The sequence below is a fragment of the Clostridioides sp. ES-S-0190-01 genome (genome assembly GCF_020658275.1).
Taxonomy (GTDB): domain Bacteria; phylum Bacillota; class Clostridia; order Peptostreptococcales; family Peptostreptococcaceae; genus Clostridioides.
Genome location: NZ_JACVWA010000039.1, coordinates 115,344 through 173,014, shown reverse-complemented (window position 1 = coordinate 173,014; position 57,671 = coordinate 115,344). Strand labels below are relative to the sequence as shown.

At 28.0% G+C, this 57,671-nt stretch carries 55 protein-coding genes (2 of these 55 cut by a window edge); 46 read left to right on the top strand and 9 right to left on the bottom strand.

Features of this window, described 5'->3' with window-relative positions:
* From IC214_RS14720 to IC214_RS14645, 16 genes are all read left to right on the top strand, one after another.
* Positions 1–195, top strand: partial view of an MDR family MFS transporter gene (locus IC214_RS14720; RefSeq protein WP_227482251.1) — the 3' portion only. The gene continues 1,206 nt to the left of window position 1, outside the view; only the last 195 of its 1,401 coding nucleotides appear in the window; the start codon falls outside the window, past its left edge; its stop codon occupies positions 193–195.
* Between the two features lie 384 nt (positions 196–579).
* A complete protein-coding gene (locus IC214_RS14715) occupies positions 580–1,323 on the top strand; it encodes a polysaccharide deacetylase family protein (protein ID WP_227855053.1) in 744 nt (247 codons plus the stop codon).
* A 156-nt stretch (positions 1,324–1,479) separates the two neighbouring features.
* Positions 1,480–2,727 carry a M16 family metallopeptidase gene (locus IC214_RS14710; RefSeq protein WP_227851622.1) on the top strand — a complete coding sequence of 416 codons (1,248 nt, stop codon included), beginning with the start codon at positions 1,480–1,482 and terminating at the stop codon, positions 2,725–2,727.
* 34 nt (positions 2,728–2,761) lie between these two features.
* Positions 2,762–3,007 (top strand): YlmC/YmxH family sporulation protein, encoded by a 246-nt coding sequence (locus tag IC214_RS14705; RefSeq protein WP_003419503.1) that lies wholly within the window; start codon positions 2,762–2,764, stop codon positions 3,005–3,007.
* A gap of 9 nt (positions 3,008–3,016) precedes the next feature.
* Complete coding sequence (gene dapG, locus IC214_RS14700; protein ID WP_227434231.1) at positions 3,017–4,240, top strand: aspartate kinase; 1,224 nt, start codon at positions 3,017–3,019, stop codon at positions 4,238–4,240.
* 111 nt (positions 4,241–4,351) lie between these two features.
* Positions 4,352–5,086 (top strand): ClpP family protease, encoded by a 735-nt coding sequence (locus IC214_RS14695; protein ID WP_227434232.1) that lies wholly within the window; start codon positions 4,352–4,354, stop codon positions 5,084–5,086.
* Positions 5,087–5,208: 122 nt separating this feature from the next.
* Complete coding sequence (locus tag IC214_RS14690; protein WP_227831207.1) at positions 5,209–7,620, top strand: FtsK/SpoIIIE family DNA translocase; 2,412 nt, start codon at positions 5,209–5,211, stop codon at positions 7,618–7,620.
* Between the two features lie 2 nt (positions 7,621–7,622).
* On the top strand, positions 7,623–8,681 hold the full coding sequence (gene mnmH, locus IC214_RS14685) for a tRNA 2-selenouridine(34) synthase MnmH (RefSeq protein ID WP_227434234.1): 1,059 nt from the start codon (positions 7,623–7,625) through the stop codon (positions 8,679–8,681).
* Positions 8,675–10,009 (top strand): 30S ribosomal protein S12 methylthiotransferase RimO, encoded by a 1,335-nt coding sequence (rimO, locus tag IC214_RS14680; RefSeq protein ID WP_227866778.1) that lies wholly within the window; start codon positions 8,675–8,677, stop codon positions 10,007–10,009. Before mnmH ends, rimO begins: the two co-directional genes overlap by 7 nt.
* Positions 9,996–10,538: a CDP-diacylglycerol--glycerol-3-phosphate 3-phosphatidyltransferase gene (gene pgsA / locus IC214_RS14675; protein ID WP_227434236.1), complete on the top strand. Its 543-nt coding sequence runs from the start codon at positions 9,996–9,998 to the stop codon at positions 10,536–10,538. The genes rimO and pgsA overlap by 14 nt, the downstream gene beginning before the upstream one ends.
* A 289-nt stretch (positions 10,539–10,827) precedes the next feature.
* Positions 10,828–11,874 (top strand): recombinase RecA, encoded by a 1,047-nt coding sequence (gene recA / locus IC214_RS14670; protein ID WP_227434237.1) that lies wholly within the window; start codon positions 10,828–10,830, stop codon positions 11,872–11,874.
* A 175-nt stretch (positions 11,875–12,049) separates the two neighbouring features.
* Complete coding sequence (gene rny / locus IC214_RS14665; protein ID WP_227434331.1) at positions 12,050–13,591, top strand: ribonuclease Y; 1,542 nt, start codon at positions 12,050–12,052, stop codon at positions 13,589–13,591.
* A gap of 325 nt (positions 13,592–13,916) precedes the next feature.
* On the top strand, positions 13,917–15,710 hold the full coding sequence (locus tag IC214_RS21200; protein ID WP_227866777.1) for a histidine kinase: 1,794 nt from the start codon (positions 13,917–13,919) through the stop codon (positions 15,708–15,710).
* A gap of 4 nt (positions 15,711–15,714) precedes the next feature.
* A complete protein-coding gene (locus IC214_RS14655; RefSeq protein WP_227866776.1) occupies positions 15,715–16,521 on the top strand; it encodes a response regulator in 807 nt (268 codons plus the stop codon).
* A 346-nt stretch (positions 16,522–16,867) separates the two neighbouring features.
* Positions 16,868–19,201, top strand: a complete 2,334-nt coding sequence (locus tag IC214_RS14650; protein ID WP_227866775.1) for a diguanylate cyclase — start codon at positions 16,868–16,870, stop codon at positions 19,199–19,201.
* Between the two features lie 353 nt (positions 19,202–19,554).
* Entirely contained in the window at positions 19,555–21,342 is a 1,788-nt protein-coding gene (locus IC214_RS14645; protein ID WP_227434241.1) for a UvrD-helicase domain-containing protein, read from the top strand.
* 77 nt (positions 21,343–21,419) lie between these two features.
* Here the strand turns inward: IC214_RS14645 and lepB are convergent, their stop codons facing one another.
* On the bottom strand, positions 21,420–21,950 hold the full coding sequence (gene lepB, locus IC214_RS14640) for a signal peptidase I (RefSeq protein WP_227434242.1): 531 nt from the start codon (positions 21,948–21,950) through the stop codon (positions 21,420–21,422).
* A 39-nt stretch (positions 21,951–21,989) separates the two neighbouring features.
* Positions 21,990–22,814 carry an undecaprenyl-diphosphate phosphatase gene (locus tag IC214_RS14635; RefSeq protein ID WP_227434243.1) on the bottom strand — a complete coding sequence of 275 codons (825 nt, stop codon included), beginning with the start codon at positions 22,812–22,814 and terminating at the stop codon, positions 21,990–21,992.
* Between the two features lie 255 nt (positions 22,815–23,069).
* Here IC214_RS14635 and IC214_RS14630 point away from each other — a divergent pair, with 255 nt between their 5' ends.
* The 3 genes from IC214_RS14630 to IC214_RS14620 all read left to right on the top strand — a co-directional run bounded on the left by IC214_RS14630 (position 23,070) and on the right by IC214_RS14620 (position 26,329).
* Positions 23,070–23,981, top strand: a complete 912-nt coding sequence (locus IC214_RS14630) for a tyrosine-type recombinase/integrase (RefSeq protein WP_227866774.1) — start codon at positions 23,070–23,072, stop codon at positions 23,979–23,981.
* Between the two features lie 140 nt (positions 23,982–24,121).
* Positions 24,122–25,567, top strand: a complete 1,446-nt coding sequence (purB, locus tag IC214_RS14625) for an adenylosuccinate lyase (RefSeq protein WP_227823668.1) — start codon at positions 24,122–24,124, stop codon at positions 25,565–25,567.
* Positions 25,568–25,876: 309 nt separating this feature from the next.
* On the top strand, positions 25,877–26,329 hold the full coding sequence (locus IC214_RS14620) for a MarR family winged helix-turn-helix transcriptional regulator (RefSeq protein WP_227434246.1): 453 nt from the start codon (positions 25,877–25,879) through the stop codon (positions 26,327–26,329).
* Between the two features lie 87 nt (positions 26,330–26,416).
* Here the strand turns inward: IC214_RS14620 and IC214_RS14615 are convergent, their stop codons facing one another.
* Positions 26,417–27,613 (bottom strand): pyridoxal phosphate-dependent aminotransferase, encoded by a 1,197-nt coding sequence (locus tag IC214_RS14615; protein WP_227866773.1) that lies wholly within the window; start codon positions 27,611–27,613, stop codon positions 26,417–26,419.
* A gap of 374 nt (positions 27,614–27,987) precedes the next feature.
* Here IC214_RS14615 and galT point away from each other — a divergent pair, with 374 nt between their 5' ends.
* Together galT and IC214_RS14605 are read left to right on the top strand one after the other, a co-directional pair.
* A complete protein-coding gene (gene galT / locus IC214_RS14610; RefSeq protein WP_227434248.1) occupies positions 27,988–28,938 on the top strand; it encodes a galactose-1-phosphate uridylyltransferase in 951 nt (316 codons plus the stop codon).
* Between the two features lie 135 nt (positions 28,939–29,073).
* Positions 29,074–29,826, top strand: coding sequence for an exodeoxyribonuclease III (locus IC214_RS14605; protein WP_227434249.1), 753 nt, complete (start codon positions 29,074–29,076; stop codon positions 29,824–29,826).
* Between the two features lie 92 nt (positions 29,827–29,918).
* Here IC214_RS14605 and IC214_RS14600 read toward each other — a convergent pair whose 3' ends face one another.
* Positions 29,919–30,695, bottom strand: a complete 777-nt coding sequence (locus IC214_RS14600) for a 3'-5' exonuclease (RefSeq protein WP_227434250.1) — start codon at positions 30,693–30,695, stop codon at positions 29,919–29,921.
* 313 nt (positions 30,696–31,008) lie between these two features.
* Here IC214_RS14600 and IC214_RS14595 point away from each other — a divergent pair, with 313 nt between their 5' ends.
* The gene (locus tag IC214_RS14595; protein WP_227434251.1) at positions 31,009–32,907 is read left to right on the top strand and encodes a glutamine synthetase; all 1,899 of its coding nucleotides are present in this window, start codon (positions 31,009–31,011) and stop codon (positions 32,905–32,907) included.
* A 133-nt stretch (positions 32,908–33,040) separates the two neighbouring features.
* Here the strand turns inward: IC214_RS14595 and IC214_RS14590 are convergent, their stop codons facing one another.
* Positions 33,041–34,171, bottom strand: coding sequence for an MGDG synthase family glycosyltransferase (locus IC214_RS14590; RefSeq protein ID WP_227823669.1), 1,131 nt, complete (start codon positions 34,169–34,171; stop codon positions 33,041–33,043).
* Positions 34,172–34,360: 189 nt separating this feature from the next.
* Between IC214_RS14590 and IC214_RS14585 the strand changes: the two genes are divergently transcribed.
* The 8 genes from IC214_RS14585 (at position 34,361) to IC214_RS14550 (ending at position 41,143) form a co-directional block, all read left to right on the top strand.
* Positions 34,361–34,693: a PadR family transcriptional regulator gene (locus IC214_RS14585; protein ID WP_009889116.1), complete on the top strand. Its 333-nt coding sequence runs from the start codon at positions 34,361–34,363 to the stop codon at positions 34,691–34,693.
* Positions 34,680–35,609 (top strand): DUF1700 domain-containing protein, encoded by a 930-nt coding sequence (locus IC214_RS14580; protein WP_227482261.1) that lies wholly within the window; start codon positions 34,680–34,682, stop codon positions 35,607–35,609. The genes IC214_RS14585 and IC214_RS14580 overlap by 14 nt, the downstream gene beginning before the upstream one ends.
* On the top strand, positions 35,602–36,675 hold the full coding sequence (locus IC214_RS14575) for a DUF4097 family beta strand repeat-containing protein (RefSeq protein WP_227434254.1): 1,074 nt from the start codon (positions 35,602–35,604) through the stop codon (positions 36,673–36,675). Before IC214_RS14580 ends, IC214_RS14575 begins: the two co-directional genes overlap by 8 nt.
* 101 nt (positions 36,676–36,776) lie before the next feature.
* Positions 36,777–37,307: a hypothetical protein gene (locus tag IC214_RS14570; RefSeq protein ID WP_227823670.1), complete on the top strand. Its 531-nt coding sequence runs from the start codon at positions 36,777–36,779 to the stop codon at positions 37,305–37,307.
* Between the two features lie 126 nt (positions 37,308–37,433).
* A complete protein-coding gene (locus tag IC214_RS14565; RefSeq protein WP_227434256.1) occupies positions 37,434–38,141 on the top strand; it encodes a lantibiotic protection ABC transporter ATP-binding protein in 708 nt (235 codons plus the stop codon).
* A gap of 1 nt (position 38,142) precedes the next feature.
* The gene (locus IC214_RS14560; RefSeq protein WP_227866772.1) at positions 38,143–38,862 is read left to right on the top strand and encodes a lantibiotic immunity ABC transporter MutE/EpiE family permease subunit; all 720 of its coding nucleotides are present in this window, start codon (positions 38,143–38,145) and stop codon (positions 38,860–38,862) included.
* A 1-nt stretch (position 38,863) separates the two neighbouring features.
* Positions 38,864–39,619, top strand: a complete 756-nt coding sequence (locus tag IC214_RS14555; protein ID WP_227851627.1) for a lantibiotic immunity ABC transporter MutG family permease subunit — start codon at positions 38,864–38,866, stop codon at positions 39,617–39,619.
* Between the two features lie 132 nt (positions 39,620–39,751).
* Entirely contained in the window at positions 39,752–41,143 is a 1,392-nt protein-coding gene (locus IC214_RS14550) for a sensor histidine kinase (RefSeq protein ID WP_227866771.1), read from the top strand.
* Between the two features lie 80 nt (positions 41,144–41,223).
* Here the strand turns inward: IC214_RS14550 and IC214_RS14545 are convergent, their stop codons facing one another.
* Positions 41,224–42,045, bottom strand: coding sequence for a pyridoxamine kinase (locus IC214_RS14545; protein WP_227851629.1), 822 nt, complete (start codon positions 42,043–42,045; stop codon positions 41,224–41,226).
* Positions 42,046–42,295: 250 nt separating this feature from the next.
* Between IC214_RS14545 and IC214_RS14540 the strand changes: the two genes are divergently transcribed.
* The 3 genes from IC214_RS14540 to IC214_RS14530 all read left to right on the top strand — a co-directional run bounded on the left by IC214_RS14540 (position 42,296) and on the right by IC214_RS14530 (position 44,684).
* Positions 42,296–43,450 carry an amidase domain-containing protein gene (locus IC214_RS14540; protein ID WP_227434261.1) on the top strand — a complete coding sequence of 385 codons (1,155 nt, stop codon included), beginning with the start codon at positions 42,296–42,298 and terminating at the stop codon, positions 43,448–43,450.
* A 182-nt stretch (positions 43,451–43,632) separates the two neighbouring features.
* On the top strand, positions 43,633–43,833 hold the full coding sequence (locus IC214_RS14535; protein ID WP_227434262.1) for a cold-shock protein: 201 nt from the start codon (positions 43,633–43,635) through the stop codon (positions 43,831–43,833).
* 422 nt (positions 43,834–44,255) lie between these two features.
* Entirely contained in the window at positions 44,256–44,684 is a 429-nt protein-coding gene (locus IC214_RS14530; RefSeq protein WP_227434263.1) for a CBS domain-containing protein, read from the top strand.
* Between the two features lie 148 nt (positions 44,685–44,832).
* On the opposite strand, the gene IC214_RS14525 is transcribed toward IC214_RS14530, so the two are convergent.
* The 3 genes from IC214_RS14525 to IC214_RS14515 all read right to left on the bottom strand — a co-directional run bounded on the left by IC214_RS14525 (position 44,833) and on the right by IC214_RS14515 (position 47,207).
* On the bottom strand, positions 44,833–45,588 hold the full coding sequence (locus IC214_RS14525) for a peptidylprolyl isomerase (protein ID WP_227434332.1): 756 nt from the start codon (positions 45,586–45,588) through the stop codon (positions 44,833–44,835).
* Positions 45,589–46,297: 709 nt separating this feature from the next.
* Positions 46,298–46,804, bottom strand: a complete 507-nt coding sequence (locus IC214_RS14520; protein ID WP_227434264.1) for an ImmA/IrrE family metallo-endopeptidase — start codon at positions 46,802–46,804, stop codon at positions 46,298–46,300.
* An 82-nt stretch (positions 46,805–46,886) separates the two neighbouring features.
* A complete protein-coding gene (locus IC214_RS14515; protein WP_227434265.1) occupies positions 46,887–47,207 on the bottom strand; it encodes an XRE family transcriptional regulator in 321 nt (106 codons plus the stop codon).
* A gap of 467 nt (positions 47,208–47,674) precedes the next feature.
* On the opposite strand from IC214_RS14515, the gene IC214_RS14510 reads away from it, so the two are divergent.
* The 13 genes from IC214_RS14510 to IC214_RS14450 all read left to right on the top strand — a co-directional run.
* A complete protein-coding gene (locus IC214_RS14510) occupies positions 47,675–48,115 on the top strand; it encodes a hypothetical protein (protein ID WP_227434266.1) in 441 nt (146 codons plus the stop codon).
* 251 nt (positions 48,116–48,366) lie between these two features.
* Positions 48,367–48,810, top strand: coding sequence for a DUF6838 family protein (locus IC214_RS14505; RefSeq protein WP_227434267.1), 444 nt, complete (start codon positions 48,367–48,369; stop codon positions 48,808–48,810).
* A 4-nt stretch (positions 48,811–48,814) separates the two neighbouring features.
* On the top strand, positions 48,815–49,879 hold the full coding sequence (locus IC214_RS14500; RefSeq protein ID WP_227834633.1) for a phage tail sheath subtilisin-like domain-containing protein: 1,065 nt from the start codon (positions 48,815–48,817) through the stop codon (positions 49,877–49,879).
* Positions 49,880–49,892: 13 nt separating this feature from the next.
* A complete protein-coding gene (locus tag IC214_RS14495) occupies positions 49,893–50,321 on the top strand; it encodes a phage tail tube protein (protein ID WP_009896262.1) in 429 nt (142 codons plus the stop codon).
* 81 nt (positions 50,322–50,402) lie between these two features.
* Positions 50,403–50,849 (top strand): phage tail assembly chaperone, encoded by a 447-nt coding sequence (locus tag IC214_RS14490; RefSeq protein WP_227823675.1) that lies wholly within the window; start codon positions 50,403–50,405, stop codon positions 50,847–50,849.
* A gap of 26 nt (positions 50,850–50,875) precedes the next feature.
* Positions 50,876–51,043, top strand: coding sequence for a hypothetical protein (locus IC214_RS14485; protein WP_227434270.1), 168 nt, complete (start codon positions 50,876–50,878; stop codon positions 51,041–51,043).
* Entirely contained in the window at positions 51,043–53,490 is a 2,448-nt protein-coding gene (locus IC214_RS14480) for a hypothetical protein (RefSeq protein WP_227866770.1), read from the top strand. The genes IC214_RS14485 and IC214_RS14480 overlap by 1 nt, the downstream gene beginning before the upstream one ends.
* Positions 53,490–53,912, top strand: coding sequence for a phage baseplate protein (locus IC214_RS14475; RefSeq protein ID WP_227823677.1), 423 nt, complete (start codon positions 53,490–53,492; stop codon positions 53,910–53,912). The genes IC214_RS14480 and IC214_RS14475 overlap by 1 nt, the downstream gene beginning before the upstream one ends.
* Before the next feature lie 203 nt (positions 53,913–54,115).
* Positions 54,116–55,723, top strand: coding sequence for an NlpC/P60 family protein (locus tag IC214_RS14470; RefSeq protein WP_227866769.1), 1,608 nt, complete (start codon positions 54,116–54,118; stop codon positions 55,721–55,723).
* A 14-nt stretch (positions 55,724–55,737) separates the two neighbouring features.
* Positions 55,738–56,064: a DUF2577 family protein gene (locus tag IC214_RS14465; RefSeq protein ID WP_227866768.1), complete on the top strand. Its 327-nt coding sequence runs from the start codon at positions 55,738–55,740 to the stop codon at positions 56,062–56,064.
* Positions 56,064–56,492: a DUF2634 domain-containing protein gene (locus IC214_RS14460; RefSeq protein ID WP_227823680.1), complete on the top strand. Its 429-nt coding sequence runs from the start codon at positions 56,064–56,066 to the stop codon at positions 56,490–56,492. Before IC214_RS14465 ends, IC214_RS14460 begins: the two co-directional genes overlap by 1 nt.
* The gene (locus tag IC214_RS14455) at positions 56,485–57,537 is read left to right on the top strand and encodes a baseplate J/gp47 family protein (RefSeq protein ID WP_227434276.1); all 1,053 of its coding nucleotides are present in this window, start codon (positions 56,485–56,487) and stop codon (positions 57,535–57,537) included. Before IC214_RS14460 ends, IC214_RS14455 begins: the two co-directional genes overlap by 8 nt.
* On the top strand, positions 57,534–57,671 hold the 5' portion of the coding sequence (locus IC214_RS14450; protein ID WP_227434277.1) for a putative phage tail protein. Its footprint extends 480 nt past the window's final position; the window shows 138 of its 618 coding nt (coding positions 1–138); it begins with the start codon at positions 57,534–57,536; the stop codon falls past the right edge of the window. Before IC214_RS14455 ends, IC214_RS14450 begins: the two co-directional genes overlap by 4 nt.

The window sequence follows — 57,671 nt, the reverse complement described above, 5'->3', positions numbered from 1 at the left end:
GGTGCTATTGGCTCAGCAGTTTTTGTTGCAGTAATGACAACTGCTACAGTAACATCACGAGGTATGACAAATGCTACAGCAAATGTATTTGGAATGGATGTTGCATTTATTTGTATTTCAATTGTTGCAGTAGTTCAGCTTTTAGTGGCTTTCTTTTTTATAGAAAGAAAAAGTTTAAAGAAATCAACAAACTAAAGCTGATTTGTAGATTTTAAAAGCACAATTACATAAACATGTTCTAGTTATTATAATAAATTTTCAAGTATGAAATTAAACTTTTGAATATGAAATTAAAAGCCTATGTTACTTTTGCTAACAGAGGCTTTTTATATAAAATGTATTATGTACTCTTATATTAAAGGTAATGGAAGGAAGTACTATAGGAAATTCTAAAATAATAGGAAAAATAAATAGCTAATTTAAAATTTTTTTAATAATAGAGGTTTAGTTAAGAGATTTTTAAGATAATTTTTTATTGATATACAGAGAAAGGTTTATGTTATATTTAGTGCATAAATAGAGCTTTCCTTTAATAGTATTAAATAAGAAACAATTTGTACATAATTAGGGGGAGTTTTAATGATAATGATGGTACTTAATAAGAGTAAGCTCAAAAAAATTATAATACTAATTTTAGTGATATTATTAGGATTGTCAGGAGGGGTAATGGTATTAAAATTGTTTAACAATAAGCCCGTTTTCAACTTATTTAATGGAGTAGATTTACCATATGAGAGAGGCACAAAAGATAAAAGTGGCTACGTTGCATTAACATGCAACGTAGACCTTGGATGGGAAACAGAGTACATAGAATCTATTTTGGAAACTCTCAAAAAAGAGAATGTAAAAATTACTTTTAATGTAACTGGGAAGTGGGCAGAAAAAAACAAAGATGAACTATTGAAGATAAAGAAACAAGGACATGAAATAGGAAATCATGGATACAAACACTTAGATTATTCGACACTATCATATGAAGATAACTATAAACAAATAGAAACCTCTAAAAAGATAATTGAAGAAATTATAAATGAAAAGACTAAGTTTTTTCAAGCTCCAGCAGGTTCTTTTGGAGCAGAAACAGTGAAGGCAGCTAAAGAATTAGGATATACTTCAATTAAATGGGATGCTGATACTATAGACTGGAAATATAAAGATCAACCAGAAATAATTATAGATAGAATGAAGAAAAAAGATATTAAAGATAGTAGTATAATCTTAATGCATCCAACTGATGCAACGACAAAATGTATTGATGATATTATAGCAATTGTAAGAGAAAAAGGATTAAAACCAGGTAAACTTAGTGATGTATTTAAGTAGACAAAGTATAAAAATTTGATTAAGATTGTATAAGTTGTAGTTGAATTAATTAAAAGACTGACTTATAATGTAATACATATAAAAATAAATAGAATTAGAACATAGTGTTTTCAATAATCCAATGTAAAATAAAGAATAAATTTTTAGGAGAATGTAATGTATAAGACAAAAATACTGGAAAATGGGCTTACAATAATTGGTGAAGAAATACCATATCTAAAGTCAATAACATTAGGTATTTGGATAAATGCAGGGTCTAGAATAGAAGAAGAAGAGGTAAGTGGAACTTCTCATTTTATAGAACATATGATGTTTAAAGGAACCAAAAATAGAACCTCAAAAGAGATTGCTAGCACAATTGACAATTTAGGTGGGCAAATCAATGCATTTACAAGTAAAGAATGTACATGTTATTATGTAAAATTAATAGATGAGCATATAGATACAGGAATAGATGTATTAAGTGATATGATACTAAATTCTAGATTTGATAAAAATGATATAGATAAGGAAAGACTTATAATACTGGAGGAACTTAAGATGTATGAAGATTCTCCAGACGATTTATCTTATGATTTATTAGTCGAAAATATATATGCTAATGATGGTTTAGGGATGAATATAATTGGGACAAAAGATTCTCTATACAATATAACTAAGGAATCTATGTTAGAGTACTTAAACAAATATTATATTCCAAATAATGCAGTCATTTCTATAGTTGGAAACTTTGACTTTGATGATATGGTAGATAAACTTAAATCTAAATTTGGAAACTGGAAAAAGAGAAATTTAAATATAGACGTAACTGAGGCTACGTTTAATCCTTGTTTTATATCAAAAAATAAAGATACTGAACAGGTAAATTTGGCTATGTGTTTAAAAGGTATTCCATTTGAAAATGATGATGAAGTTTATTCAATGGCAGTGGTAAACAATATTTTTGGTGGAAGTATAAGCTCAAGACTTTTTCAGAAGATAAGGGAGGAAAAAGGGTTAGTATATTCAATATATTCATCACAAACACTATACAGAAAATGTGGTGAATTGGGTATATTTGCAAGTATGAGTACAGAAAATTTACAAGATGTTTATAATTTAATAAAAGAAGAAATTGAAAATATAAGAAAAAATTATCTTACAGAAAAAGAAATATTTGAAAGTAAGGAGCAACTAAAAGGTAATTATATATTGGATTTAGAAAGTACTAGCAGTAGAATGATGTCTACTGGTAAATCTATGTTATTGAGTAAAAAAGTAAAAACTACAGATGAAATACTTGAATGTATAAATAATGTTGATGTTAATTCAGTAAAAAAAGTTGTTGATAAGGTATTCAATATAGAAAATATTGGTACATGTATAGTGGGAAGAGATGTAGAAGATATTCTGCACTTGGATTAATATCTTAAAAAGTAAATCTCTGGAGGTATAAAATATGAATTTATCTGAAATAGCAGGTAAGGAAATAGTTAACTTAGTCACAGGAGAAAGATTAGGAGTTATTGGAGAGTGTGACCTTATACTAGATGAAACTACAGGCGGGATATTGGCGCTTTTAATTCCAAAAGAAAAAGGCTTTTTTGCCAGAAGAAAAGATAAGTCATTTTTAGAAGTTCCATGGAGAAATGTAAAAAAAATAGGCAATGATATGATAATTATAGAATATGAGGGATATATTTAGGAGGAAAAAATGAGTATTTTAGTGCAAAAGTTTGGTGGGACATCAGTAGAATCATATGAAAAAATGAATGAAGTATGTAAAATAGTAAAAGCATACAGAGATAATGATGAAGAGTTACAATTAGTATTAGTAGTTTCAGCAATGGGTAGAAAGGGCGCTCCATATGCCACAGATACACTTATAAATCTGTGTAATTCAGTAAATGATGAACCAAATAAAAGAGAACTTGATTTAATAATGTCTTGTGGTGAAATAATATCAGGGACAGTTCTTGCTAATTTATTAAATGCAAAAGGTATAGAATCTGTTTTCTTTACTGGTCAACAAGCAGGTATAATTACAAGTGATGAGTATTCTAATGCAAAAATAAAATATATAAACCCTAAAAAGGTAAAAAGAGCATTAGATGATGGTAAAGTTGTTGTTATAGCTGGATTTCAAGGTGTAACAGATGATGGTGAAGTAACGACTCTTGGAAGAGGTGGAAGTGATACATCAGCAGTTGCTATTGGTAAATCTTTAGAATGTGAGACAGTTGAAATTTACACTGATGTAGATGGTATAATGACTGCAGACCCTAGAGTAGAACCAAATGCTAAAGTATTGAGTTTTATAGATTATGAAGAAGTATTTCAAATGGCAGATAAAGGAGCTAAGGTAATACATCCAAGAGCAGTACAGTTGGCTAAAAGTGGAAATATAACTCTAGCAATAAAAAATACAATGAATCCAACTTTTGAAGGTACAAAAATAGGTTCTTTATGTAAGCATTTAGAACAAAATATAGAATATGAACAAGAAAAAGACCTTAAAGTTGCTGTTGCAAATAAAGATAGTGTTGCTCAAGTTAAGATTAAATCAGCAGAAGAAGTGTTTACAGAAGTATTAAATGAAATAGAAAAGAAACTTATAAATATAGATATGATAAATTTCTTTATATCAGAAAAAGCCTTTGTTATTGAAGATGCTGATATAAAAGAATTAAAAGAAATACTGGATAAATTTGAATTAGATTATGAAGTAAATAGAGATTGTGCTAAAGTAACATTGATATGTTCAAGAATAGCTGATGAAATGTCTGGTATCATGTCAAAAGTAGTTAGAGGGTTATCAAAAGCAGGAGTATCTCTTTTACAAACATCAGATTCAAATATGACTATATCTTGTTTAGTTAGTGAAGAAGATATGCATACAGCAGTACATGCAATACACCAACAATTTTATGTAAAATAAGAATCGTAATACAATTACTTTTATTCAAAATTTAATAATTTTGCTTATATCTTAATATATTTGATTTATTTGGTAAAACTAAGTTAAATATATTTTGATAGGAGTTTTTTTATGAAAGATTATAAAGATGATAATGAAACATTTGATAAAGATAATTGTAGAAGAGATTCTAGCTGTGAGGAAAGAGAATGTATAAAACAATTTGGCACTAGTGAGATGCCTCCTCAGCCTCCTAAAGATACCCAATGTATAACTATAATTGGAGAAATTGAAGGTCATTTTATAGGAAATCCTCAGAAAAAAGCTACGAAGTATGAACATATAATTCCAATGCTTTATTCAATTGAAGAAAGTAATGATGTTAAAGGAGTACTAGTTGTTTTAAATACTGTTGGAGGAGATATTGAGGCAGGTCTAGCTATTGCAGAACTTTTAAATAGTACATCCAAAAAAGTAGTTACTCTTGTATTAGGGGGAAGTCATAGTATAGGTGTTCCTCTTGCTACTGCTGGTGATTACTCATTTATAGCTCCAACTGCAACAATGATTATACATCCTGTAAGAACAACTGGACTTGTAATAGGTATAAATGAAACTTTCGAGTATTTTAAAAAGATGCAAGAGAGAATAATTCAATTTATCATAAGAACATCTAATATCGAAAGAGATATACTTGATAAACTTATGCATGAGAAAGATGAGCTTATAAGTGATGTGGGTAGTGTTCTAATAGGAAAAGAAGCTGTAGATTATGGGCTTATAGATGAAGTTGGTGGATTAAAAGATGCTATTAAAAAATTAAAAGAGCTTATAAAAGAGTCAGAGGAAGAAAAAAATAATGATTAAAATTTGTTTAAATAATAAAATTTATGATATAATGATGTAATAAAGTAGGAGTGTTAGTGTTAAGGCATTAGCACTTTTTGCTATGAAGGGGTAAAACTTGCTAAAAATAAGGAGTGATATTAATGGCCACGAAAAAGAAGAAAAAAAAGAAGGTAAATACCTTAAGCTTTAATGCAGAATATCATAATTTGATAACCATATTTATAGGTGTATTTTTATTATATAGTTTAAATTCTAATTCTATGGGATGGATACCTGTGATAATGCAAAATCTCTTTAAAGGATTATTTGGAGGACTTTCCATAGCAATACCATTTATAGTAATTATAACAGGACTTCTAGGATTTTTTGATGGAAATGAATATATATATAGACTGAGAAAGACTAAATTATACTACATAATTATTTTATTTATTTTTGTATTTTATGGATTGTTAAATGCAGGAACTCTTCCTGTAGATAGCCCACTAAAAGGTAATATGTTTGATGATGTTATGAAATTGGGTGTAAGTGGACAAGGTAGTGGTTTAATAGCAACAACCATTGCGTATTATATGAGTAAAATATTTGGTATAGCAGGTGGATGGCTAATAAGTATATTTGCTCTTATACTTTCTATAATGTTTATATTTAATATTTCTATAAAAGACTTGGTATCAAATGCAAAGTCAAAATCTAAAGCATCAAAAGACAGTAATTTAACTTTTAAAGATAAAATTGCAAATATGAAAAAATCTGCAATAGATATGATAACTGATGAAGTAGATGATACTACTGTAAACAAGAAGCCTGGATTTTTTAAAGGGCTAATGTCAAAAGGTCGTGACAATGAAGATGAAGAAGATGAATATTTAGAAGAAGAAAATGGTGATGGTGTAGACGATAAAACTATTAAAATAGTTGGTTTTAACAAGGCAGAAGATGAATATTTAGAAATATTAGAAGGAACTCAAAGTATGCCAGAACTAGATGTTTTAAAAGAGTTACAGAAAGCTACAAATGAAAATTCAGTTGTAGAGACTAAACCAGAAAAGAAAGTTGATATAAGCAAATCTAATTTAGCTGTAGAAAAAACTCAACCAATAAGCATTGTATCAGAGTCAAATAATGAAGACTATTCAAATTATAAAAAACCTGGTGTTGAACTTTTAAATAAAGTAAATAAAAAATCTGATGAAAATGGCAAAAAGAAGGTTTTAAAAAATGCCTCTCTTTTAGAAAAGACACTTTCAGATTTTGGAGTGGAAGCAAAGATTAATCAAGTTACAGTTGGTCCGACTATAACAAGATATGAGATACAACCAAGTCCAGGGGTTAAAGTAAGTAAAATTGTAAACTTAACTGATGATATAGCTTTGAGTTTAGCAGCTAAAAGTATAAGAATTGAAGCACCAATCCCTGGGAAAAGTGCAATTGGAATAGAGGTTCCAAATGAGGAAGCTCAAATGGTTGGAGTAAGAGAAGTTCTAGAAAGTGAAGAGTTTAATAATTTTGATTCACCTCTTGCAATGGGACTTGGAAAAGATGTAGCAGGTAAAATTATAATTGGAGATATAGGTAAGATGCCACATTTACTTATAGCTGGTTCTACAGGTTCAGGAAAGAGTGTCTGTGTAAACACTTTGATAAGTAGTATATTATATAAGGCAAACCCTGATGAAGTAAAATTACTTTTAATAGACCCAAAGGTAGTTGAACTTGCAAATTATAATGGAATACCACATCTTCTGATACCTGTAGTTACAGACCCTAAAAAAGCTGCTAATGCTTTAAACTGGGCAGTGACAGAAATGAATAGAAGATATAAATTATTTGCAGATGCTCAAGTAAAAGATGTAACAAGTTATAATGAAAAATCAGAGGAAAAATTACCTAAAATAGTAATAATAATAGATGAGTTAGCAGATTTAATGATGGCAAGCGCAAATGATGTAGAAGATTATATTTGTAGACTAGCTCAGATGGCCAGAGCTGCTGGAATGCACTTGATTGTAGCTACACAAAGACCATCTGTTGATGTCATAACGGGTGTTATAAAAGCTAATATACCATCTAGAATAGCATTTGCAGTGTCATCTCAAACTGATTCAAGAACAATACTTGATATGGGTGGAGCAGAGAAACTTTTAGGTAAAGGTGATATGCTATTTTACCCACTTGGAGCGGCAAAACCAGTTAGACTTCAAGGTGCATTTATATCAGAAAGTGAGTCAGAAAGAGTAATTGATTTTGTAAAAGACCAAGTTAAGGATGGAATAAAGTATGAGGAAGATATAATTGAAACTATATCTAAAGTTAACACATCAAAATCTAGTGATGAGGATGAATTTTTAAGTGAGGCAATAGAATTTGTTGTAGATAGTGGTCAAGCATCTGCTTCTATGTTGCAAAGAAGATTTAAAATAGGATTTAATAGAGCGGCTAGACTTATTGACTCTATGGAAGAAAGAGGTATAATTGGAGCTAGCGAGGGAAGCAAACCGAGAAAGGTACTAATAAGCAAACAAGATTTGCAGAATTTAGAAGGTGAATAGAATTGTCAGTTATAGAAATAGAAAAAGCACTTAAGCTAGAAAAAGTAGTTTTTGTAGATGTAAGAACAGAAGGGGAATATGAAGAAGACCATATATTAAATGCTTTTAATATGCCTCTTTTTAAAAACAATGAGCATAATGAAGTCGGAACTATTTATAAGATGCAGGGAAAACATGAAGCAATACAAAAAGGATTTGATTATGTATCATATAAGCTAAAGGATATATATTTACAGGCAGCAGAGCTTGCAGCAAATTATGATAATATCGTCATATATTGTGCAAGAGGCGGAATGAGAAGTGGAAGTATAGTAAATGTATTGTCATCATTAGGTGTAAATGTTTATCAACTTGAAGGTGGATATAAGGCTTACAGAAACTTTGTATTGGATTACTTAAGAAATATAATGAATACAAAGAACTTTATATCTGTGCATGGATTAACTGGTTCAGGAAAGACTGATTTATTGCATTTATTGAAGAAAAAAGAAATAGATGTATTAGATTTAGAAGGTATAGCTAAAAATAGTGGTTCAACCTTTGGTTTTATAACATTTGATGAGAAGCCACCATCTCAAAAGAACTTTGAAACTAATTTATTTGAAAGTATATTTTTCTCAAAGAAGGATTATATATTTGTTGAAAGTGAAAGTAAGCGAGTTGGAAGTGTCATAGTTCCTAATGAAATCTTCGATGCAATGATACGAGATGGGTATCATATACTACTGGAATGTGATATTGATAATAGAGTCAATAGACTTTGTAGAGATTATATTTATGGTAAAGGTGAAGATAATATATTGGTTTTAAAAGAGTGTATAAATAAATTCAGAAAAAGATTGGGTCATAAAGAAGTAGATGGATATATTGATTTATTAGAATCAGGTAAATATGAAGAGCTTGTAAAAAAATATCTTATAGAATATTACGACCCACTTTATATGCATTCAGTGGAAAAATATAAGTACAATAAAATTGTAAATTTTGATGACACACAAAAAGCCCTAGAAGATGTTATAGGCTTATATGAGAGCATATTGGAAGGAGAGAAAAAATGTTAAAGATAGCATTAGAATCATTAGGATGCTCAAAAAATTTGGTGGATGCAGAAATAATGATGGGAATTTTAAATAAAAAGGGTTATAAATTAATAGGAGATTTTGAAGAAGCTGATGTAATTATAGTAAATACTTGTGGGTTTATAGAGTCAGCTAAGCAGGAATCAATTGATACGATAATAGAATTTGCAGAATTAAAACAGACTGGTAATCTAAAGCTATTGATAGTAACAGGATGTCTAGCTCAAAGATACTCTGAGGAATTAAAAACTGAAATTCCAGAAATAGATGCAATAGTTGGTACAGGAAGCTACCAAAATATAGATGACATACTTAAAGATTTGAGTGAGAAACATCAAATTGTAAGCCTTGATGATATAGAGTTTGTATTTAATGAGGACTTACCAAGATATCTATCTACACCTAGCTATATGGCATACTTAAAAATTGGAGAGGGATGTTCCAATAATTGTACTTATTGTATAATACCTAAGCTTAGAGGTAAATATAGAAGTAGAAAATTTGAAGATATAATTAAAGAAGCGAATAAATTGGCTGAATCTGGAGTAAAAGAACTCGTAGTTATAGCTCAAGATACTACAAAGTATGGTTTTGATTTATATGGTAAAGAAAGATTAGCAGAACTTTTAGAAGAGCTTGCAAAGATAAATGGGTTTAAATGGATAAGAGTCATGTACTCATATCCAGAATCGATAACAGAAGAACTGATTAAAGTTATAAAAGAACATGATAATATATGTAGCTATTTTGATATGCCAATACAACATGCAAGTAACAGTATTTTAAAGTTAATGAATAGAAAAACTAGTAAAGAGGATATATTAAATAAAATTAAACTTATAAGAAAGAATATACCAGATGCTATACTTAGAACTACGATAATAGTAGGTTTTCCTGGTGAAACAGAAGAAGATTTTAAACAGCTTGTAGATTTTGTCAAAGAAGTTAAATTTGATAGGCTAGGTGCATTTGCATATTCAAGAGAAGAAGATACACCAGCAGATAAATTACCAAATCACATAGATGAAGAAGTAAAAATACAAAGAAGAGATACTTTAATGATGATTCAACAAAAAATATCTGAAGAACTTAATGATAAAAAAATAGGAAAAACATATGAAGTCCTTATAGAAGAGCAAATAGAAAATAATGTATATACAGGAAGAACACAGGGTGATGCAGAAGAAATTGATAGTATAGTATATGTAAAAAGTGTAGATAATCTTGAAGTAGGAGAATTCGTAAGTGTTCAAATAAATGATGCAATGGAATACGATTTAATGGGAGATGTTGTATATGAACTTGCCTAACAAATTAACTTTGTTTAGAATATTTTTAATTCCAGTATTTGTTTTAATAATGTTATTTAATGTACCGAACAAGTTTTTATTAGCTTGTATTATTTTTATAGTAGCTTCAATTACTGATGCACTAGATGGAAAGATAGCTAGAAAGTATAACTTAGTTACTGATTTTGGGAAGTTTATGGACCCATTAGCAGATAAGTTATTAGTAATCTCAGCACTTACATGTATGATAGAAGATGGTCTTGTAAGTAGTTGGATGGTAATTATAATAGTAGCTAGAGAACTTACAGTTAGCATATTGAGGGCTATAGCAGCTGCTGATGGAAAAGTAATAGCAGCTGGTGGCAGTGGAAAGCTTAAAACGATAACTCAAATGATATCAGTAGTAATTTTATTGTTAGGGGCTCAGTTTGAAAATGAATTAATACTAAATATAGGTGGAATTCTTATACTTATAGCAACACTGCTTACTTTATATTCTGGATGGGAATACCTATATAAAAATAAAGAACTTTTCATGTCTTCTAAATAGAATCTTATCATTTAATAATCATAAATTGATTGATTAATAAATAAAAAATAGCAACTTAAAATTTTAAAAATGTAAAAAAGGGTATACTATAATAGTATATCTCTTTTCTTTTTTAGGAATATTTTCTTTTGTGTATATAATTATTGATAATGGTTTATAAATAAAATGTAGCAAATAAAAATATAATCATTAGGAGCGTTTTTAAATTGACTAGGTTTGATTTATGTTATATAATTAATATATAACAAGAGAACAAATGTTTGTAGATAAATGAAGGGATGGTATAGAGATGAGTGTAGATCAAGAAAAATTAAAAGCGTTGAATGAAGCTTTAGGTAAAATTGAAAAAGATTTTGGTAAAGGTTCAGTAATGAAATTGGGAGAAGCAACGTCTATGTCTATAGATGTTATATCAACAGGAGCAATTGGTTTAGATATAGCTATTGGTATAGGAGGTCTACCTAGAGGGAGAATAGTTGAAATATATGGTCCTGAATCTTCTGGTAAGACGACTGTTGCACTTAGTTGTGTAGCATCAGCTCAAAAAAATGGAGGAATAGCTGCATTTATAGATGCTGAACATGCGCTTGACCCAGTATATGCAAAAGCATTGGGTGTGGATGTTGATAATCTAATCATATCTCAACCAGATACAGGAGAGCAAGCCTTAGAAATAGCAGAGGCATTAATAAGAAGTGGTGCAATTGATATAATAGTAATAGATTCAGTTGCAGCATTGGTTCCAAAAGCAGAAATAGACGGAGATATGGGTGATTCTCATGTAGGTTTACAAGCTAGACTTATGTCTCAAGCACTTAGAAAATTAACTGGTTCGATTAAAAAATCAAATTGTGTTGCTATATTTATAAACCAATTAAGAGAGAAAGTAGGAATAATGTTTGGAAATCCAGAAACGACTACTGGAGGACGTGCATTAAAGTTCTATTCATCTGTTAGATTGGATGTTAGAAAAATAGACACAATAAAACAAGGTGACAAGGTTATAGGAAGCAGAACAAGAGTTAAGGTTGTTAAAAACAAAGTAGCACCACCATTTAAACAATCTGAATTTGATATAATGTATGGAGAAGGTATATCAAAAATTGGAGATCTTTTAGATATAGCTGCTGACATAGATATAGTTAAAAAATCAGGCTCATGGTATAGTTACAATGACACTAAACTTGGACAAGGAAGAGAAAATGTAAAAAAATTCCTAGAGGATAATATGGATTTAACTAATGAAATAGATGAAAAAGTTAGAACATTTTACAATTTAAATGAGGTTAGTGAAGAAGCCGGTACTTTGGTATCAGAAGAAGTTGTTGAAAAATAAGTGAAAATATAAAAAAATAACTATTAAATAAGGACATACCACGCTCCCTATTAGCTTGACACAATGTTGAAAAAATTATAAAATTAAGTGAGGATAAAATATCTAAATTTAATTTTAATTATTAGGAATATTTTTTAATCATAGTGATGACATTTTGGGATTATTAACGAAGGAGGTGGATGTCATAGATAGTGTAGTAATGATTGTAATAGGTGCAGCTGTTGGTATTATAGCTGGATATTTTGTTAGAAAAAATATATCTGAAGCAAAAATTGGACAAGCTGAAAACTTGGCCAAAGAAATAATAGATAAAGCACACCACGATTCAGAAACAGTACAGAAAGAAAAGTTATTAGAAGCTAAAGAAGAGATCCATAAATGGAGAACAGAAGCTGAAAGAGAAAACAAAGAAAGAAGAACAGAAGTACAAAAGTATGAAAAAAGAGTAGTACAAAAAGAAGAAGTCTTAGATAGAAAATTACAAAATTTAGAATCTAAAGAAGTAAATTTAAGTGAAAAATTAAAGACAGTTGAAAAGAAAGAAGAAGAAGTTGAAGTAATAAAAACTCAACAATTGGAAAAATTAGAAAGCATATCAGGAATTACATCTGATAAGGCTAAAGAAATTATTTTAACAAATGCTGAGAGAGATGTAAGACGTGAAATGTCTATAATGATAAAAGAGATAGAAGGTCAAGCTAAAGAAGAAGCTGATAAGAAATCAAGAGAAATTATAGGATATGCAATTCAAAAATGTGCAGCAGATCACGTAGCTGAAACTACTGTTACAGTAGTAAGCTTACCTAATGATGAAATGAAGGGTAGAATAATAGGTAGAGAAGGTAGAAATATAAGGACTCTAGAAACTTTAACAGGGATAGACCTTATAATAGATGACACTCCAGAAGCAGTAATTTTATCAGGATTTGATCCAATAAGAAGAGAAATTGCAAGAATTGCTCTAGAGAAGTTAATAGCAGATGGAAGAATACATCCAGCTAGAATTGAAGAAATGGTTGAAAAAGCGAGAAAAGAAGTTGACAATATTATAAAAGAATATGGTGAACAAGCTGCATTTGAAACTAGTGTACATGGAATTCATCCAGAATTAATAAGATTATTAGGTAGACTTAATTATAGAACTAGTTATGGACAAAATGTTCTTAAACATTCTATAGAAGTTGCTCATATAGCTGGTATAATGGCTGCTGAGATAGGTGCAGATATTAGATTAGCTAAGAGAGCTGGTTTGTTACATGATATAGGTAAGGCTGTAGACCATGAAATGGAAGGTACACATGTTGAAATAGGTATGGATTTACTTAGACGTTATAAGGAATCTAAAGAAGTTATACATGCTATGAGTACACATCATGGAGATTATGAACCTCAAACAGTAGAAGCTGTATTAGTTACAGCAGCAGATGCAATATCAGCTGCTAGACCTGGTGCTAGAAGAGAGACTTTAGAAGCTTATATTAAGAGACTTGAAAAACTAGAAGAAATAGCTAATTCATACGAAGGTGTAGAAAAATCATTTGCTATACAAGCTGGTAGAGAAATTAGAATAATGGTAAAACCAGAAGCTATAAATGATGAAGAAATACACTTATTAGCTAGAGATATGACTAAGAAAATAGAGGATGAACTTGAATATCCTGGACAAATAAAAGTAAGTATAATAAGAGAAACAAGAGCTATAGAATATGCAAAATAAAATATAAATATCTAAATGATAATAAAAATATTTTTAAAAATTTAGATTTGCCACAGGATTTAATAATTTATCCTGTGGCTTTTTAATTTTCAAGGTATAAAATGATATAATTTGAAATAATTATAAGGCTGATAAATATTAATTATAAAGAATTAATAAAATTAATCCTTATATACACATTGTTTGTATAATTATTTAAGTTTGTTTGATATAATGAAGTGATAAAATAATCTATTATATCTAAATAAATATTTTTAGGTTATATAACTTTTTTATATATTCAAATATATAAAAGATATACATATATTTTATGGAGGAAACTATTGTGGAAAAGAAAACATCTAGATGGTATATGTATTATTTACCAGTATTACTAACTTTATCAGTAATACTGTTGTTTGTTTGTGCTTTTAAATCAGATAAACATTCAAATCCTCGAAGCAATCTTATTCCAGTTTCATTTATTGGAGAATTTAGAACATCTAATTCTGAAAATCTTCAGCCGTTTATCAATGTTGACTCATTGAATGATATAAGAAAAGAGTCTATTTATTTGCGTGGACATTTTAGCAGAAATATTCCAGCTGGAGAGACACTTTTGCTACATATCAGCCATCTAAAAGTTGATATTCGTGTATCTAATAAAGAGGTATTTTCCATACAAGAAGGTAGAGAAAATGCACTAACAAAGTCTACAGGTCATCTTTGGACAGGTTTTAAATCTGATGGAATATCAGTTGACGATTTAGTTGAGATAAATATACAACGAGTGTACCCTAGTGGGCGAGCATTACAATTAGTATGTTTTTTTGATGAAATGCAGATTGGCTCCAAGGGCGATTTAATTGTTAGTATACTCCACGAAAACAGGATTGGTCTTATATTTACTATGTTAACAATATCTTTTGGCTTATTTGGTCTAATTGCAAGTATCATTTTGTTTTTTTTGAAAAGTGAGCTAACACGTCAGATTTTTTTGTTATCATGTTTTGCTATATTTGGAGGAATTTGGTGTTTAGCAGATTTTAATATACTTACTCTTATTATCCAATCTCCAACTCTTGTCAGTATTTTGGAATTACTGTCGCAGTTTTTACTTCCAACTTTTTGTATACTTTATTTGTCTACTTACTTAACTGAGTGGAGATTGAACGTTATAAATTTATGTGTGTATTTAATTATGACTATTATACTACTTTGTATTATTCTCCAAATACTTCATATTTATGATTTGCATGAGTTTCTGATTTTACAAAATAGCATCTGTATTCTAATTGTATTACTTGGTATGGGGTTCTTGGTTATTGAAATTATTATATACAGAGAATCTGATGCTAAGATTGCTTTGTTTGCTTATCTACCAGCAACTATAGGTGGTATTGCAGAAATAGCAAATTATTATACTATATACATTAGAAGTCTACCATTTTTTTGTATAGGTTTTCTAACCACTATTGTATTACAGATTGGGCATATGATGCTATCTATCAAAAGAAAGGAAAAGTTTCAACAGAGATTAGAGGGAGAATTGATGGAAAATCGTATTTCTATAATGCTTAGTCAAATACAGCCTCATTTTTTATATAATGCACTTAACACTATCCAATATTTGTGTAAACATGATTCTAACATGGCAGTTCATGCAGTAGAAAAATTTTCTTCTTATCTTCGTGGAAATATGGATTCTCTTACACAAAAAAAGCTAATTCCATTTGAAAAAGAATTAGCTCATTTAAAAAATTATTTGTACATAGAGTTATTACGCTTTGGAGAGCGTATAAAAATACATTATGAGCTTACAATTACTGATTTTTTTATTCCTGTTCTCACTATACAACCAATTGTTGAAAATGCGATACGACATGGTGTTACAAAACAAAAAGAAGGGGGAACAATTATAGTATCAACATCCAAGGATGAAAATAACATTTATATTGTTATAAAAGATGATGGAGTAGGTTTCCAACCCTTTGAAAGAGTTAATGATGGAAAAAGCCATGTTGGTATTCAAAATGTAAAAAGACGATTAGAGATACAATGTAATGGAATTCTAAATATAGAAAGTGGTATAGGAAAAGGTACAATAGCAACAATAATCATTCCTATTAGAAAGGGGTAAAATTATGAATATAATTGTCGTAGATGATGAGCAAATTGCTCTTAAAAATTTGAATGAAAAATTAACATATATTTCTGGTATTGAAAAAGTTACTCTTTTTGATGAACCTAAGTTGGCGCTAGAGTATTTAAAAAGAAATTTTGTAGATATTGCATTTCTTGACATTGAGATGTACGGTATGAATGGACTAGAGTTTGCATGTCTAGCAAAAGAAATTTTACCAAACATAAATATTATTTTTGTAACTGGTTATTCAGAATATGCGTTAGATGCATTTTCAATGCATGCCAGTGGATATCTTCTAAAGCCTGTTACAATAGAAGGAATTCAGAAAGAAATAGAAAATTTACGTTCTCCTGTTGTTTTGAACCATAAGAGCCATATATTTATTCATACATTTGGTAACTTTGAGGTATTTGTAGATGAAAAGCCATTAACTTTTACTAGAGCAAAATCAAAAGAATTACTTGCTTATTTAGTAGATAGGAAAGGAGCAAGTGTGACTATTGCTGAAATTGCAGCAGTACTTTGGGAAGACAAAGAATACAATCGTTCTTTGCAAAATCAAACGCAAACTGTTATATCACATCTGATGAAAACCATAAAGGATGCAAAAATTGAATATGTAGTTATTAAAAAATGGAATAGCCTTGCAGTAGATATTACAAAATTTGATTGTGATTATTATAATATGTTAAGGTGGGATATGATGGCAATTAACACATATGCTGGAGAATACATGACAAATTACAGTTGGGCAGAATTAACTACAGGTATGCTGTATCAAAAAACTTTTAATTATAATTGTTAAAGATAGATAATATGTTTTTATACAGCAGAAGTTCTTAAGTTTTTTGTTTTGTTGATGTGCTTTGGATGTGCATTATCGATTATATTAATATATTATAGGAATATTAAAAATATATAATAATAAATAAAAATTATATAATAGATTTATATTATTAAAAATGATTTAGATGAGCAATTTATATGTTTTTACATGTAATATCTATGCATTAATGTTGATTTATGAAATTTAATATTTGAAATAAAATTAAGTTTTTGAGATAGTTTGCTGATTAAAATTAATTATATTGTAAGCACTAAAAAGTTGAGAATACAATGAGCCAAAGTGATGATGAAAGAGAGGATACATGATGAAAAAAAATACACTTTTACATACAAATGTTATTGTTTGCGTTATTATTACTATTGGTTTTATAGCTACATCTGTGATTGGGTACCAATCTAATACTAATATTTTTAAAAATGATATTGAACACGTATCTACATTGGCTGCTGAAGGTATTTATTATCAGATAGATAAACTTCTTTCACAACCTATAAATGTATCACTTACCATGGCCAATGATAGTCTATTAAAAAATTTTTTAACTAGTGAGAAAGAATATATAAATGATAGGAACTTTGTTTATAAATTACAGGATTACTTAAATACATACAGAAATAAATATTCCTATGATTCTGTTTTTTTAGTTTCAACCAAGACAAATAATTATTATCATTTTAATGGACTTGATAGGACACTTAGTGCTGACAACTCAGAGAATCAGTGGTATTATGATTTTTTAAAACAGGATGAAGAATATTCATTAAATGTTGATAATGATGAGGCAAGTAATAATAGTATTACTGTATTTGTAAATTGTAAGATAAAAGATGATAATGGATCAACTATGGGAATTATTGGGGTTGGATTAAAAGTTGACTCATTACAAATGTTACTTAAAGAATATGATGAAAAGTTTGATGTTGTAGCACGTCTAATTGATGATAAAGGATTTGTTCAATTATCATCTGAGGAAACAGGCTATGAACATGTTAATTTATTTGAAGACGAAAGTAGTAATTTATCTGCTTCAAAAGATTTAATCTTGAGCAATAAAAAAGAACAGAATAGTTTTTGGAATTCATCAGAAAAATTAAAAAGTTATGTTGTATATCAGTATATCCCAAGTTTAAAATGGCATCTTGTTTTGGAAAATGATTTGACTACAATGAGTAGACAACTTCAAATACAGTTTTTAAAAGGGATTGCAATTATAATTTTAATTATAATGTTTGTACTTTTTACAATTACACGTGTGCTTAAGAAATACAAGCAACAAATAATTAATCTCAGCTCTTCTCAGAAATTAGAATATCAAAAGTTATTGAGTAAATCTACTGAAGATCTCTATGAAAATATTTTTGAGATTGATGTTACTAATAACAAAGCTGGTTGTGAAGATGCAAATCGATATTTTAAAGAGTTTGGCTTAAGTCTTAGCACACCATATGATGAAGCACTCTATATAATTGCTAAAGGGCAAATTAAAGAAGAGTATGCACAAGGTTATTTAGATACATTTTTACCTGAAAATGTTCTTAAGTGTTATAATAGTGGAATCAATAACATAAGTTATGACTTTTTAATTAAAAGAGATGAAGAAAATTATCATTGGATGAGGATTACTGCCAGAATTTTCTTTTGGACATCAGATGAATCTGTTCGCATGATTTCTTATCGTGAAAATATAGATGAAGAAAAAAATAGAGAATTGTTGCTTCTTGAGCGTTCACAACGTGATTCTCTTACTGGTCTTTATAATAAGGGAGTAACAGAGGACTTTATTAGTACATTTTTAAAAAGTGATAAAAATCAAAATTCAGAACATATTTTTCTGATTTTTGATATTGATGATTTCAAAAATGTAAATGATAGATATGGTCATGCATTTGGAGATTTTATTATAAGTGAATTTGCATTAGAATTAAAGTCTCAATTTCGTGAAGATGATATTGTTGGGCGTATTGGTGGAGATGAATTTGTTGTGTTGATAAAAGATTTCAATAGCAGTAATTATGTAATTATGGATAAATTAGAGCGTTTTTGTTCTAAGATTAACCAGAAACGTTTTGCTGAACATGAAGAATTTTCTATTTCATGTAGCATTGGTGTGGCAATATATCCTGAGCATGGCTGTAAGTATTCTGAACTCTATGAAAAAGCAGACCAAGCACTTTACTATACAAAGGGTCATGGAAAAAATTCTTTCCATATTTTTGGGGATGATTCTATTGATGGTATAGCATTTAATATAGACACTAGAGATGTAAAGTTATTGTTGGAGATGTCTACTGATGGTATTGCAAAATTTGCTTGTATGGAAAATTTGAAACTACTTTACTTTAATCAAAAAATGCTTGAGTTTACTGGTTATTCAGCTAGAAATGTTTCATCCAAAGATTTTGATGTACTTTCACCTATATTACCAGAGGATTTACAGGTTGTACTTGATACACTGAATAAAGCAATACCTAAGAGAGAAACTTTTGAAGTGATTTTTAACTTCCGTCATATAGATGGACACTATTTCCCTGTGAGAATGCAAGGTAAGTTTGTAAATGAACTATACCAAAATCGTTACCCTGTTTTTTATGCAGTTTACACAGATATATCAAACTTTAATGTTTTTTTAGGAAGATAATTTAAATAAAACCTGCTAATATGAATGAATTATTTTTTAGCAGGTTTTAAAATTTTTTGTTCGTTAATTTTTATATAATTAAGTAATATAAGTCACTAGTTAAAGCAATTTTACCTTTTTAGAGTAGATTTTATTTATTATTTAAAAAAATAATTCTGAAGTTTATTTTGTCAGTGCTTATCATAAAGAATTTTATATTTATATATATCTATACTTATTGCAATTTTTCTTTAATAGTTTTGTATTTATTTGTACTTATTTTGAATTTGTTTACGAAATTTGCCTATAAAAAGTATATATAAAAATATAGTTTAAAATGGTATAATTAGTTATAACAGAAGGAGGTAATATAAGTGAGCCAATACATAAATATAAACTCTCAGTTAGACGCCCTGAAATTGAAAGAATTCGAGAAAGTATTTTACGAAAATATCAATAAGGACGTTAAAGTAGTGCCAAAAGTTACTCCTTTTAAAGGAATAAATACTGACTTGTTGTATGTAAAAGATGGAAAAATTTTATTTATAAAATTTATGGATACAACAGAAGACATATATTTTATTTTGGAAGAAGAGTTACTTGAAGTTATGCATGAGGAATATGAGCTTTTGAAACTAAAAATGGGACAAAAGAATAGAAATATAAGCTATAACTATGTTTACATTATGCCATATGTTGAAGTAGACGAAGCTTATGAGTTTGAAGAATTTGTGAATAATAATATAATAGATAAAAATAAGCTTCAAGATATAATGGCTAGTGCTTCACTGGATGAATATCTTAAGGAAAAAAATGATGAAATAAATTTAAATTTATTTTTATTAGATATATGTTCAGAATACTATATAATAAATGACACACTTCACCTAAACGAAAAATTTAAAAAAATTTCCTTCTATAATGATGACTATAAGTATACAGCAACTATGATGGAAGAAATTCAAATTAAAGATGCTATTTCTATTAAATATGGAAATACACTTATTGAAGGCGGTTCTGGTATAGGAAAAACGGCAAATATGCTTTCTAGAGCTATAAAACTGGCAAAAGTATATCCACATCATAAGTTACTAATATTTACACATACAAAACAACTATGTAATGAACTTCGAGAAAGAATAGAATTATTATATAAAGACAATAATAATTTAGAAGTTCATACATTTAGTTCCTTTATATTTAAATTAGCTAAAAAATATAATCTAATTATTGACTATAATATGTTAAAAAATGATTATGAAAAAACATTTAATAATCTTGTAAAGCAAGCACAAAACATTATAAAGAATAAAAATATGTTTAAGGCGATTTTTATTGATGAAGCAGAAAGTTTTTTAGATTATGAAATAGATTTTATAAGAGAGTTTTTATATAAAACAAAATTCATATTTAATGTGTATTCTTGTAACTCTTTAAATATCTTTAATAGACTAAATATATTTAGGAAACTATACAGCAATATAGAGTTTGATGATAAAATAATATTAAATAAAAATTATAGGCAAGCTAAAGAAATTGTTGATTTTACAAATAATTTTTCCAATAATTCTAACGCTTATATTAATGAATTAAGACCTAATACAAAGTTTAATACTTTTTTTAATACAAAAGCACTTAGAGGTGGTAATAAGTCGGTTGATATAATAAAAGTAAGTGATTTAGATGACCAAATAAGTTCTGTAATATGGGAAATCGAATATTTAATAAGCAAAAAAGGTCTTGATTATTCTGAAGTTGCTATTGTATATCCTTATAATAAGAAGAAATTAAAAAGTGGAAAAACTATTTATTTTCAATACATGTTAAAAAAGGCATTAGAAGAAGCACAAATTCCTTATATATGTGCAGAAGATAACTTAACAAACATAAGTAAGAAGATAGGAACGACAATAGCAAATATATATACAATAAAGAATTTAGAATATAAAGCGATAATAATATGTGAGTTAGAAATGTTGTATAATCAAACAATAAATGATACAGAGCAAGATTATCAAGTAAATGACTTTGTAGGTGATTTAAATAAGGTTTATTTGGCTATGAGCAGGGCCACTGACTATCTAAGTATAGTAACAACCTTTAATGAAGATGCAAGTGATATAATAAGAATTATTACAGAATCAAAAGAAGATAGGGAATAAAATATATTTTGAATTCAAAAAATTAAAAGAGACTGAATTGTGTAGAATAAATATTACCAACTCAGTCTCTTATTTTTTTAACTTACTTTTCCAATATTATCAAAAGGTAATAACCTTACCATGACCTTACCAAGAATTTCGTCTTCATCAACCATACCTACATCTGGGAATCTACTATCATTACTATTTTCTCTGTTATCACCCATTGCAAATAACTTTCCTTCTGGAACAACTGTGTCTATATCTCCAGAAGTATAATTATTATGTATATATGGTTCGGTTAGTAATTTGCCATTTACATATACTTTAGAATTTGATATTTTTATACTGTCACCTTCAGTAGCTATAACTCTCTTTATTAAATCTTTTTTCTTTCCAGTATCTCCATCAACTAAATTAGTTTTAAAAACTACAATATCACCTTTTTCAGGTTTACCAACTTTATATGATATTCTATTTAAAATTAGATAGTCTTTATCATCTAAAGTAGGATACATTGATTCTCCACTAACAATAGAAGGTCTTATAAATTGTAATATTACAAATGCAAGTACAATAGCCATGGCTATTGACTTAATCCAATCAAATATTTCCTTTTTAACACTCATAATTTTTCTCCTTATCATTTGTCATTAAATTAAAATACTCTAGAATAAAAAGAAATAACCAAGAACAACTATACCCAAAATTATTCTATAATAGCCAAAGACTTTGAAATCGTGTTTTTTGATATAATCCATAAAAAACTTAATAACTACGATTGAAACTATAAAAGCTACTACAGAGCCAACACCTAAAATAAGCCATTCAAATCCAGTAAATCCAAACCCAGCTTTTAAAAGTTTTAATGCACTAGCTCCAAGCATTGTAGGAATAGCTAAGAAGAATGAAAATTCTGCTGCTACGTATCTAGAAGTACCAAGTAATACTGCACCGATTATAGTTGAACCAGATCTAGATGTACCTGGAATAAGAGCTAGACATTGGAATAAACCTATACAAAGAGCTAGTTTATATGTAACTTGAGAAAAATCTTTATATTTTGGTCTTTTATTTCTATTTTCAAGTCCTATCATTATTATACCATATACAATAAGAGCAATTGCAACTACTGTTGAATTGAAGAATAATCTGTCTATATCATCCTCAAACAGTATACCAATAACTCCAGATGGTATAACTGCAATTATAACCTTAAGCCATAAGCGAACTGTTTCTTTTTTTTGTTTAGTATTTTTTGCACTATCAAAAGGATTTAACTTCCTAAAAAATATAACAAGTACAGCCAATATTGAACCAAATTGAATTACAACTAAAAATGTATTTATAAATGTAGATGAAAAATTCAATTTTATAAATTCATCAACTAATATCATATGCCCTGTACTACTTACTGGTAGCCATTCTGTAATTCCTTGAACTATTCCCAAAATGACTGCTTTAAAAACTTCAAGCAAACTAAATGTTTCCAAATTTAAATACCTCCAATACAAATTTATAGTAGCATATTTTATTCAAAGATTAATAAAATATGCCATCTTTTACTAACTTATAATACCATAGTACTGTGTAGTGCACAATGGAAGATTGATATTTTCATAAAACCTTCATAATTTAAAATCATAAACTTGAAACTTGTCTATTGAATAAGGGGTATATATGAGGGGGAAATATATGGTATAGTAAAAGTATAACTATTTTATTTTATGAAAAGGAAAGGAGTTATTATGTATAGTACGAAAATATTGGATGATTATGAGTATGAAACTTTTAATGTTTTTTCTACAAAATTAAACCCAAATACAAAACACGATTATTTATCAAAGGTTATGTTATTTAAAGAGTTTCTAAAAGGAAAGGAATTAATTTATGTAACAAAAGAAGATTGTAAAAATTTTGTGGACTATATACAAACCAAATATGCAAAATCAACTTGTGAAAAGATATATAGTTATTTACATAGTTTTTACAACTTCTTAAAAAAAGAAGGATATATAGATATAAATCCATTTAGACATGTAGAAAAACCAACAGTAACTAGAATAAAGACAAAGGATGATGTTTTAAGCATACAGGAAATAAATAAGCTTATAGGTATTTTGCCAAAACTGAATATAAGAGATAGAGTGATAATAGTCTGTCTAGTTACTACTGGGTGTTTATTAAATGAATTAGTTAGCTTAAAGTGGAAAGACCTTATGGTAGATGAAAACGATAACTCGTATGTTAGACTAGGAAAGGGAAGAAAAGAGAGAGTAGTAAAGTTACATCCATACTTTTTTAGGCTTTTAGAAGACTACAGAAACTATTCTGGACTTTCAGAAGTAATAATACCTAATGATGATTTTATTTTTACAACTCAAAAAAGCAATTCTATAACAGATAGAAATGTCAGATTGATAGTAAAAAAAGCATTAGATTTAGCAGGACTTTCTCAATATTCAGCAAGAGACTTTAGACATTCATTTGCAGCAATAAGTTTAAGACTTGGGGCAGATGAGAGTGACGTAAAAAATCAACTTGGCTGGAGTGATAAATACTATGCAATTAGGTATAAATATGTATTGAATTTTGTTGATAGTGAGATTGTGGATTATTTAATTGAAAAAGATAATCTAGATATAAATAAAAAATATTAGCACATAAAAAATAATCTATATAAATATGAACAAAAAATAAAAAAGCCTTGTTATAGTTCGTAAAATTATATATAATTATTTATGTACTAATATGTACATAATAACTATACAACAAAAGATTTAAGGAAGGTGCTAATATAATGATAGATAACAAATATACTATGTACTCAAATCCGCTTACAGATAGATACTGTAGTAAAGATATGAGTTATATATTTTCTCCACAATTTAAATTTTCTACATGGAGAAGATTATGGGTTGCTCTTGCTGAAGGTGAGCATGAGTTAGGAATCAATATAACTGAAGAACAATTAGATGAGTTAAGAGCTAATATAGATAATATAAATTTTGATGAAGCTAGAAAAATAGAAAAAGAAGTAAGACATGATGTAATGTCTCATGTAAAAGCGTATGGTTTACAATGTGAAAAAGCTAAAGGAATCATTCATTTAGGAGCAACATCTGCTTATGTTGGAGATAATACAGACGTTGTACAAATGAATGAAGCACTAAAACTTTTAAGAGTAAAGCTTGTAAATTTAATAAATAACTTAAAAGAATTTGCACTTAAGTATAAGGATATGCCAGCTCTTGGTTTTACGCACTTTCAAGCAGCACAACTTACAACAGTAGGGAAAAGAGCTTGTTTGTGGGCTCAAGATTTAATTCTTGATTTAGAAGACTTAAATTATAGAATAGACAATATGAAATTAAGAGGAGTTAAGGGGACTACTGGGACTCAAGCAAGTTTTTTAAGTTTATTTGAAGGAGACCATGAAAAAGTAAAAGAGTTAGATAAGAAAATCTGTAACAAAATGGGATATAGTTCTTCTTATGCAGTAAGTGGACAAACATACACTAGAAAACTGGACTATCAAGTAGTAAGTGTATTATCAGGAATAGCTCAAAGTATGCATAAAATGACTAATGATATAAGACTTTTACAAAGTCTAAAAGAATTAGAAGAGCCGTTTGAAAAAAATCAAATAGGTTCATCAGCAATGGCTTATAAAAGAAATCCAATGAGAAGTGAAAGAATAGCTTCTTTATCTAAATATATAATATCTGAATCTATAAGCCCTGCAATGGTACAGGCTACTCAATGGTTAGAGAGAACATTAGATGACTCAGCCAATAAAAGATTAGCTATACCTCAAGCTTTTATGGCAGCAGATGCTATACTTGAAATAGGTATAAATGTAACTGATGGGTTAGTAGTATATGAAAATATGATAAATAAACGTGTAAATGAAGAACTTCCTTTTATGGCTACAGAAACAATACTTATGGAAGCTGTAAAAAGAGGTGGAGATAGACAGGAATTACATGAGATAATAAGAGAATATTCTATGAAAGCTGCTTATAGAGTTAAACATGAAGGTAAAGATAATAATTTAATTGAGCTTATAATGAATGATGATTCATTTAAAATGAGTAAGGAAGAAATATTATCTATAATGGACCCAAAAAACTTTATAGGTAGAGCTCCAGAACAAGTTGTAGAATTTGTAAATGAAGTTGTAGAACCAGCTATAAAAGATTATAAAGAAGATTTAGGAAAAGTAGATGTGGATTTAAGAGTGTAAGTTTTATAGATAAAATATAATTAAAAATGGCTATCTTATTTATAAATAAGATAGCCATTTTAATGGGCTAGCGTCTGCTCTTCACCGCTGTGAAGAGTTCTTCCTTATTTACTATATCATGAATTTAATAAAATAGCTATATAAATAATATTTAATCAGAGAAATATTATTAAAAATAAGAAAAACAATAAGATTACTAATTAAATTTAATCATTATTTAAAAACTATTGTACTTGCAATATTTTTAATGTAAACTGAAATAAGTTAGTTAGATAATTTAATAAATTTTAAAACAACTGAGGTGATTGTATGAAATACGTAGTAAAAGATACTATAAGTTTTTTGGTAAAAACATTTCCGAAGATTTATTCTAGCTTATATTTAGAAGACCTAAAAAAATTCGCACCAGACTATAATGTAAATAAAACACAATTAAGAGCATTAGTATTTATAAGAAATTATGGAGTAATAAGCATGACTGATTTATGCTCTAAATTAAATATAGAAAAAGGCAGTCTAACTAGTATGGTAGATGATTTAACAGAAAAGAAATATGTAACAAGAAAAAGAGATTTAGTTGATAGAAGAAAGTATTTAATTGATATTACAGAAGAAGGAGATAAGATAGCTTCTGATTTTATGGATAAATTGAGTGATGGATTAGAAGAGAAGCTTTCTAGACTAACTGAAGAAGATAGAAAGAACTATCTAGGAGCAATAAATACTCTTCAATATATATTAAATAAAGACGAATTTAGATAGAAAACTATGAAAAATCCCCTTTTCAAATATTGGTTGAAAAGGGGACTTTTTATCTGATAAAATTTACATAAAGTAAACTTTTAAAATTTATTTGTGTAAAGCTACATATTGCTCTAAACCTTCTTTTAATAATGTAGCAGCTCTATGAAGGTCAGTTTCATTTAGGATGTAAGCTAATCTTATTTCGTCACGTCCTAAACCTGGAGTAGCATAGAATCCTTCAGCAGGGCAAACCATAACAGTTTCATTATTTTTACTGAACTCTTTTAACATCCAGATTGTGAAATCTTCTGCATTTTCAACTGGTAATTTAGCAACTATATAGAATGCACCAGTTGGTTTTTTACATATAACACCTTCAACTTTCATTAATTCATTGTATAATACGTCTCTTCTTTTTTTGTATTCTTCATTAACCTCTTTGAAGTAAGAAGCTGGAGTTTTGTATAATTCAACAGCTCCTATTTGTTCTAATGTAGGAACACAAAGTCTTCCTTGACACAATTTAAGTATTTGAGCTATAAGACCTTTATTTTTACAAGCGATAGAACCAATTCTAGCACCACAAGCACTGTATCTCTTAGAAACACTGTCTATTATTATAACTCTGTCTTGTACACCTTCTAAGTTACCACAGCTAGTATACTCAAGTCCATCATAAACAAATTCTCTATAAACTTCGTCTGCTATTATCCATAGATTTTTTTCTTTAGCTATTTCAGCTAGGATATTAAGTTCTTCTTTTGTATAAATTGCACCAGTTGGATTTCCTGGGTTAGAAAGAATCATAGCTTTAGTTCTATCATCTACCTTAGAAGCTATTTCTTCTTTTGATGGAAGGTGGAAACCGTTTTCTGCTTTTGTTGTAACAGCATTAACTTCCACGTTTACACATTGACCAAATCCATTGTAGTTAGTATAGAATGGTTCTGGAACTAATAAATTATCTCCTGGGTCACAAACAGCCATCATAGTGAAAAGTAAAGCTTCACTACCACCATTAGTCACTAATAATTCATCTTTTTCAAAATCCATGTTGTAAGTTTTGTAGTAATTTTGAAGTGCTTCTAATAATTCTGGAATACCTTCAGAAGTAGCATATTCTAAAACTTCGCTATCAAAGTTTTTAACAGCATCAAAAAACCCTTGAGGAGTTTTTATGTCTGGTTGACCTATATTTAAGTGATATACTTTGATTCCTTTATCTTTTGCTGCTTGTGCAAATGGAACAAGTTTTCTGATTGGAGAGGCTTGCATTGCACTAACTCTGTTTGAATAATTCATTTTAATACCCCCTATTTAATTTAAATACGTATATTGTATTATGTAAATTGTATATTGGAATACAAGATATCTTTACAAGATAATAATAACATACTTATAGGTAAAAATCATCAAAAAAAATTAATATAGCTTTAAAATAAACTTTTAACAAATTACAGTGAAACACTCGTATTTATACTAATAAATTATATGTACATAAACTTATTTATAGTATGATAATATATGGATATATTAGTTATAATTTTTTTGTATTAGAAAATTAAAATACCTAATACTAAATATGTAAAATTATAAAAAATATTATAAATTTATTTAACAGATACAATAAATATCATATAATTATATTAAAGGCTATTAACTAAGAGGTGTTAATTATGAGAGAATTAAGAATAGATCCAATTACTAATGATGTTGTTATATTTGCTACTGATAGGCTGAAAAGACCATTAGATACAATTGATGTACCAAATGATGAAGAAGAAACGAATGAATACGATGAAGGATGCCCATTTTGTAAGGGAAATGAAGCTTATGCAACAGATACACTATTTGAAATAAAAGGTGATGAAGGTTGGCTTGTAAAATCTATATATAATAAATTTCCTATAATTGATGATTTGGCAAGAGATATATATGGTATTCATGAGGTAATGATAGAAAGCAATAAACATAACAGCAGTTTTTACAATATGAATCAAAAAGAATTTGAAGATGTTTTTTTTATGTATAGAAATAGATTTAAAGATTTGTCGAAAGATGACAAAGTAGAATATGTGAGTATTTTTAAAAATTTCTTGAGAAAGGCTGGAGCATCTTTGATGCATCCACATGCTCAAATACTATCTATGTCTTTTATTCCACCTGAAATTACAAATGAATTGTTGGTTTCAAAAGAGTATTATGATAGTAATAAAAGCTCTTTGTATAATGACTTGGTAGAAAATGAAATAAGTTTAAATAAAAGAGTGGTTTATAATGGAGACGCTTTTTTAGTGATTATACCATATGCAACTAAGTACAGTGGAGAAGTAAGAGTAATATTTAAAGACAACATAAAGTTTGATGAATTAACAGATAATAATGTAAAAGAGATTTCTATGATATTCGAAAAGTTATTTAAAAAATTATATAATATAAATGGGTATATGCCATTTAACTTATGTATCCATACTCATCCAACAAAAATTGAAACAAAATCATACTTTAATGTCCATATGCACATAATACCAAGAAAGTATAACCTTGGAGGATTTGAACTTGGAACAAATATGTATGTTTCTTCAATGAATCCTGAAGAATTAACAAAAAAATTAAAATTTGATTAAAGTATGTATCTTTTAGGTATTAAAGAAATAATGATTTTAAAATAAATTTATAGTATATTAATGTTAAAATAAAAACAAATAGAAAAATAAATAAAAAAACTAATAGAAAATTGCTATTTAGATGAGGAGTGGAATATGAAATTTATATCGTGGAATGTCAATGGGATAAGAGCGTGTGTTGGGAAAGGATTTTTAGACTTTTTTAGAGATATTGATGCAGATATATTTTGCTTACAAGAGACTAAATTACAGGAAGGGCAAATAGAGTTAGATTTGCCAGGTTATTTTCAGTACTGGAATTATGCAGAGCGAAAAGGCTATTCAGGTACTGCTATATTTACAAAAAAAGAGCCTTTAAAAGTAATGTATGGAATAAATATAGAAGAACATGATAAGGAAGGTAGAGTTATAACTTTAGAATTTGAAGATTTTTATTTTATTACTGTATATACGCCAAATTCTCAATCTGAATTAAAGAGATTAGAATATAGAACTAGATGGGAAGATGACTTTATAGATTATTTAGTTAAATTAGATAATCATAAGCCTGTAATAGTGTGTGGAGATATGAATGTTGCACATAAAGAAATAGACTTAAAAAATCCTAAAAACAATACAAAGAACGCAGGTTTTACAAAAGAAGAAAGAGAAAAATTCTCTAAATTATTAGATAGTGGATTTATAGACACATATAGATACTTTAATCCTGATAAAGAAGGAGTGTATAGTTGGTGGTCATATAGATTTAATGCAAGAAAAAATAACGCTGGATGGAGAATCGATTATTTTTGTGCATCTAAAAAATTAGAAGATAGATTGACAAATGCAAATATACATACTGAGGTATTGGGGTCAGACCATTGTCCAGTAGAATTAGAGATAATATAGAAGTTTAATCAGGATAAAAATTGGGCTGTAGATGTAAATTTAAAGTTAATTATTCTTTTAATCTACATGCCTTTTTTTAACCTAAATAAATTTCACTTATTTTTTCTTTGCTTAGAGTTTTCTAATTCAAATTGATTTGTTTTTCCCATGTTGTAAGCTAAATTAATAATTTTTTTCTCATCTTTAGTCAAATCACGATTTAGAATTTTCTTAAACTCATCAAATAATTTATCATAGTCAACTCTTTTTTTATTAGAATACTTTATAGATTTAGATTTAATATTTGTATACACATATATATCAGGTACTATGCTTGGATTATATATCTTAATAAAAACCTTCGCTGTATAATATGCATCATTTAAAGCGTTGTGATAAGACATTTTTTCATCAAGTTCCAATATAGAAATAGCATTTTTCAAGCCAATACTTTTTCCTGCTGGATTATTAAAATATTTAGATGCATGTTGTTGAATATTAATATAAGACTTAGGTAAAATATCTGATGCTAGCTTATGATAATTGATATTTCTGTATAACTCCTTTAAATCTCCAACCCCCCAAACACATAGTATAGGGTCGTGTGATGCTATGAATTTTATGAAATTGTTGTAAACCTCAGGAAAAGTAGGTGAATCGTTAAAATCAGAGTCTTTAATATTGGTCATACGACTAATAAAAGGGTGCATTGCCTTGTATAGTGTAGGTTTAATATAGCTATTAAATGTATCTACTATATTAAATTTAGAATCCAGTTTAATTGCTCCTATTTGTATAATTTCAAAAGGACATTTTTCATTGGACACAGTTTTATTGAGTTTTTTGTCAAATCCTTGGTTGAATTCCAAATCGAAAATTATGTATTCCATAAAGTTTATCTCCTAAATTTTTGTATTATTACTAGTATAGATTATATTATAAGCTAAATTAAATTTTTAAACAAAAATACTTTTATTTTAGTATACCCCATATTTATAAAAATGTTAAACTATTGTATGTATAATATTTTTCCAAGAAAAAATATTGCGAACTTTTTGTACTTGATATATAATAATATAAATAAAAACACGAATAAAACACGAATATTTTGCAAGAAAAATTCATAAATATAAGGAAAAATGAATTTTATCTTGTATATTTAATAAAATAAAATTTACACAAAAATCATAGGAGAGTGAAAAGATGGAGAGTTTATTATATGTAATAGAGAAAGATAAGCATACCAATGAAGAAATAAGAGAAATCCTAGAGAGCAATAAAAACATAAGGTTCGTTTCTTTAATGGGAGTTGACTTAGGAGGAAATGCAACAGATGAAAAAATTCCTGTAGAATTATTTTTAGAGGATATAGATAAATTCTTAGAATCAGCTATACAAACTGATGGTTCAAGTGTTGAACTTTACAATATAGCAACATTGAATAATGCAAAAGTAGACTTAATGCCAGATAAAAGTTGTCATTGGTATGTAGATTACAATATGGAATACATAGATGAAGAAGTAGGGTTGCCTGTAGGAACATTAAAGATACCTGCATTTCTAATACACGATAATAAAAAAGTATGTTCTAGGGGAATTCTTCAAAAAGCAGATAAATATTTTAAGAAATCTATGTTTGAAATATTTAGAGAATATCCACATGTAATAAACAATATAGGAATAAACTCAGTAGATGATATAGAAGAAATAATGTTAACAGCAGCTACAGAACTCGAATTTTGGGTTAATACTCCTGAAGATAAAGCTGACTTAGAAAAATTATATGTATCACAAAGCTTAAAAGAACAATACTGGAAAAGAACTCATGGTATTATAAGAACTTGTCTGGAACAAAGTTTAATAATACTTCAAAAGCTAGGTGTAAGCCCTGAAATGGCTCATAAAGAGGTTGGGGGAATTCAAAGTTCTATAAGTATAGATGGAAAAACAAACCATGCTATGGAGCAATTAGAGGTTTCTTGGAAGTTTTCTACACCACTACAAGCGGCAGATAATGAATTATTAGTAAGAGATGTTATAGAAGATGTATTTACATCGCATGGATTAGAAGTTACATTTAAAGCAAAGCCAATTCATGGAGTTGCAGGAAGTGGTGGTCATACACATGTAGGAGTAAGTGCAAAATTAAAAGATGGAAGTATCAAAAACTTATTTGCTCCAAAAGATTTAAAAGAAGACTATCTAAGTGAATTAGGGTATGGAGCTCTTATGGGACTTCTTTATAATTATGAAGTATTAAATCCGATTGTAACAGCTTCTAATGATGGATTTAATAGACTGGTTCCTGGATTTGAAGCACCTGTATGTATAGTTACATCTTTAGGTCATAGTTATGAAATGCCATCTAGAAATAGGTCGGTACTTGTTGGGTTAATAAGAGATATAAAGAATCCAAAAACTGTAAGATTTGAATTAAGATCACCAAGTCCTCTATCTAATACTTACCTAGTAATAGCAGGATGTTATCAAACAATGTTAGATGGTATAAAAGCAGCAGCTAAGAGTGGACTTAGTACTAAAGAACTAGAAAAAGAATTATCTAAAAATGTGGGAGAAGAAAGTTTCTATTTAGAAAAAGACAGAGCATATAGAGATGAAAATGATGTATTTGAACATTATAATTTAGAAGAAAGAAATGCAAGATTTGGAACACCTCCAGCAACAGTTTATGAAAATATGAAAAACCTAGAAATATATGCTTCTAAATTAAAATCTTTAAAACAAGGTGATGTATTTACTGATAGTATAATAGAATCATTTAAAGTTGGGGCAATAGATAAGTGGCAAAAAAAATTAAAAACTAGAATAATAGAAGCTGGAATTCAAAAGATAAGAAGTATTGTAAAAGTACACACAAAAGAAAATATGGATGCACTTGATGAAGTAGTTTGGAATTCAATATCAGACTTAAAGTTTAATATTATGAAAGATACTTTAACTAGAGAATCACTATTTACTAGAGTAAGAGAGGCTGTAGAAAATAAAGATTATCAAACTGCTTCGGATTTACAAATAGAACTAAAGAGAAGCATGGAAGAAATACAACAATTATATATGCAATACAAGAAAAATATATATTAAAATAAAATAGTAATAATTTGATTTTGATGTTATAAAGGCAATTAAGTATGGTTAAATCATTTTGAGTTAAATCTCAAATGTAAAAACCATACTCAATTGCCTTGAATTTTGGATTTTAAGTTTTACAATAAAATTAATTATATTGATTATCTATTAATTCTGATATATAATCAGCAATTTCATCTGGATGAATGACTGTTTTAAATTCTTCTAGATTCTTTTTCATAAAATTTATTATAGAATCAAACTCATTTGATACTAACTTATAAAATATATTTTTTAGGTCTAAGTCATCACTATAAATCATTCCAAGTCCTTTATCTATTATAAATTTAGCATTTTCAATTTCTTGACCAACTTTTGGCATTTTAACAAGTACTGGAGTTTGAGACTGGATTGCTTCAAATATAGTTGCTCCTCCAGGTTTAGTCAACATTAAGTCACATTCTTTTATCAGATTGTACATATCATTTACAAATCCAAGTACTTTTATATTTTTTAGAGGTTTTTTATGAGTTAAATTATCATATAGTTTTTTATTTTTACCTGTAACTATTGTAATCTCTATGGAATTAATGTGTTCTTCAATGAAGTCATCTATCCAATGCATAAAATCCTCATCTATATCAAATAGACCTCTTCCTCCACCCAAAAGCAATAGCCTATATTTTCCACAACAAGGTTCTTTACTTTCAATCTGGAATCTCTTATCTACAGGAACACCAGTAACCTTTATGGAATCTGGATTTATTCCTTTTTGAAAAAATCTATTTTTTATCTCTGGAGATGGAACAAAATATAAATCTGTATTTTCAAAAACCCATTCCATACTGTCTACAACATCTGTGATAACTGTCAATGTTGGTATATTTATATCAGGGTTTTTTATCTTAAAATTATTTACACAAGCAGCAGCTAGTGGAAATGTAGAGATAATCAAATCTGGATTTATATCAGAAATATACTCAGAAAGTTTAGGTGTATATAATTTATGAGAGAAATCATGTCTTGAGTCAAACGATTTCTTAAAATAATAATAATAATTATATAATCCAGGAGTATATTTTGTATTGTTTTCATAAAGCTTCACCATAGGCTTATTCATCATAGGTATACTTGCATTTATAAAGTTTTGTATAACAACATTGTAATTACTATATTTTTCCATAATACATTCTTTAACTGCTTTTGCAGCACTTATATGACCAGCACCAAATTGAGCTGTTAAGATTAATATAGTTTTATCTTCTTTTGTTTTAGACAATTTATCACCACTTTCATAAAATATATCTGATTAGAGTATTATACATTTACATAAGAATTTAATCAATAATAATATTAAAAAATAACTATTGTGTAAAACATAGTACTGTGTTATTATAAAAGCATAAGAAGTTTTAACATAGTACCTTGTAAAACACAATACTGTGTATTTAAAGAAAGGATGGAGTATATGAACACACAATTTAGAAAGGGTGTCTTAGAAATTTGTGTACTTGCTCTAATATCTAAAAAAGATATGTATGGATATGAAATAGTACATAATATTTCCAAAGTAATAGATGTAAATGAAGGAACGATATATCCTATTCTAAGAAGACTGACAAAAGATTTGTATTTTGAAACGTATATACTAGAATCTAATGAGGGTCCTGCTAGAAAATACTATAGAATAACTTCACTAGGAAAAGAAAACTTATCCAATCTGATGGAAGAGTGGAGAGAATTTGTAAAAGCTGTTGAGATTTTAATAAGTGAAGATGAGGGAGGTAATGAACTTGAATAAAACTGAGTTTCTGGAAATTTTAAAGGATTATCTAAAAAAAGATTTTTCTGAGAGCGAAGTTAATGATATATTGAGAGATTATGAAGAATATTTTGTAGATGGGATTATAGAAGGAAAGAGTGATATGGAAATAATAGCATCGCTTGGTTCACCAAAATCTATAGCAAGAGAACTTATTCTACAGACAAAAGAAAAAAACATTGAAGATGAAAAAATAATAAACACAGATATTTTAAATGATAAGTTTAGTAAATTCAAGTTAGATATGAAAAAGGGTTATTCTATTTTAAAAGATGAAGCTAAAGAAAAGTACAATAAATCGAAAGAAAGAGTAAATGATAAGCTTACTCCAAGTATAGAAGAAGGTGTCGGAGGAGTATCTAGAGAAGCTATAAAGATTTTATTAGTATTTTTATCCTTATTATTGATTATTCCAGCATTTGCATTTGTATGTGCTATTATTTCAGTTGCTATTGGGTTAGTATGTACATTGATTGCTTTTGTCATATCAATTCCATTTGTGATTAAATTTATTTCAATGGTTCCAGATGTTACAATGTTTTGTATATTTGCGACTATAGCATTTATAGGTTTAGAGATACTGGCATGGCAAATTTTACTGTTTGTTATAAAGTTAGGTAAACAATTGTTAGGCAGTTATATAAATTGGATAAAGAGAAAAAACATTTATATAAATGCAAATAAAAAGATGGAAAAAAGAAATAAGGATACTTTAAGTGAGAAAGATTTAAATAAAGATAGTAATGAAGATTTATATGATGATTACTGTAATATAGAAAAAGAAGAGAATATAAAGGAATCTGATAATTACAACGATGATAGTATAAATTTTGAGGCAATGTATAAAGATTTTGAAGAAATAGATGATAAGAAAGGAGAAGATAAACATGAATAAGAAACTTGCCATATTTGCTGCGGTTTTATTGGTAATAGGTATAATTGGAACAACATGGTCAGGGATTTTAGTTATGCCAAGCTTAATAAACTTTGGACTCGAAAAAGAAGCTGAATTCAAAAAGGAAAATAAACTTTATCAAGAAAAAGTAAATATTGACAAGTTAGATGTATCTGTTGGCAATATAAATGTTACGATAAAGAGACATTCAAGTGAAGATGTACGTGTGACAACAAGAGGAAACAATGAATTTTACAAATATAATGTAACTTTAAAGGATAAGACATTAGTTGTAAAAGGTGAAAGAAAATATGAAAATCGTGTTAAAAAAATTAAAAATTTTGACCAATTATTCAATACATCTATAAATAATATGTTTTCAGGAGATTATAGGGAAATAGTAATCTATGTACCAAATAATGTAGATATAAATGTATCAAGTGTAGATTCATCTTTATTAGTATATGATAATGTAGCTTCAAGCAATATAACATATAAGACTTCTTATGGAAGATTTGAGAGAGTTATAACTGAAAATAATATAAATAAGTTAGATACATTAAACTTAATATCTAGCAATAATCTTGAATTATCTACAAAATCAGTCTTAGGTGTTAAAAACGTAAATATAGAAACAGAATCATTAGATATATCTTCAGAATATGAAGACATATTTGTCAATAATGTAGAACAATATATACCTGAAAATATAAATATAAAAGAAAAAATAGGTAGAAATTCACATTACGATAACAACTTTAGCATATATTGTGATTTTCCAATTGCTAAAAATTTAGATATAGAGGTTCCAAATTCTAAAGTAAGTCTTAGTCTACCAGTAAATAAGTATAAGTTTAATTGCGATATAAAATCTAAAGAAAGAATAGAAGAAATTAATGATGAGTCAGAAGAATACAATGATAGTTCAATTGAATATGAACACAGTGAAGAAAATCATAACGCATATAAAAATATAAGAGAAATAAAAGGGCTTTTAAATGAAAACTTGTCGAATTTAGAACAAGAGTATACTATAAAAATAAATTCAAATAAATTAGAAATGTAAATAATTCATTACTATAATTAATAAATTGACCTAAAAGTATAAAAATATAGTCTATACTATGGTATAATAAGTATCGAAATAGAATTGGGAGAGGGATACTTATGAATAAAATAGCAGTAAGTTTTTTAATAATTGCTACTACTTTATTGAGTACAGCATGTATGGATTATAAAGTTGACAAAGTAGAATTGGTTGATTCTAGAGATTCTGCAGTTGTAAAGAAAGGTGAAGATATCAAAGAAGAAACTGATACAATTAATCCTAGAAGAACAGCTAAAATACCTATAGAGATAGTTTCAAAGGATGAAAAGATAGTAAAATACTTACAAATAGATGAAGAAAGTACATTAAAAGAAAAACTACAGTTAATCTTAGATACTTTATCACATGAGTATTTTAATGGTTTAGATATGGAAGTAGAAGTTCAGGAAAAAGATAGTCTAGTTAAGATAAACTTAGTTGAACCTGATGAAAAGGGGAGAGTTTCTTGGAAAGATGATTATTTAAATGAACAAAATATAATATATACTATAAATAATATTATCAAAAATGTCATTCAAGAAGATGATAATAGTATTTGGATTGAAGAAGTAGAGATATACTACAATGGAGAATTAATAGAGTTAACATAAGAAATGATGTGTTTTATTTAAAAGCACATCATTTTTTTTATAATTTTTTAATTCTTATAAAATCCTTATATTTATGATTTAGAATGATTCTTGTAAATAAGTTTGACAAAAGAAAGGATGAAAATTATGAGTAATTATATTTTGGAAGTAAAAGGAGTTTCTAAAAAGTTTAAGGAGCAGGTTGCAGTTGATAATATTTCAATTGCAATTAAACATAATTCTATTTATGGATTATTAGGACCGAATGGAGCTGGGAAATCCACTTTATTAAAAATGATAACAGGAATCTTAAACCCCACTTCTGGGAAGATATTATTTGAAGGTCATAGATGGACTAGAAAAGATTTAGCAAACATTGGGTCTCTTATTGAATCACCTGCTATATATGAGAATTTAACAGCAAGAGAAAATTTAAAAGTTCATACTACATTACTTGGTCTTCACGACTCTCGCATTGAAGAAGTTTTAGGGATTGTTGATTTAAGAGATACTTTTAAAAAGCGTTCAGGTCAGTTTTCTCTGGGTATGAAGCAACGTCTTGGTATTGCTATTGCATTATTAAATCACCCAAAACTTTTAATCTTAGATGAGCCTACAAATGGACTTGACCCTATTGGAATTGAGGAACTTAGAGAACTGATTCGTTCTTTTCCAAAACAAGGAATTACAGTTATTTTATCAAGTCATATTTTATCTGAGGTTGAGCAAGTTGTAGATGAAATTGGAATAATTTCTAATGGAGTAATAGGGTATCAAGGAGAAGTATCAAGGGAACAAAATTTAGAAGAACTTTTTATGAAAGTTGTAGCTGAAAATAGAAAGAGAGGTAAGTAACATGGAAAGATTTGTTAGAGCAGAATTCCTAAAGATGAAAGGAACTTTTGGAATGAGATTGTCTTGGATAGCCCCAATATTTTCTATACTTATCTGCTTTGGACTAGGTGGAGGACAAAATGGTGCTTACAATTGGTGGTATATTATGTTTCTTCCAGGAGCAATAACTTTGATTTGTTCTTTAGTAGTACAAAAAGATGAAAAAAAGAAGTATCGAGGTGTATTGTCATTGCCAGTTGACAAAAAAAATATCTGGACTGGAAAAATACTTTATTGTACCATTATACTTTGTATATCTTCAATTATTTTCATGATAGGGATAGTTTTTATTGGAGTAGTTTATAAGAAAACTATTTTAATAAATCAAAATATTATTGGAACTATAGTACTTATCTTACTATTTATGTGGCAAATTCCACTTTGTATGTTTTTAGCCTCAAAATTTGGTTTGTTTATTACAGTTTTAATAAATATGTTTTTCACTGTATTTGGAGTAGCTGTTTTTTCAACTACAAGTTCATGGTGCTTATTTCCATATTCAATTCCATCAAGATTAATGGCTGCAATATTGCATATTTTACCAAATGGACTTCCTGTACCAGAAGGAAATGAACTTTTAAGCCCTAATGTCATTTTACCAGGTATATTAATATCTATTGCTTTATTTATATTATTTACTTTAGCTACAAGTGCTTGGTTTAAAAATAGAGAGGTGAAATAATATGGCACAACTAATAAGACTATTTAATTCTGACTTGATAAAACTAAAAAGAACTTACATAGTACTAATACACTTTTGTATTGCATTAGTAGGAATAGGCTTATTTTTAGGATATTACAATATTTCAGGTTATGATAGTATATCAAAGATAGTAGCATATTTACAAGTTATAGCTATAGCTTTTCCTTTATTATCAAGTATTATGTGTTCAATGTGCGTTGAACAAGAATATTACTCAGGAAATTATAAGCATATACTAACATCATCTAATCCAAAATACCTTACAATTATAAGTAAATATGTAATTTTAATATGCCTTGGTTTTGGAGCAACATTAGTTTCTGTGTTAGGTTTTGAATTTGGTATAGATACTATTTTTAATAATAATCATTTTACACTAAGTTTTTATATGATTTCAATTTTAATTTTAGCAGGAAGTAATCTATTTGAATATATATTACATTTATTCTTAAGTTTGAGATTTGGAAAAGGAGCATCAATTGGGGTAGGTATAGTGGAGACTTTACTTTCAGCACTATTATTAACTGGACTAGGAGATGGTATATGGCAGTATATTCCTTGTGCATGGGGTGTTAGATTTGTAAGTGTTTGGGCATCTTTTTCAAGTTCTAAAGAAATTGAATCAATTCAAGAGTTCCAGTCAATAGGTTTAATTTGTGGCTTTGCAACTATTTTTACATTTGTAATTTTATGTATTTGGTTTTCTAAATGGGAAGGTAAGAAATCTGAAGAATAAAATAATTAATTGTTTATTTAGATTATTTGTATTATTATATTATAGTATAATTTGATAACAGAAAAGAGATAAAAATAATCAGATATACAGTTGCTTAGGTGTTAATTAAACTGTTTGGAGGATATGATACGAATGTTTCGGAAAAAAAATTCTAATAATAAAAAAGTTGTAAAGTTAAGAACTATTTTTGTAAGATATTTGTCTGTATTCTTTGTTACAACAATTACTTTGGGAGTTCTTTTAGTATTTTTGTTTTCTGTGTTATTATCATTAGGAGTAGTGTTGCCATCCAATTATACAGAAAAGCAAATCTACAAATATAAAGATGAAATTATTTCAAGTGAAAAAGTAACTAAAGATATAATACCAGATTTTTGTGACTATGGAATCTACACTTTAGATGGTAAATTGACTTCGGGAACTTTTAATAATAAAGAAGCAAAAAAAACCTGGAATTTAATGAAAGGTATTGAAGTAAAAAGTGGACATTCGTCAGACAATTATATAAAACTTTTTAGACAAAATGAAGTATGTATAATAAGATATGATATAGTATCAGAATTCAATTCTCCAGCTTTAAGAAAATATTTGCCAAAGCCAGAAGTATTAGGGATAATTATTTTTGTTGTAGCATTTTTTATTGAAATGGTTATACTATCAAAATCTTTTGGTAAAAAAATTAATGCAAAAATGGACCTTTTGAAAAATGCTACAGAAAAAATACAACAGCAAGATTTAGATTTTACAATAGAATCTAGTGATATTTATGAAATTGATAATGTTCTCTTTTCTATAGAAAAAATGAAGCTAGCATTAAAAGATTCTCTAGAAAAGCAGTGGAGACTGGAAGAAACTCGAAAAGAACAGATATCTGCATTAGCACATGATATAAAGACCCCATTAACCATTATAAATGGAAATGCGGACTTATTGATTGAAATAAATGACAATCCTGAGCTATCAGAATATATGGAATATATAGCAAATGGTGTTACTCAGATAGAAAAATATATTAACACTCTAATATACATATCTAAAGCAGATAAAGGTTATACAATTAATAAAGAAAGTATTAATATTGATAAATTTATAGAGGATGTTTTGGTGCAAATAGAAGCACTGGCCAGTACAAAAAGTTTAGATGTGGAATTTTATAAGCAAGATGATTTACCTAAGAATATAACAATAGATAGAGAATTATTATTTAGAGCTATTATGAATATAATTTCAAATGCTATTGATTATTCAACAAATCAAAGTAAGTTATATTTTGATGTATTAGTAAATCAAAGATATTTAAAATTTGTAATTACAGATTGTGGAAGAGGTTTTTCTAAGGAAGATTTATCAAAAGCTACAGAACAGTTTTATACAGGCGATTCGAGTAGGAACTCTAAATCTCATTATGGTATGGGTCTATACATTGCAAATACTATTATACAAAAACATAATGGTAATTTAAATGTTGAAAATTCTATAAAAACTAGTGGAGCAATGATAACAATTGAAATACCAATAATTTAATACTTATATCCATTTTATAAATACCTAAATTTTATATACTTGGTAGGTATTTGTAAAATGGATAATTTTTGTGGTTAATTTTATATATTAATTAAATCTGATAAAAAGTTTTCGAACATCACTCCATCATTTCTATCAGTGTTAAATTGAGACGTATAATTTATCGTTTTATATATAAAATCTGTTGCAGTATTAACAGCTATTCCTAAGTCATGGTTATTCACTAGCATACCACAAAGTATAGATGTAAATATATCTCCAGTTCCACTATAAGAACAGTTATTGTATTTAACAGAAGTAAAGAATATATGGTCAGTATCTCTATCATAAGCTAAATTTAATATATTATCATCTTCTAATATACCTGTGATTACAACTTTACTAGGTCCTAAAGAAGATACAGACTTTGCAATATTTATAAGTTCATCTCTATTATAATCCTTTTTTGTATAGTCATTTCCAGTTAAGAAACAAGCTTCTGTTAAATTAGGAGTAGTTAAATCTGAATGTCTAACTAATTCTTTAATTTCATGTCTCATTTCTTCTGTAAAGATTGGATACATAATTCCATTATCGCCCATTACAGGGTCAACTACGATAAAAGCATTTGGATAATCATTTATAAAGTTTGCCACTATTTCAATTTGATGTTTTGAACCTAAAAAACCACTATATATACTATCAAAGTTGACTTTTAAATTTTTCCAAACAGTTGAATATTTTACCATCTCATCAGTGCAATCTAAAAATGTAAACTCAGGATAACCAGTTTGACTTGAAAGTATAGCTGTTGGAAATGGACAACATTGAACCTTTAATGCTGAAAGTATAGGTATAGCAACTGATAATGAACATTTTCCTATTCCAGATAAGTCATTAATTGCTGCGACTTTTTTTTGCATAAAAAACCCTCCATTAGTATGTATTAATCATAATGATATCAAAATATTTATATACATATATATTACTATAAAAAAAAGAAAAAAGTAGATTATAAAATAAAAATTTGTAAAAAAAACAGTGTATCAATACAATTAATTTTTAATATTGGACATAATAAGATAGAGAATTATTAAATATGAAAATTATTGTATATAATAATAGCTTTTTTGTGAATTTATTCGTAAGGTGTACTATTTGGGAGGTGTAGCTTTGAAAATACTGAAAAATAAAAATAAGTACATCAAAGGTATAATGGCATTTGTATTTTTATCTTTAGCTACTACAGCAGGTGTATTTTTAATTAATGATTTAAGTATGAAAAATATGAAAGAAAAAGTTATAGAATCTGCTACTGTTGAAGGTGATGATGTAAAAGACCAGTATAAGTTATTGCTTGAAAATTTATTTGACTACAGAAATAAGGCAATATTAGAGAAAAATGAAAATATTTTAAAAGGTCTTTATGAAACAGAAAAAAAGTTTGGTCTTTGGGCTTATGAAAATGAAGTAAAAAAGATGAAGTATTTAGAAAATTGGTCTAGTAAACAAGGTGTAAAGTTTAAAGACATAAAGACAAGAGTCAAAGTTAAAAAAATAAAAGAAAAAGAAAAAGACTTATATGGCATAATATGTTCTGTATCAACTGAGTATAAGTACTCATATGAAAATCAAAAGGACAAAGAAAATGTATTTAGAATAGGTACATATCACTATCTAAATGTAAAAATCATAGATAATCAATATGTAATAACTAAAGAGTGGTATACAGACCCTTTTGCAGATTCTTTAAATTTAGAAAATATAAAATCTGATGATATAAGAAGCTATATTGGTCAACAAAATGCTGTAGAGTTACAGCTTACAGAAGAGCAAAAGAAGGCTATAGATTATGCACATAAATACTGTGGAGCAGCAGCAGATGAAGAACATGGTATGAAGTTTAATCCAAATTATAGAGATTATAATCCAGAAGGTGGAGATTGTGCCAACTTTGCATCACAGATAATGTTTGAAAGTGGAAAGTTTAAGAAAAATTCAATCTGGAATTATAGTGAAAGAGCAGGAACAAAAGCATGGGTAAATGCGCAAGCTTTTAAAAATTATGCTCTCTATAGCGGAAGAGGTTCATTAATAGCTAAAGGTTCTTACGAAGATGTTTACAAAGAAGCTTATAATCTACGTCCTGGAGATTTTGTAGGATATGAAAAAAAAGGTAGAATAACACATGTTTCGACTGTAACGGGATTGGATTCAAGAGGATATCCTTTGGTAACCTGTCATAATACTGATAGAATGCTTGTGCCATGGGATTTAGGTTGGAGTGATAAATCTATAAGATTCCATATAATAAAAATAAACTATTAAAAATTTATAAAGAAAAATAAAGTATAAAAGATAACAATGATTTAATATTATAAATTAAAAAAAATGATTGTTAATGTATAAAAATAATAATAATTGACAAACATAGCTATATATGATAAAGTAGTAATAAGGTTACAGAAAAGAGTAGCTAAATAATTGTGTTTTTTTAGGAGGATTTATTAATGAAAACTGGTGTAGTTAAATGGTTTAACAATGAAAAAGGATTTGGATTTATATCTGTAGAAGGTGAAGGAGATGTTTTCGTACATTTCTCAGCTATAACAGGAGATGGATACAAATCATTAGAAGAAGGACAAAGTGTTGAATTCGAAGTAGTGGATGGAGCTAAAGGTCCTCAAGCTGCTAACGTAGTTAGATTATAATTAAAAATTCATATATATTAGTATTCTAGTAATATGACAGATAAGCCGCTAATCGTTTAGCGGTTTTTTCAGTTTTTTGTAAACTAAATTAATTGCAAAATAAATTAAAATTATTAAAATAAAGGCATTAATAATAAGATAAATATGTTAAAATTAATAGTGTAGAGTAAAATTATTATGGCTAAGTTTAAGTCAATTAACCTCTAGTTAATTTTCTATAAAAAGAATAAGTGACGCTGATAGACCATATAAAAATATTAATAAAGTATAGACATTTAAAGCTATTAAAAGAAAAACGCTTGTTACAGCGTATAGTATCTAAAAAATACTTAGAAAATGAGAAAGGAGAAAGTTACTGCAAAAAAGTAACATTATAAATATTGGATAATATTTATAAGTTTTCGGTAACGGTGGGTAGTGTAATGAACATATTATTCTTTCTAACACCAAAAAGTGAAGTAGCATATATATATGAAGACTACACTATAAGGCAAGCCCTAGAAAAAATGGAATATCACAAATACTCTGCAATTCCAATAATAAGCAAAGAGGGTAAATATATTGGAACTATAACAGAAGGTGATTTTTTATGGACATTAAAAAACGACTTAAATCTGGACCTAAAAGGATTGGAAGATGTTCCAGTAACAGATATAAATAGAAAAATGGATAATTCTCCTGTTTCCATCAATGCAGATATTGAAGATTTAGTAATAAAATCTTTAAATCAAAATTTTATTCCTGTTATAGATGACCAAGATACATTTATTGGGATAATAAAAAGAAGAGATGTAATAGGTTATTGTTATGAGATAATACGTGGATATAAAAATTTAGCAGATGATAATTAGAAAATTTTTTGAAACTTTTCAAGTTTCTACTTCTATTCTTTGTAATAAAAGAATAATAATATGAAATTAAATTCTTAAACTTTAATATAAAAGCTGTCTTTTCTAAAAATTATAGATAAGACAGCCTTTTTTATCTGTTGTTTTATTATTAGTCGTTGTATTTTACAAGATTTCCATATTTAGCATTAAGAGAATTTATTTTATTTCCATAAACTTCATTTTGTTTTTGGTATAATAAACTTTTTTCAACTTCATCTTTAACTTCATCAAATGTAGATTCTGTACTTTCTTGAAGGTCTTCTAACTTTATTATATGGTATCCAAATTGAGTTTTAACTGGTTCACTTACTTCACCTTTAGCCATAGAGAATACAGCTTCTTCAAACTCAGGAACCATTTGTCCTCTACCGAATGTTCCTAAATCACCACCCATATCTTTAGATGGGCAAGAAGAATGTTTAACAGCAGCATCTTCAAAAGATATTTCTTCTGATTTTATTTGAGCAAGTATTTCTTTAGCTTTTTCATCACTATCTACTAGTATATGTTTAGCAGTTGCACTTTCTGGTTTAGAAAAAGAACTCTTATTAGCTTCAAAGAATTTTACTTTTTCATCTTCTGTTACATCAACACTAGATAAAACTTTATTTATAGCAAATTGCTTTAATACATTTGCTTCTATTTTTTTCATTTCTAACTTAAACACTTCTTCTTCATCTAATTTTTCGTCCTTAGCATCTAAGAAGAATAGTTCTTGGTTTACTAAATCATTTAATAAATGTTTTTTTCCTTCTTCAGTTTTAAATTGCATTGCTTGATAAGGATCTAATGATTTTAATGCATTTTCAATATCAATATTAGTTATCTCTTTTTCTCCAACTGTTACTAAAACTTTTTTTTCCATATTTTCCATAATAGTTAACTCCTTTTATAGTGTATTTCATTATTAATATAAAGCTACCAACTTAAATAATATCAGAAAACGATGTATATGTCTAACATTTAAAGTCATATTAAGTCAAATAGACTTAGATTTAATAGAACAAGGTGATTACAATCAATAGAATTGAGGCCATAATTCCCACTATTCCTTCTTCATGTTTAAATTTAAGTGTTTTTACTATTGAATAATAAAAATATATTCCAGTAAAAACTATCTTTAGATACAAGAAAAATAAACTCTTTGGATATATCAAGAAACTAAAAAGAGTAAATATGAATGCAAGTAAAGTGCTTATCCTGTAAAAGAAATCTATTTGTGTAATGTCTTTATATTTTATTATAAATATTGAGTATAAAATGATGTAAATAATTGCAACAATTGTATAAGCAGTAAATAATGTATTTTCAAGAGTACCATTTGAAATTACTATCCACTTATACCACATAATTGGCCAAAAAAATAGTGCTAAGAACTTAAAATAATTATCAAAAAACTTTTCTTTATACATTCATCAAACAACCTTTCTTAAAAAAGCATGTATTTGTTTTTAGAATTTTAAATAATGTGCTATCATTATTATATATTAATATTGAGTTTATAGAAACCAAAATTTGCTAAAATAAATATATAGATTTTTGCTATTAAGTCAATTAAAATTACTACCATTTTATTATGAAATTGGATCAAATATGTAGAAATATGGCAAATTAGTTAATACAAGATATTTATTATTACCAAGTGGTAAAGTTTGTTTTTTTAATGATAAGAATTCCAATCTTTTTTGAAAAAATTTGATATCTACATTAAGCATATCAGCCATTTCATAAACACAAGTAATACCAGAATTAATTATATTTATTATATCTTCTTCTGTAATTAAAAATTCACAAGCCCATTTTAAAGCTTTATTTTCACATTTATCTATAATGATTTTTGTGTAATAATCATTATAAGAGGATATATAGTATCCAAAACTAGTGAAATGATGTCCAAGTTCCTCTGCTAATATGGATGTAAGTTTATTGGTATTTTGTTTTAAGTTACTGAGTAATGATATAACTTTTATACCATGCCTGTTTATATATAATCCTTCTAAGTCACCTGCAATATGAGTGGTATAATGAATTATTATCTCTTCCTGAGAAGCTAATTCAAAAAGTTTATCCAAATTATTCATAAAAATCCCCCTAATATAGAATGTATGTTTGATGAAAAGTTATATTAAAAGAGCAGAGAAATAAATCTGCTCATTATATAGTTTATTTTTTTTTATATTTATTTAGTAAAAATTCTATATAATCATTAAGTTGTTCTTGAGCTTCTTCAGGTAAGTCTTCATGTGGATTTTTTCTATGTGCCGCAACAGTGTCAATATTTTCCTTAACCAAGGTTCTTCCAAGAAGGTAATCAACTGATACATTAAATACATCAGCCAATTTATTTAAAATATGTTCATCAGGAAATCTGTTTTCTGTTTCATAGTATCCTAAAACTCTTTGAGAAACTCCTACTTTTTCACCAAGTTCTCTTTGAGTAAATCCAAATTCCTTTCTAAGTTCTCTTAATCTTTTGGCAAACATTATAACACCACCTTATGTATAAATTATAACAAATTGTTCTAAAAATTAAAACTAATAAAAGAAAAAAGAATGATTTTTTCTAAAAAATATTGATAAAGAACAAATAATTCTATATAATGAATATAGATAAGAACAAAATATTCTTAATTATACTAGGAGGAGAAAAGTATGTTTAAAAATAATTTAAAAGGTTACAGAGAATCTATAAGGTTGTCGCAAACTAAATTTGGAGAAAGCGGGAATTACAAATAATTATATATCAAGAGTAGAAATAGGCATAAAAAGTTATGATTCATTTTGCATAAAAAATTCTGTTATTTCAGAACAAAATATGAATAAAATTTTTTGAATATATATAGAACAAAATGTTCTTTAAAGTTTGTGGAACTTGCAATAAGGCTATTGATTAGAAACTATCATTATAAAGTTAAGGCTAAAGACAATAAAATATAAAAAGGAGAAATACAATGGATAATAAAAAAGATATATTACTTAAGGAAGTAGATGAAAGATTACATAATTACAAGTATTTGGATGTAAAGATAAAGAATATTAACCTAGATATAAAAAGATGTGAAAATGAATACTTTGGATGTGGAGCTGTAGTTTATACTGAAAAAACTAGTACTACATATAATATAAGTTCTTCTGTTGAAAATGAAGTTATAAAAAAAGAGGAGAGATTAAGAAAATTAAAAATGGAAAAAGATGATATAGAAATAGAAAAGGAAAAAATAGAAAATGCTCTAACTTGTCTAAATGATATGGAGATGGAATTTTTTAATCTCTTTTATAATAGTAAGACTAAAAATAATATGACCTATATTTCTATGAAATTGCATTTAGATAGAACTTCTTGCTACAACTTAAAGAAAAAGATGATTTGTAAATTAAGTGAAATATTATAAAAAACATAACACTTTTACAACACTTTATACACACTATAGCAACAACACCCACTGAAATACATGAGATAATGTTATTGTGAAAGAAATCTATAGTGAGGGAGGTGAGGAATTGAGAAACATGATATTACCTAAAAATATAGAGGGAACATAACAATAGAGAAATTAGATGTATCTTTAAAAATTACTTATGCTACTCATAAGAAGTTTGCCACATTAAGTAAAAAAATATTTAGTGATAGCGTGGTGATTATTTGCTTAAAAACAAAGAAATATTAGAAACAATTATTGATATACTTAAAAAAAGTTTTGATGAAAGTATTTTTATTGATGATGAAAGTATGCAAGGTTCAGAAGGGTCTTGTTTTTTTGTAAGTATGGTATCAGTTCTTTGTACACCCATAATGTTAAAGACAAACAACAAAGATGTTGTTATGTCTATAAAGTATTTACCAAGACCACAATCAAATAATATAAGAATGTATGAAGTTTCAGATGAACTTGATAAGCTATTTAATAGAACTGTAAATGTAAGAGATAGAAAATTAAATATAGCTAAAATTGAACAAAGCATTAAAAAAGAGGAGTCAATTTATACATTGAACTTTTCAATTACATTAAACTTTCTTGATAGTGTATATGAAGAAGAAGAAGTATATGAAAATATGGAAGAAATAAATTTAAACTTAGGAGAGTGATAGTATGGCTATAGGATTACCAAGTATCAATATATCATTTAAGGAGCTAGCTACAACTGTTAAAGAGCGTTCAGCTAGAGGAATAATTGCAATGGTGCTTAAAGATACCAAAGCACTAGGATTTAATGAAATACATGAAAAAGAAGATATACCAGCTGATTTATCTGCTGAAAATAAAGACTATATAAATATGGCTTTGATGGGAAATGTCAATGCACCAAATAAAGTATTAGTTTATGTGTTAGGAGAAGAGGAAGAGGTTCAAAGTTCCTTAGACTTTTTAGAAACTAAAGAATTTAATTATTTATGTATGCCTAAAGCAATAGAAGCTGATAAGAATGTCATCAAAAGCTGGATAATTAAACTTAGAGATACAGATAAGGTTAAAGTTAAAGCGATATTGGGCAAAGTTGCAGGAAATCATGAGGGAATAATTAATTTTACTACAGAAGATACATTAGTTGGAACAAAGAAGTATAGTGCTGAGGAGTTTACGAGTAGAATAGCTGGTATTATAGCAGGAACACCTTTAAGTCAATCAATAACTTATACTAAGCTTGGTGATGTTATTGATATACCTAAAAGCACTAAAGCTGATGCAGAGTCAAAAGTTAATAATGGAGAGCTTATCCTTATTAAAGAAGCTGGAGCTATAAGAATTGCCAGAGGAATAAATTCTTTAACTGATTTAACTGAAGAAAAAGGAGAGATGTTCCAAAAAATCAAGATAGTTGACACTTTGGATATTATACATAGTGATATAAGAAAGGTAATTATAGATGACTATATAGGAAAAGTTACTAATAGTTACGATAATAAATGCCTATTAATAGTATCGATAAAAGGTTATTTAGAAGAACTAGAAAAATCTGCTCTTATAGAGTCCAATTCTACTGTTGAAATAGATTTTGAAGCACAAAAATCTTATTTGAAATTAAAGGGAATAGATTTATCTTATATGACTTCACAAGAAATAAAAGAAGCTAATACTGGTTCTAAAGTATTTTTAAAAGCAACAATAAAAGCACTAGATGCTATGGAAGATATAGATTTATCAATAGAAATATAGGAGGATTATTAATATGGCAAATATGGAAGCTAGAAATGTAATGAGTGGTACTTGGGGAGAACTTTGGCTTGATGGAGATAAAGTGGCAGAAGTAAAGAAATTTCAAGCAAAGATGGAATTTACAAAAGAAGATATTATAATAGCAGGTCAAATGGGAACTGATACGAAGTATATGGGATATAAAGGGAAAGGTTCAATAACTTTATATCATGTCAGTTCAAGAATGCATAAGTTAATTGGAGAAAAGATAAAAAGAGGTTCTGAACCTAGATTTGTAGCTATATCTAAGTTAAATGACCCAGATTCTTATGGAGCAGAAAGAATAGCAGTAAAAAATATAGCTTTTGATGACTTAACTTTAGCTGATTGGGAAGTTGGAGTAAAAGGAGAAATAGAGGCTCCTTTCACATTTACTGAGTATGACTTCCTTGATATAATTTAGTTTTATCTGGATAGTTAGTAAATATATAGTTAATAAATGCTGTTAGTTAATAGAAATTGATTGATAAAGGAGTAGATAATAATGAGTGAAAATGGATTATCAAAAAATATAAATATAGTAGACTTACTTTTAAATGCAGATACAGACAATTTAGAAAGACCAAGTACTGTAGTTGAACTTAAGAGATTATCAAGTATATTTGATCAGGAATTTAAAGTAATGTGCAAAGCTTTAACAATAAGTAAAGATGAGGAGATACAAAATACTTGTCTTAAAATTGATGAAAATATGAAAACGGATATAGACTTACCAGAGATGCAGATGCTTACAATTATAGAAGGTGTTTGTGATTTAGATGGAAAGCTTTTATTTAAAAACAAGGAATTAATGAGTAAATTTAAGGCTCCAACTCCAAAGGAATTGGCAAGAAAGCTATTGTTACCAGGTGAAATTACTAATTTATACAGAATCCTTCAAGATGTAATGGGTTATGGTAAAAATGCAGTAATAGAAGAGGTAAAAAACTAATAGGGACGGATACCAAAACTACAATAATGTATTATTATTGGAAGACAAAAGGTATTAGACCGTCCCTTTTTTATGCAATGGATAAAGGCGAATTAAAGCTTATTGAAGCTTTTTTCGCCTTAGAAATTGAAGAGGAAGTTGAAAAAATGAAGCATGGATACGGAGTTTGTCCTTTGACAGGAGGTGGTATATAGTGGGTAATGTAAGAGAAGAAGGTATAAATATGTATCTTACAGATAATTACACTCCAAAGATGAATCAAATCATATCAGTAACGGATACTTTTAGAAGAGCAACTGTGGCTGTTTCTCTTTCTACTAATGTAATGGCTAGTAGTATAAAAAATTCTATTGGAAGTGCAAGTAGTACATTAAATAGTTTGAATTCTTCTTTAAGAAAAGTTCAGACTACTGCTAGTAGTACAAGTTCTACTATGACAAAATTAAGTTCTAGTATAAATTCTGCTTCAGGAACGATTGGAAGTTTAAATGGAAGTATTATGAGACTAGCAGTAACTATAGCTATGATTATTGATTATTTCAGTAAGCTGATTCAAAAGAAAAATGAATTGAACTCAAATGCCAAAATTATAATAATATTTGATTTTAAAGCTAAAGAGATTGAAAAAGCTAATTCAAAAATAAGTTTCCTAAGAAGCCTTGCTTCTAATATAAGGTTAAAGATAGAAAATTCAAGTGCAAAAAAGGTACTTGGTAAAGTACTTGAAAAGTTAAAAAAGATTAGTGACAAAGCATGGCCAGTTGTAATAAAAATAAAGGATACAGCTAAGGGTGTTGTAAGTAATCTCTTGGAAAAATTGAAATACTTTATTAAAAATAGCTGGCAAGGAATTGTTAATCTTAAAGATATGGCAAGTAGTATTATAAGTAAGGTATTTCCTAAGTTGAGATGGTTTGCAGGGAAGGTATGGACAGGTGCAATAGCTGTAAAGGATATGGCGAGTGGAATACTTAGTTCTATAAAGGGGAAGATATCAGATTTAACAAATGGTGCTACTATAGGTGTTGCTGTGAAAAAGGGTGTTGACTTACTTGGTCAAGAGCAAAATCAGAAAGTTGTTTTAGAAAGTGTAATGAAAAGAAATACTGGGAGTACTAGTAAAAAAGATGTTGATAAGTATTATAATCGTTTAGTAGATATGGCAAATGATACACCTTTTGATCCTGAAGATGTTGTTGCAATGGGAACTAAAGCTAAAATGATTAGTAATATTACTGGGGGTAAAAAAGAAGAAGATATAACTCAGGCTATGGTAGATGTTAGAGCTTTAAATATGGATACAAGTAGTACACAAGATGTATCAGCAGCTTTTTTAAGTGCAGCAAAGGGGAATATGGAATCTCTTAATACTTTGGTAGGAGAAAATTATAAAACTTTTGATGAAGCATTGGAAGGTATAAGTATAAAGCAGATGGGATTAGCTAAAGAAATGAGTAATACAATACCAGGTATAATAGCAAGTGCTCAAACAAGTATTAATAATGGTTTGAAGAGTATTGTTAAACCTTTCGATGATATTTTAGGTCAAGGAATAAAGAAAATAAAAACTTTTATAGAATGTGGGTTATCAAATTTAGCTAGTATATCTAAAAGAATGGCCGAAAAGATAGGTAATGTAGTGAATGGTAGAGGAATTACTAGTAATAAGGATGAACAAATGCAATTTAGAAGTATGAAAAATAAAAAAGGGCTTCCTGATTCTGCCCAATTTCGACTTTCTAGTGAGGTTGAAAAGCGTAAAATGATGACTGAAAATAAACAAGAAAATTTTGAAAATAGTGCAGCAAGAATGATAGGGAATGCTCCAAAAGCAATTGTTAATACAGGAAATACACTATTACAAAATATTGACTTTACTGCACTAATGGATTCATTATTACCAGTAGTAAACTTAGTAAATAATTTACTAGACAGTATAAATAATAAATCACCAATTGCACAAGGGTTAATAAGTATATTTGGTACAATAGTAACTACAGCATTTCAACTAATTGGGCCTGTAGTTGAGGTTGTTAGTCCAATTATTACAAGAATTTTTACCTTTTTAGGAGAGCATGCTCCACAAATAAATTATTTTATTGAAACTATGGGTAACGTATGGAAAACTGTATGGGAAACATTAGGTCCAATTTTAGAAGAAGCATGGAAGTTTTTGGAGCCACTTTTAGATTCTTTTCTTGATGCATTAAAAAACTTATCTGATTTTATAAATTTAATTTGCGATTCATGGAAGAAGATGGTTAAGTCTATAAATGAAAGCCCGATAACTGCTAAAATAGGTAAATATATTACAGAGAGAAGAAAGAAATATGAAGAAGAAGGTATGGACAGTGGATTAGCTCATGATTCAGGTACAAATCCTGATATAAGTGCACTGTTTGGAAAGGCATTTGGATTAAACTATGTACCTTATAATGACTACCCAACAAGACTTCATGAGGGGGAAATGGTTCTAACTAAACAAGAAGCCAATCAATATAGAAGCGGAAAAAGTGGTGGAAATATAAGCATAGCCAAGTTAGCTGATACAATAGTAATTAGAGAAGAAGCTGATATAGAAAAAATTACATCAAAATTAGTTTCAAGTATAAAAATGGCACAATTAGGAGGTGTATTATAATGGAAATGTGGCTTAGACAAGCAGAAGATAGATTTAGATTTCCAGTATTTCCATCTTCCTTTAGTATTAATGGAAAAGCTGCTGTAAACTCTTCTAGTATACTCAAAATAGGTGAAATAGCAACTTTTGGAGGTATAGCTCTTAAAAGTATTTCAATATCAAGTTTTTTTCCAAATAAATACTATACTTTTTGTGATTATACAGGTTTTCCATCACCATATGATTGTGTAAATAAGATTGAAAAATGGATGAATGAAGGGCTTATATTAAGATTTACAATTACAGAAACAAATATAAATATGGAGGTCATAATTGAGGGTTTTAGCTATGAAGAAAGAGATGGGACTCGAGATGTGTATTTTACATTAGATTTAAAAGAGTATAAAAGAATAAAAATACCAAAGGTAACTCCAAAAAAATAACTATTATGGATAATAAGTTGTAAACAACTGCTGATAAAGTTAAATGAAAAGGCAGGTGATTTTTTATTATTAAAATTTGGGTACACATAAAAAATGGAAGTATATATGATATAACTGATATAGTAGATAAAGTTTCTTGGTCAGGTGATTATAAATCTCCATCAAGAACTCTAGAGTTTTCAATAATCCAATCCTCTTTTGATGTGAATTTTCAACAAATAGATATACCAATAGCTAGTACGATTTGTTTTTATGTAGATGAGAAAGAGCTTTTTAGAGGAATGATAATTAATAGGTCTAAAGATTCAAGTAGTAATGAAATTAGTTTTGTATCTAAAGATATGGGATTTCTACTTACACAAAGTGAAGTGTCATACAACTTTAAAGACAAGTTAGTTGAAGATATAGCAAAGCAAGTCTTTGCTGAAAATAAGCTTGCAGTTGGAACAATAGCAAAGACTAATGTTAAGCATACTAAGATGTTTATAGGAGTAAATGGATATGATACTATAATGAGTGCATATACAGAGGCAAGCAAGAAGACTAAGAAAAAGTATATGATAGAAGCCAATTTAGATAAGTTTAATGTTATTGAAAAAGGAACTGTTACACTAAGTGTTATGTTTGAAGAGGGATTTAATATTATAAATACTACTTTTTCAGAAAGTATGGAAAATGTAAAAAATAAGGTGATAGTAGTAGACCAGTATGGAAGTAAGATTAGTGAAAAAGTAGACAGTGAAATTTTTAAAGAAGTAAATGTAATAATGCAAAAAGTAATTCAGCAACAAGAAAATCAAGATGTAGATGTGGATAGTGAGTTTAAAGGTATAGAAAAAAGCTGTTCTCTCAGAGGTTATGGAGATGTAAGTTGTATAACTGGCAGAGGGGTAAAAGTTAAGGATTCCTATACAAAACTTGTAGGGTTATTTTATATAGATACAGATAAACATACATGGCAAAATGGAGAGTATCAAATTGAACTTGAACTAAACTTTCAAAATCTTATGGATGAAAAGTCAGCAGGTCAAGATGAACCTAAAGAAGAAAGTAATTTAGGAGGAGAAGGTTATACAGGAGGAACGGAGTTTACAGCAGAATTTACAGCTTATTGCCCTAGAAAAGAAGAAGGTGGAGATACAGACTGTAGAGAGAAAAAACTTGACCCATCTAAAAAAACTTGTGCTGCTCCTATGGTTGGTAAATATGAACAAACTTACTACACAAAAGAGTTTTTAAATAAACATCCTCTGCTGAACTATGGAGATGAAATACAGGTAATTACAGGAGTTTCTGGACGCGACGGAGTGTATAAAGTAAATGATGTAGGATCTGCAATAACTATAGAAAAGAATGGAACATACCACATAGATATTTTATTTGGAAATGTTGAAGAAGCTAGTAAATTTGGAAGAAGAAAAGGAAAGATTATTATTGGTGGTTACGCTGGTAATGTATCTGATAAAGCTAAAACAGTAATATCAGAAGCAAAAAAACATCTAGGTAAGCCTTATAAATGGGGTGGTAATGGACCAAATAGTTTTGACTGTTCTGGGTTAATGGTTTATTGCTTTAAGAAAGTTAGTATTAATTTGCCAAGAACTTCAAGCCAACAATCCACAGTAGGAAAGAAAGTAGAGAAAAAAAATTTACAAGCAGGAGATTTAGTATTTTTCCATAATCCTGTAAGTCATGTTGGATTATATATAGGAAATGGAGAATTTATAGAAGCACCTGGTAAAGGTAAAAAAATTAGAGTAAGTAATTTTAATAGCAGAAAAGACTTTAACATAGCTAGAAGGATTTTTTAGAGGATGGTGATATAATGGCAAATCCGATTAATGAATTTATAGGAATAATGAGAGAAGAAGGGAAGTATCATAATCAACCTTCTTTTTTTATTGGAAAAATTAAAAATAAATTACCAAATTTAAAAATAGAGACAAATAACATCATATTAGAAAAAGAAGATATTTTAATAGATAGCTGGATACTTGATAGACAGATAGAATCCTTTGATACAGAAACAAAGCAAGAACATAAACATGAAGTAAAAAATCCTTTTATAGACGATCTTGAATCTGGAGACATGGTAATAATGTTTAGAATAGGCGAGAAATTTGCTGTTGTAAGTAAGTTGGTGAGTTTGTAATGAGTACGATATTTCCTTTTATAGGTGTTCCAGAAGATTATATCTTACCTAAAACTGAAGAATTACCAATTTTTTGTGAAGTAGCATGGGACTTTGAAAAAGACGAACCAATATTAGAAAATGGGGATTTTAAGACTGTTGAAAAAAATGAGGCCATAAGAGTTTGGGTTTATAAGTGTATAAAAACAAATAAATATGAACATGAAATTTACTCAGATGATTATGGAACTGAATTGACTGATTTAATAGGGCAAAAGTACAGCAAAGGTCTTACAGAAAGTGAAGCATCTAGATATATAAAAGAAGCTTTATTGATGAATCCATACATTCTACAAGTAAATGTATTAAATACTAACTTTAAAAAAGATGTATTAAGTGCAGATATAAAAATATCCACTATCTATGGGGAGGTGGAAATAAATGTATAGTGAACAAACCTATGAAGTAATAAAAAATAGAACTCTTAAAAATATAAATCTAGATGTTTATAAAGGAGAAGGCTCTTTTTTAAATGATATGGTTTCTGGAAATAACTTTGAACTTGCTAAAATGTATGTTGAACTTTCTAATATACATAAAATGGCTTTTATTGAAGATACTTATGACCAGTTACTAGATAAAAGAGTAAATGAGTTTGGTGTATATAGAAAACTTGGTAGTGAAGCTACTGGGGAAGTAGAGTTTATAGGGGATAATGGTGTAGAAATAGCAAATGGAACAATTATCTCTTATAAAGATTTATTATTTGTAGTAATAAAGGATGTTGTAATTGGTGATGAAGAAGGAAATATAAGTCCAGTTCAAGCATTAGAAATTGGAACTAAATACAATCTACCATCTGACTGTGAATTTAAGTTAAATGACACTATATTTGGGGTTGAAAAGATAACAAATATAAATAAATTTTCAGGTGGTACAGAAATTGAAACTGATGAAGAATTGAGAGAAAGGTTTTTCAAAATACAAAAGAATCAGGCAACAAGTGGAAATAAAGCTCATTATGAAGAATGGGCTCTAGAGGTTGATGGTGTATATAATGCAAAGATATATCCAAGGTGGAATGGCGCTGGAACAGTTAAAGTTCTTCTATTTGGTCAAAATAATCAGTCTGTTGAAGAAGAAATAATAAATAAATGTAGAGAACATATTGAAGAAGAAATGCCAATAGGGCCAACCTTAACAGTAACTACTCCAGTACCTATAAATATAAGTATAAGTGCTTCTATGGAATTAGAAGGGGGATACACTTTGGATATGGTAAAAAATAGCTTTTTAGAAAATATAAATCAGTACTTTAGAACCATAACTGGAGAAATTGTTTATACAAAAATTTTGGGTATTTTAATAAGTACTTCTGGAGTTCATGATTTAAGTAATTTACTTGTAAATAATTCAACAGATAACATAAAAATTGAGGATGATAAAATACCTAGTGTTACAACTTTAAATTTTAGTGAGGTGGAAGTTTTATGAAATTAATTGATAAACTTCCATCATTTTATAAGAATTATATAGTTGAAGCAATACAAAACTCTTATGATACTGAATTATCTTTATTGAAGGAAAATATTGATGATACTATAAATCAAATGTTTGTTGATACATCC

Excerpts from the sequence above, each read along its gene's own strand:
- IC214_RS14715 (WP_227855053.1), top strand. The coding sequence starts at position 580 with ATGATAATGATGGTACTTAATAAGAGTAAGCTCAAAAAAATTATAATA.
- IC214_RS14710 (WP_227851622.1), top strand. The coding sequence starts at position 1,480 with ATGTATAAGACAAAAATACTGGAAAATGGGCTTACAATAATTGGTGAA.
- IC214_RS14705 (WP_003419503.1), top strand. The coding sequence starts at position 2,762 with ATGAATTTATCTGAAATAGCAGGTAAGGAAATAGTTAACTTAGTCACA.
- dapG (WP_227434231.1), top strand. The coding sequence starts at position 3,017 with ATGAGTATTTTAGTGCAAAAGTTTGGTGGGACATCAGTAGAATCATAT.
- IC214_RS14695 (WP_227434232.1), top strand. The coding sequence starts at position 4,352 with ATGAAAGATTATAAAGATGATAATGAAACATTTGATAAAGATAATTGT.
- IC214_RS14690 (WP_227831207.1), top strand. The coding sequence starts at position 5,209 with ATGGCCACGAAAAAGAAGAAAAAAAAGAAGGTAAATACCTTAAGCTTT.
- rimO (WP_227866778.1), top strand. The coding sequence starts at position 8,675 with ATGTTAAAGATAGCATTAGAATCATTAGGATGCTCAAAAAATTTGGTG.
- pgsA (WP_227434236.1), top strand. The coding sequence starts at position 9,996 with ATGAACTTGCCTAACAAATTAACTTTGTTTAGAATATTTTTAATTCCA.
- recA (WP_227434237.1), top strand. The coding sequence starts at position 10,828 with ATGAGTGTAGATCAAGAAAAATTAAAAGCGTTGAATGAAGCTTTAGGT.
- IC214_RS14655 (WP_227866776.1), top strand. The coding sequence starts at position 15,715 with ATGAATATAATTGTCGTAGATGATGAGCAAATTGCTCTTAAAAATTTG.
- IC214_RS14650 (WP_227866775.1), top strand. The coding sequence starts at position 16,868 with ATGAAAAAAAATACACTTTTACATACAAATGTTATTGTTTGCGTTATT.
- lepB (WP_227434242.1), bottom strand. The coding sequence starts at position 21,950 with ATGAGTGTTAAAAAGGAAATATTTGATTGGATTAAGTCAATAGCCATG.
- IC214_RS14630 (WP_227866774.1), top strand. The coding sequence starts at position 23,070 with ATGTATAGTACGAAAATATTGGATGATTATGAGTATGAAACTTTTAAT.
- purB (WP_227823668.1), top strand. The coding sequence starts at position 24,122 with ATGATAGATAACAAATATACTATGTACTCAAATCCGCTTACAGATAGA.
- IC214_RS14620 (WP_227434246.1), top strand. The coding sequence starts at position 25,877 with ATGAAATACGTAGTAAAAGATACTATAAGTTTTTTGGTAAAAACATTT.
- IC214_RS14615 (WP_227866773.1), bottom strand. The coding sequence starts at position 27,613 with ATGAATTATTCAAACAGAGTTAGTGCAATGCAAGCCTCTCCAATCAGA.
- galT (WP_227434248.1), top strand. The coding sequence starts at position 27,988 with ATGAGAGAATTAAGAATAGATCCAATTACTAATGATGTTGTTATATTT.
- IC214_RS14605 (WP_227434249.1), top strand. The coding sequence starts at position 29,074 with ATGAAATTTATATCGTGGAATGTCAATGGGATAAGAGCGTGTGTTGGG.
- IC214_RS14600 (WP_227434250.1), bottom strand. The coding sequence starts at position 30,695 with ATGGAATACATAATTTTCGATTTGGAATTCAACCAAGGATTTGACAAA.
- IC214_RS14595 (WP_227434251.1), top strand. The coding sequence starts at position 31,009 with ATGGAGAGTTTATTATATGTAATAGAGAAAGATAAGCATACCAATGAA.
- IC214_RS14585 (WP_009889116.1), top strand. The coding sequence starts at position 34,361 with ATGAACACACAATTTAGAAAGGGTGTCTTAGAAATTTGTGTACTTGCT.
- IC214_RS14580 (WP_227482261.1), top strand. The coding sequence starts at position 34,680 with ATGAACTTGAATAAAACTGAGTTTCTGGAAATTTTAAAGGATTATCTA.
- IC214_RS14575 (WP_227434254.1), top strand. The coding sequence starts at position 35,602 with ATGAATAAGAAACTTGCCATATTTGCTGCGGTTTTATTGGTAATAGGT.
- IC214_RS14570 (WP_227823670.1), top strand. The coding sequence starts at position 36,777 with ATGAATAAAATAGCAGTAAGTTTTTTAATAATTGCTACTACTTTATTG.
- IC214_RS14565 (WP_227434256.1), top strand. The coding sequence starts at position 37,434 with ATGAGTAATTATATTTTGGAAGTAAAAGGAGTTTCTAAAAAGTTTAAG.
- IC214_RS14560 (WP_227866772.1), top strand. The coding sequence starts at position 38,143 with ATGGAAAGATTTGTTAGAGCAGAATTCCTAAAGATGAAAGGAACTTTT.
- IC214_RS14555 (WP_227851627.1), top strand. The coding sequence starts at position 38,864 with ATGGCACAACTAATAAGACTATTTAATTCTGACTTGATAAAACTAAAA.
- IC214_RS14550 (WP_227866771.1), top strand. The coding sequence starts at position 39,752 with ATGTTTCGGAAAAAAAATTCTAATAATAAAAAAGTTGTAAAGTTAAGA.
- IC214_RS14545 (WP_227851629.1), bottom strand. The coding sequence starts at position 42,045 with ATGCAAAAAAAAGTCGCAGCAATTAATGACTTATCTGGAATAGGAAAA.
- IC214_RS14535 (WP_227434262.1), top strand. The coding sequence starts at position 43,633 with ATGAAAACTGGTGTAGTTAAATGGTTTAACAATGAAAAAGGATTTGGA.
- IC214_RS14530 (WP_227434263.1), top strand. The coding sequence starts at position 44,256 with ATGAACATATTATTCTTTCTAACACCAAAAAGTGAAGTAGCATATATA.
- IC214_RS14525 (WP_227434332.1), bottom strand. The coding sequence starts at position 45,588 with ATGGAAAAAAAAGTTTTAGTAACAGTTGGAGAAAAAGAGATAACTAAT.
- IC214_RS14520 (WP_227434264.1), bottom strand. The coding sequence starts at position 46,804 with ATGAATAATTTGGATAAACTTTTTGAATTAGCTTCTCAGGAAGAGATA.
- IC214_RS14515 (WP_227434265.1), bottom strand. The coding sequence starts at position 47,207 with ATGTTTGCCAAAAGATTAAGAGAACTTAGAAAGGAATTTGGATTTACT.
- IC214_RS14510 (WP_227434266.1), top strand. The coding sequence starts at position 47,675 with ATGGATAATAAAAAAGATATATTACTTAAGGAAGTAGATGAAAGATTA.
- IC214_RS14500 (WP_227834633.1), top strand. The coding sequence starts at position 48,815 with ATGGCTATAGGATTACCAAGTATCAATATATCATTTAAGGAGCTAGCT.
- IC214_RS14495 (WP_009896262.1), top strand. The coding sequence starts at position 49,893 with ATGGCAAATATGGAAGCTAGAAATGTAATGAGTGGTACTTGGGGAGAA.
- IC214_RS14490 (WP_227823675.1), top strand. The coding sequence starts at position 50,403 with ATGAGTGAAAATGGATTATCAAAAAATATAAATATAGTAGACTTACTT.
- IC214_RS14485 (WP_227434270.1), top strand. The coding sequence starts at position 50,876 with ATGTATTATTATTGGAAGACAAAAGGTATTAGACCGTCCCTTTTTTAT.
- IC214_RS14475 (WP_227823677.1), top strand. The coding sequence starts at position 53,490 with ATGGAAATGTGGCTTAGACAAGCAGAAGATAGATTTAGATTTCCAGTA.
- IC214_RS14465 (WP_227866768.1), top strand. The coding sequence starts at position 55,738 with ATGGCAAATCCGATTAATGAATTTATAGGAATAATGAGAGAAGAAGGG.
- IC214_RS14460 (WP_227823680.1), top strand. The coding sequence starts at position 56,064 with ATGAGTACGATATTTCCTTTTATAGGTGTTCCAGAAGATTATATCTTA.
- IC214_RS14455 (WP_227434276.1), top strand. The coding sequence starts at position 56,485 with ATGTATAGTGAACAAACCTATGAAGTAATAAAAAATAGAACTCTTAAA.